The sequence below is a fragment of the Sorangium sp. So ce448 genome (assembly GCF_051520915.1).
In the GTDB taxonomy this organism is placed as follows: Bacteria; Myxococcota_A; Polyangia; order Polyangiales; family Polyangiaceae; genus Sorangium; species Sorangium cellulosum_B.
Window position 1 is genome coordinate 11,713,398 of sequence record NZ_CP150343.1, and the last position, 57,671, is coordinate 11,771,068.

Sequence of the window (57,671 nt, forward strand, 5' to 3'; positions counted from 1 at the left end):
CGTGCCGGCGCCCGGCGTCGTGGGCATGCTCGTGAACGGCCGCGGGGTGAAGCATGGCAGCAGCCGCGTCTACGTGCCGTCCGGCCAGCACGAGGTGACGGCCGTCGGCGAGGATGGTCAGGTCGCGCGCACGAGCGTGAAGGTGGAGGCGGGCGAGTCGAAGCCGGTGCCGCTCACGCTCGACAAGCCGGCGCCGGCCCCGGAGGATCGCGCGCAGGCGCAGGCGCCGCAGCGGGCGCCTGCGCCTAAGGCTCCTGGGCCTACGGCGACGAAGGAGCCGCCGCAGGGGGCAGCCCGGCCCGGGCCGGATCTCCGAGTGGTCGTCACAGGCACGATGGCCTCCGTCGGGTTGCTGGTCACGGGCGCCGTGTGCCTGCAGAGCGCGCAGGGGTATGAGCAGGAAGCGACGGCTGCCTTGGGTGGGACTTACAGGGGGCCAGCGGATGGCACGGCATCTCAGCCCGACTACAAGGAGTTCGTTGATGCTGCCGCCAGCGGGAAGCTGATGCGCGTCCTCGGGACCAGCGCGCTGGTCGTGGGGGCGACGGCCGGCGTGGGCACCCTCGTGTACGTGTGGCTGCCGAACGACACGCAGATCCGGGTGGCAACCCATGGCGCAGAGGTACGGTTTCGATGGTGAGCGCCAGCGACGCCCCTGCGGGCCATCCTCGGTGCATCTCGTGAAGCTCGCAGTGAGAATCGACCGATGCGACGGCTGATGTGCCTGGCTCTCTCCGCGACGCCGCTGCTCGCGTGTGAGGACGAATGGCTTGTGCCGCTGATGACCCCGCCGCCCGACTCATACCCCGTGCTGTGGATGTGGGTGGGGCCGAAGGACGAGGCACCGCCCTGCGCCGACGGCCAGCCGCCCCGGTGGGAGGGCTGGATGCCCGAAGAGCCAGTGGATGCCTGCGACGGGTGCACGTGCGGGCCGGCCGCGTGCGTGCTGCCCTCCAGGCTGACCACGGACGCGCTGAGCTGCCCCGGCGGTGGAAGCTCGGTGAGCGTGGATGCCGGCAACCGCTGGGATGGGACGTGCGCCGCGCTCCCATCGCCCGTCGCGCCCGAGGAGCTCGCGTCGGTCGTCTACGACCCGCCGGCGCTCTCGCCGTGCGCGCCCTCGGAGACGCCCGAGCCGCCGCCGGTTGCTGCGAGGTTCGTGCGGGTGTGTGCCGGCGACACCTCCCAGGAGCCGCCGGGGTTCATCGCCTGCATGCAGGCCGGCAGGGAGGGCACCTGCTGGGATGGCTACACCCGACACGAGTTCTTCGAGGAGCTCGTCGACCACCGCGCCTGCGCTCCGTGTGAATGTGGTCCGCCGGCGGGAGGCACGTGCGTCGCCGAGCTCCTCTTGTATGGGGACAGCGCGTGCAATGACCGCGTGGATGCGACGCTCTCCGCCGGCCTCGGGGAGACGCCCTGCGCGGACATCCGCTCGTCCCTCCCGCTCAGCGCCGTGCGCGCCTCGCTCGTGGAGGCGGCGCCGGGCGCCTGCTCCCCCAGCGTTCCGGCGGTCACCGGCACCCTGGAGCGACGCGAGCCTCACGTCGTGTGCTCCTTTCCCGAGACCTAGGGCAGCCATGCGGACTATGAGGACATGCATGTCGAGCATGCGGAGCACGCTCCTGATCATGTTGTCGCTGCCCGCGATGGCATGCGCAAACCATCCGGACATCGCAGGGAAAGCGTCCGTCCTCCTCGACGACGAAACCCTGGTCCTGGACACCGGTGATGATGGGCAGCGGTTCGTGAAAACGGGAGAGCGGTGGTCAACGGCGTGTAATACCAAAGATGGCGGCTTGTCGATGATTCTGGACCGCGCCCGCGACGGAGATCCGCCTCTCAAGACGATCGCGTTGCTCGTCAGCAAGGTGAGGGACAATGGGGAGCCCTCTCCGAACGTCATCGCAGAGCTGAAATATCAGCGCTATGCCGGGTTTTGCGATGTCGTGGCGACGGTCGGCGGCGATCCGCACGAAGTGGAGTTCTCTGCGGCCGACTGCGAGCTCCAGCGGGTCCTCGACGGTCATCCGGCGTTGCTCGTCTCCGCGTCGTTTCATGTCAAGGAGTGCGAGAACGAGTAGGGCACGGCGGGCGCGGCCGGGTTCGGCGCGCCCGCGGCGGCGCACGCGCGCCCTCCTGAGCCGGAGGCAGGGGCGCCGCGACGCGCCCGGCGGGTGAGCCTCCCCGCGACGGAGGCCCCCCGGCGCCTCGCTCCCTCAGCCTTCCTCGGCCACCGCCGCCTGGCCCGGCGCGGCGCCCTTCGCGGGCCGGCCGGCGCCGCGCTGTCTGCTCCGGTACCATGGCCGGATCCGACGTTACTTCGCTGTTTTGTCCGGTCGCTCCTCGATCAAAATTCGAGGGAACCAGTGTCCTGTCGCGCCTTCCTGCGTATAAAAATCCCCTTCGTCAGCGACACTGTCCAGAAGGATCGGAACGAGATACAGCAGATGCGTCAGCGCCTGAATCGAGTCCTCTCCCGATCCGAAGCGACGCTGCACCGTGCCCTTCGGTCCGACAATCTCGCAGGGAGCACGCCAATGGCCTCTAGATTGGTATGGATGTCCGAGGCGCACGATGACCTTTTCCTCGCAACCATCCTTCCTCTTCAGCATCAGCTCTCGCTCACCGAGCACGTCCACTTTCGCGAGCATCAGCTCGTTGCTGAACTTGGAGCCAACCTCTGATGCGATTCTCGACACCAAGCGCCAAGCTTCCGTTTTCTCAGTAGACTCTCGCTCCGCGGGGCCGCTTCCGTTGGACAGCTCAACGGATCCATGGACCGTCATGGCCTCGAGCTGAGCATCGAGGATCAGGAACGCGTGGAATAGAGCCTGAGCCTGGTCCAGGCCGCGCGCTCGGTCTACTGTACCGGCTTTCCCCGCTTGCTCCACCTGGACGTCTACACCCCATGTGCCATCGCTTTCTGGTTCTGGATGGCCAAATCGAGCGACTACCGTCTGAGCCGGTGAGCCGTCAGAAGGCGTAAAAACCAGCTTCCGCTCTCCGAGGATCTTGTCCATGCATCGTCCGATATACGCTTCGGACGCCTAGTCAAGTGGGTCAAGTGGGAGAAGCGCCCGTCCAAGCTCAGGCGGAATTCTCTAACGCTTCGGAGCGTGACACATCCCACACACCGTACTCAGCCGCATTCGCGATTGAACACCACGCGCCCCAGCCTGTTGCGCAGGTTACATTCGCCCTTGTAGTACCACGGGCAGCGCTCGTTACAGTACAGCCCCCATCTATCGAACATAGCTGAACCGGCGGCTTCGCACCCGTTGCGACAATTTTTTTGACAGAGACCGTATCCTTCCATCGATTCAGAGTGACACTGCCGCGCACCATTTCCTGAAAGACGGGCGCAGAGCTGGCTCCAATGCCGATGACACAGCTCGCACGCATCTTCACAGGCACCTCGCGACAATGGCTCATCGGGTGTATCATCAGCTAGATCCGGCGGCGCAGACGGATCGGAAAGCTAATCAATGTCGCTCGTCTCCTCGACGTACCATTCTGACGGTTCATGGGCGGTTTGTTCGTCGGACTTACCACGCAACCAGCGCACTGCATGACAAACCCAGCTGCGATGAATTTAACCGCATTCATGTGCCCTCCCGCGAGGATCAGCCGTTCCTCAGCGACGTCTATAGGGCAGTATCGAGACGCCGTAAGCAGCTTCGTGTTACGCTCAGAATTGCTCCACGATTCGTCGATGGGGGACACATGAGATCTCAGCGTTCAGGCATCGGCGACACGTCCGTCTGCAGCGGAACGATCCTCGGTGGAGGTGTTCGTCAACCGATCGGTCGGCGAGCGCCCAAGGGCCAGGCGCGCCGCGTTCGTCGAGGCGGCCCGCCCTCGATGAGCCGCAGGATTGCGATGCCGAGCCCCGCGTCATCGTATAGGAAAGGGAGCCCATGGCGACGTGTCCCCACCTCCGCCACCTCCGCCACCTCCGACGCGCGCGCACGTTCGCGCTGCCGGCGCTCCTTGGCCTCAGCCTGCTCCCCGCGGCCGCAGCGGCGCAGCCGGCGGCGTCCGAGGAGACGCCCGCCGCCGACCCGCTGTTCGCGCCCCGACCGGCCGTGCGCCGCGGCGGGCTCGCCGCGGGCATCGCCGGAGGCCTGGCGCTCGGGAGCGCCGCCGGCTTCCCGAACGACGTCCAGAAGATCGGGTTCGAGCGCCATTACACCGAGACCGGCGTGGGGATCGGCGGCGGAGGCTATGTCTGGATCGGCGGCGCGCTCGCGGACTGGCTCACGTTCGGCGCGGCCTTCGGCGGAAACGGCCTGAGCGCCGCGGACCACACCTCCCTCACAGGCGGGTTCATGCTCCACACCGAGGTCTTCCCGCTCTTCTCGCTCGCGGATCGGTGGAGGGACGTCGGCGTCGCCTTCGACGCCGGCACGGGCGTCGCGTACACGACCGCCGACGCCGACGGCGCCGAGGTCATCGACGGCGCCCTGCCGGCCCGCATCGGAGGCGGCGTGTTCTACGAGGGGATCCGGCTCTGGAAGGTGGCGATGGGCCCGTGGCTCTACGCCGACTACACGTGGAGCACGTCCGTCCGCCAGCCAGGGTTCTACCTCGGGTGGCGCACCGCCCTCTACACCGGGCCCTGACCGGACGGCGGCCTGGTCCTCGACGTCGCGGCGCTGAGCTCGAGCGGGCTCCGCCGCGCCTGCGCGTCCCCCTCCGGGAGCGCCAGCGTGAGCCGGACGCCGCGCCGGATGAGCTGCATCGCCACGTACGACGCCATGCCCACCAGGATCCTCCGGCCGATCTCGCGGGACACGCTCGGCTTGCCGCGCGGCGCCACCCGCTCCGGGTGCCGCCAGAAGCGCACGAGCGCGCGGAGGCGCTCGCCGCTAAGCCGCTCGTTGCGCGCGCGCGCCTGCCTGATCAGCGCGATCGCCGCCGCGCCGCCCGCGATCGCGAGCAGGAGCCCGCCGGCGAGCACCTCGGGGCCGTGCCGGCGCACCCGCGACCGCACGTCGACGAGCGCGTGGCGCCGCCGATCGAGCGCCTCGATCGTGTGCATCAGCCGGTCGCGCAGCTCGTCCGCCCTGCGCTCGAAGTCCGCGCGTTGACCGTTCAGCCCCTTCATACGAGCTCCCGGACCAGCCGGACGTCCGCCCCGAGGCGGCCGCGGGTCCTCTCGAGCGGCCTCCTCGGCGCGCGCTGGTAGCCGACCACGCCCACCACGATCGCCAGCGCGATGAACGCGAGCCCGATCAGCAGCGCCGGCAGCGGCTCCGGCGCGATCGCCAGCGCGATCGCGACGAGCACCAGCGCGACCCCGAGGAGCGCCGCGGCCGCCGCGGCGCCGAGAGCGACGCACGACGCCTTCGCCCGCGAGATCTCCTCGTTCATCTCGTCGCGCGCCAGCGCGACCTCGACCTGCATCAGCTCCCTGGCCTCGGCGATCGCCTCCTTCACGAGATCTGCCGTCGAGCTCTCCGGCCTGGGATCCACCTGCCTCATGGGACACCTCTTCGCCTCGCGGCGTGAACGCGCTCGGGGGCGGCGCAGGCAGCCGGCGGCGCGCGGGCCACCGCCGAGCCCCCCGCCACCGACTGCGCCACGCCACCCTCGCCGTGCGTCGCTGTGCATACGGCGCGCCAGCCCCATCCTCGCCGAGGCGTGCGCGCTGCGCGGCCCTCGCGGAGGCGCGCTATGCGGCCGCCGCGCCCGCTCTCGCCCTCTGTCCACTCTCCGCGCGGCGGGCGCTCAGGGCAGGACGCCGGAGACGACGCGCTCGTGCCCGCCGTAGTCGAGGTGCCTCGAGACGCCGCCGAACCCCGCCGCGGCGAAGAGCTCTGCCACCGCGCCCGCCTTGCCGGCCTCGACCTCCATGGCCAGCACCCCGCCGGCGGCGAGCAAGGCCGGCGCGCCCTCGACGATCCGGCGCGTGAAGACGAGGCCGTCCGGGCCCCCCGCGAGCGCGAGGTGCGGCTCGTAGCCGCGGATGTCGATCTGCAGCGCGGCGACGTCCTCGTCCGGAATGTACGGTGGGTTCGCGGTGATCAGATCGAAGCGAAGGCCGGACGGCACGCCGGCGAAGAGATCCGAGCGCAGGAACCCCGCGTTGACCGCGCCGAGGCGGAGCGCGTTCTCGCGGGCGACGGCGAGCGCGCCGTCCGAGATGTCGACGCCGAGGACGCGGCTGGTCGGCCGCTCGCACGCGAGGCTGATGGCGACGCAGCCGGACCCGGTGCACAGGTCGAGCACGCGCGCGGAGAGGGCGAGGTCCCTCGTCCGGGCGAGGCCGACCTCGACGAGGATCTCGGTGTCGGGGCGGGGGATGAGCACGCGCGGATCGACGCGGAACGGGCGGCCGTAGAACTCCCGCACACCGAGGAGGTAGGCGACCGGCTCGCCGGCGCGGCGGCGCTGGTGCAGCTCGCGGTAGGCGGCGAGCTCGGCCCGGTCGAGCGGCCGCTCGGCGTCGATGAGCAGCCCGACGCGATCGATGCCCAGCACCTTGCCGAGCAGGAGCTCGGCGTCGAGGCGCGCCGAGGACGCGCCGCGCTTCTTCAGGTCGCCCGTGGCCCAGGTGATCACGCGCCGGATCGTCCAGGCCTCGCTCTGCTGCTCGCCTTCGGACATGGTCACGGGAGCGGGGCGGCGGCGACGGCGTCGCGGACGGCGGCGGTGACGACGGCCTCGACCTCGGCGCGGGCCGCGTCGCGGTCCGCGGCGGACCGCCCCTCGAACCGCAGCACCAGGATCGGGCCGGTGTTGGAGGCGCGGCAGAGGCCCCAGGCCCCGCCGCCGAAGTCGATGCGCGCGCCGTCGATGTCCACGACCGGACGGGCGCGGCGGAAGTGCTCCGTCACGCGGCGGACGACCTCGAACTTCACGGCGTCGGGGCAGTCGACGCGGATCTCGGGGGTGGCGAAGGTCTCCGGCACGTCGGCGAGCAGCTCGCCGAGGGGCCGCCGCGCCCGGGCGACGATCTCGAGCAGGCGGACCGTCGCGTAGATCGCGTCGTCGAACCCGAACCACCGATCGGCGAAGAACATGTGCCCGCTCATCTCGCCGGCGAGCAGGGCCCCCTCCTCTTTCATCTTGGTCTTGATGAGCGAGTGGCCCGTCTTCCAGAGGATGGGGCGCCCGCCGCGCGCGGCGATGTCGGCGTACAGCGTCGCGGAGCACTTCACCTCCCCGAGCACGGCCGAGCCGGGGCGCTCCGCGAGGAGCGAGCGCGCGAACAGGAGCAGCAGCTTGTCCCCCCAGAGCACCTCGCCGCGCTCGTCGATCACGCCGATCCGATCGCCGTCGCCGTCCCACGCGACGCCGAGCGCGGCGCCGGTCGCGAGCACGCGGGCGCGGAGCGCCTCGAGGTTCTCGGGCACGGTCGGGTCCGGGTGGTGGTTCGGGAAGAGGCCGTCGATGTCGCAGAAGAGCGGGTCCGGCGCGAAGCCGAGCGCCTCGAGCGTCCGGACGCCGAGCGGGCCTGCCGCGCCGTTGCCTGCGTCGATCACGAAGCGGACGTCGGTGCCGGACAGGCGGGCCGCGGCGCGCACCGCCGCGATGTAGTCCTCCGCGAGATCGACCTCGGTGAGCGCGCCCCGCGCCGCCGCGGCGCTCGATCCATCGGCGCCGCCCTGCTCGATGAGGTCGGCGAGCGCCTGGATGTCCGCGCCGAAGAACGAGGCCTTGCCGCGCATGAGCTTGAACCCGTTGTCCGGCGCCGGGTTGTGGCTCGCCGTGATCATGATCGCGCCGTCGGCGTGGAGGTGGTGCGCCGCGAAGTAGAGCAGCGGCGTCGGCCCGACCCCCGCCGAGATCACGTCGGCGCCGCTCGCGAGCAGGCCGTCCGTGAGGGCGGAGAACAGCCGGTCGCTCGAGAGGCGGCCGTCCCGGCAGACCGCCACCTTCGGCCGAGCCCGACCAGGAGGCGCCCCCGCGGCGAGCTCGCGGCCGAGGAGCAGGGCGAACGCGGCGCCGAGCTCGCGCGCGAGCTCGCTCGTGAGGTCGCGCTCGGCGACGCCGCGGATGTCGTACTCGCGGAAGATGTGTCGAGGGACCTTCATGGACAGGCAGAATAGCGCGGCGCCCGCGCTGCAGGGCGGGCCGACGCCTGGGACGCTCGGGACGCTCTGACACGACGCAATCGTGGGCGAAACGAAAAAAGCCGCCCGCGCAGCGTGGGCTCGCCGGCTCCTCGTCGTGGTCGCCGCCGGCTCGCCGCGTCGGCATCGCGATTGCGCCGCCTCGCCTCACCGCGCCGACATCGCGATCGCGCCGCCGCGCCGCCTCGCCGGCTCACGGATTGCCTTCCTGGCCGCCGGGCGGGTAACTTGGGCGCGTGGAGCCCAGGACCACATTGATGACGCGCGCACAGAGGACCGGTCTCGCTGCCGTGGTGGCCCTCCTCGCCTGCAGCAACGCCGCCCGTGCGGCGGAGCCGTCGCCCACCGCCCTGCCGATCACCGTCGTCGTCCTCCGGACAGACGACGCCTACGACCAGGCCGGCGCGCTGACCCAGGCGCTCCGCTCCGCGATCAAGGACGCCCCGGGGTGGTCGGTCCGCGAGGAGGATTTCTCGCTCGAGGTCCTGACGCTCTCCCTCCAGTGCGACGATCGGCCCGACGCGGGCTGCCAGGCCCGCATCGCCGACCAGATCAAGAGCGACCGCTACATCTGGGGCATGCTCCGCAAGAGCGACACCGAGGTCGAGGGCGAGCTGCACCTCTGGACCCGCGGCAAGCCGGAATCGAGCGTGCCGGTGAAGTACAGCGCCAACCTCACCGAGGCCAACGACGAGCCGCTCCGCAAGATCGCCGCGGAGGCGATCGCGAAGCTGACCGGTGGGCCGCCGAGCGGCGCTCTTCGCGTGAGGACGGGCGCCGCGCAGGCGAGCGTCTTCATCGACGGAAAGCCCGCCGGCAACGTGCACAACGGCGAGGCGACCTTCACGGTCACGGCCGGGCCGCACGACGTGCGCGTGAAGTCGGCCGGCTTCCTCGACTCCCAGGCGTCGGTCGTGGTCCTGCCCGTCGCCACGACGGACGTCGCGCTCAGCCAGATGCCAGCCGAATCGACGCAGACCAACTGGAAGCGCATGGGCGGGTTCATCGGCCTCGGCGCGGGGGCGGTGTTCGGCTCCGTCGCCGTCATCAGCTCCGTCCAGGTCGCGAGCATCCAGAACGACGCGCGGTACGTGGCCTATCGAGGGCTGTTCATGGAGAACGTCGAGGACGTCTGCGCGCTCGAGAACCGCAGGGCCATCCAGGACGACTTCACCGCCGACGCGAAGACCGCCCGCAGGGGCATCGATCTCTGCGAGAGGGCCGACACGTTCATGGCGCTCCAGTACGTCTTCTACCCGCTGGCGGTGGCGTCCGCGGGTGTCGGCGCGTACCTGCTCGTGACGAGCGACGGCCAGCGCGCGGAGCGCGCCGGCTGGAGCGTGCAGCCCAGCGTCGGCCTCGGCGGCGGCGGCGTCGACGTGACGTACCGCTGGTGAGCTCTGCCTCGCTGCCCGCGATGACGGGGGGACGACCGTGCGGGTGATCGCCGGCCGGCTCGGCGGGCGGAGGCTCGCCGCGCCGCGCGGCGAGGGCACGCGGCCGACGGCGGACCGCGTGCGCGAGGCGCTCTTCTCCTCGCTCGGCGACGTCACCGGCGCGCTCGTCTGCGACCTGTACGCCGGCACCGGCGCGCTCGGCATCGAGGCGCTCTCGCGCGGCGCGCGGCGCGCGGTCTTCGTCGAGAGCGGCCGCCCCGCGCTCGCCGTGCTCCGCGAGAACCTCGCCGCGCTCGGCCTCGACGAGGCGGCGCGGGTCGTCCCGCTCCCCGTCGAGCGCGCGCTCGATCTGCTCCGCGACGAGGGCCCCTTCGACCTCGCCCTGCTCGATCCGCCCTACGCCGTCCTGGCCAAGGCCGCCGCCGCGGCCGCGCGCCTCGCCGGCCCGCTCGGCTTGCTCGCCCCGGAAGGGCGCCTCGTCCTCGAGCACGCGCGCCGCGATCCCTCCCCGGAGATCGCCGGGCTCACCTGCACCGCGAGCCGCGCCTACGGTGACACCGCGGTGTCGTTCTACACGCGCTGAGCCACCTGCGCGCGGCGCTGTCGCGTTCATCCGGGGCGCATCCAGTTTCCTGGCGCGCTTCCCTGCCCGCCCTTGTAGACTCGCCCCCGCCGGACGCGCCCGCGTCTCGGCTCCGGCGCACGACGGTCCCGCCGAAGCGGCCGGACCTCGCGCGTCTCTCCGGGAGGACTTCTCAACGTGTCCGCATCGATGCCTCCGTCGTCCCAGCAGATCCCGGGAAAATCCGGCGGCCCTGGGCCTTACATCGCAGGAATGGTCGTCCTTGCTGCGCTCATGGCGGGCCTGCTCTACTGGAAGCTTCGCCCGGAGCCGGCCGCGCCGCCGGCCGCGCCGACCGCCGCTGTCCCCGCCGAGACGAAGCCCGCGGAGCCTCCGCCGCTGTTCGCGCCCCCGCCGCCGCCGCCCGTCGAGGAGGTCGAGGACGCCGGCGTGGACGCCGGCAAGGTCGCGTCGGGGCAGGCCCCGGCCGCCACCGGCAAGTCGCCTTGCTCCGGCAAGTGCGGCGACGGCGCGACCTCGCCCGCGCTCGACTCGGCCGTCCTGGGGCTCGCCCGCTCGGCGCAGGGTTGTTATAACCGCGCGCTGCGCACCTCGGAGGTCTCCGGCAAGCTGACGGTGAGCGTGCAGGTCGCCTCCAACGGCGCGGTGTGCAGCGCCTCGATCCTCAACGACACGGTGGGCTCGGGCGAGATTGCGTCTTGCGTCCTGGGACGTTTCCGCGGCAAATCACTGCCTCCGCCGCAGAGCGGATGCGTCGTGGTGAACGTTCCGATCAACTTCACCATCAAGCAATAGGAAGCAGCCGATGCGAACGCTCCCCACCCGGATGGCCAGCTTGCTCCTCCTCGCGCTCGCGCTCGCGCCGCTCGTCCTGCAGAGCGCCGCGTGCCACGTCGATGAAGGAACCACGGCGCTCTGCGACAACAACGTCAACGCCGACCAGGGAATCGAGAACGATCGGGCCGGCTGCTATCAGCTCCCGGCCTGCGTGGTGAATGGCCAGCTGTCGGCCCCTGAGGAGTGCTGCAAGAACGCGGAGGGCCTCGTCAACCTGGAGTGCGTCAAGGGGTATGCGTCGCGGACCTCCTCGGCCAGCACGGGCGGCGACGGCGGCTCGGACGGCGACGGGGGAAGCGGCGGCTCGGGTGGTGCCGGCGGCTCGGGTGGTGCCGGCGGCTCGGGCGGTGCCGGCGGCTCGGGCGGCGCGGGCGGCGCCGGGGGGAGCGGCGGCTAGGCCGCGCGCGTCGATCGCGCCGTGGCGAGGAGCGCCGCTTCGAGCCGGGGGATCCTGCTCTCGGTCGCCTACGATGGGCGCCCGTTCGCGGGCTTCGCCCGCCAGCGCGACCAGCGCACGGTCTCGGGAGAGCTGCTCGGGGCGCTGCGCGTCATCGACCCCGGCATCCGCGAGATCCGCGGCGCGAGCCGCACCGACGCGGGCGTCCACGCGCGCGACCAGCGGGTCGCCTTCGACACGACAGCGCCGCTGCCGCCGCGCGGCTGGGTGCTCGCGACGGCGCGCCACCTCCCGGAAGAGATCGTGATCCGGCGCGCGGCCGTGGTGCGCCTCGGGTTCTCGCCGCGCTTCGAGAGCCTCCGCAAGCGCTACCGCTACCTGGTCCTCCGGGACCTGGTCCGCGACCCGTTCCTCAGCCGTCGCGCCTGGCGGGTCGAGGGCATCACGGACGAGGCGATCGAGCGGGCGCGCGCCGAGGCGCTCGCCGCGAAGGGCACCCACGACTTCGCCGCGTTCCGGACGAGCGCGGACGAGCGGACGACCACGGTGCGGACGCTGTACGGCGTCGAGCTGTCGCTCGATCCCGCGGACCCGCGCGTCGTGCGGATCGACGTCGAGGGGAACGCGTTCCTGCACAACATGGTGCGCATCCTGGTCGGCACCTTGATGGACGTGGCGCGCGGCCACCTCGCGCCCGGCGCGATCGCGCGCGCGCTCTCGTCGCTGGACCGGCGCGACGCAGGGATCACGGCGCCGCCGGACGGGCTCTACCTCGAGCGCATCCACCTGCGCGACGACGGGCAGGAGGCCTGGCCGGCGGGGCCCTCCGACGGAGGCTCGGCGGACGACGGCGCGCCGATGGACCTCGGCGCGCCGGCGGACAGCACCCCCGAGGAGTGACGCCGCCCGTCGCCGCGCGCGCGTCACACAGAATCCAACGCGGACGCATGGACGGCCCGCGCTGGCCTTGGTAGCACAGCGACGTGCACGTCGGACTGGACCGCCTCCCGGATCTTCCGCAGCTCCAGCGCCTCCGTTCGACTCGCCTGGGGGTGCTTGCGCACCCGGCGAGCGTCGATCGCGAGCTGACCCACATCGCCTTCGTCCTCGAGCGCCTCCGCCTGCGCCCGCGCCTCTTCTTCGGCCCGGAGCACGGCTATGGCGGCGAGGCGCAGGACATGGCGACGGTGATGAGCAGCGTCGACGCGCGCTCCGGCGCGGGCATCGTCAGCCTGTACGGCGAGAGCTTCGAGGATCTCTCGCCTTCCGCGGCGGATCTCGCGCAGATCGACGTGCTCCTCATCGATCTCGCCGACGTCGGCGCGCGGTACTACACGTTCGTCTGGACGGCGCTCCTCGCGCTGCGGGCGGCCCACGCGGCGGGCGTGCACGTCGTGCTGCTCGACCGGCCGAACCCCCTCGGGGGCGCGGCGGAGAGCGTCGAGGGCGCGACGCAGGCGCCGGGGTTCCTGTCGTTCGTGGGCCTGGAGCCGGTGCCCATCCGCCACTCGCTCACGGTGGGCGAGCTGGTCGCGCTCTTCGCGCGGCGCGAGGGCATCCCGCTCGGCGACGTCGCCTGCGGGCTGCAGGTCGTGGCGGTCGAGGGTCACCGCCGCGAGGCGCTCGCGTCCGGGTGGGATCGCCCGTTCGTCTTGCCGTCGCCCAACATGCCGACGGCGGACACCGCGCTCGTCTACCCGGGCGGCTGCCTGCTGGAGGGGACGAACCTGTCGGAGGGCCGCGGCACGACGCGCCCGTTCGAGATCGTGGGCGCCCCCTGGCTCGACGGCCGCGATCTCGCCGCGCGCCTCGCGTCCACGGCGCTGCCGGGCTTCGTCGCGCGGCCGCTCACCTTCCGGCCCACCTTCCAGAAGCACGCGGGCAAGATCTGCGGCGGCGTCCAGATCCACGTCACCGATCCGCGCGCCTTCCTCCCGGTCGCGACGTACGTCGCGCTCATCGCGTTCGCCTGCAGGCAGCAGCCCGAGCAGTTCCGCTTCCGCACCGAGCGGTACGAGTACGTCGACACGATCCCGGCCTTCGATCTGCTCACCGGCTCCGCCGCCGCGCGCCTCGCCATCGCGGCCGGCGAGGATCCGCTGGCGATCGCCATGGAGGTGTCGCGCGCGGATCCGGCCTGGCCCGAGGTGATGCGGGAGGCGCAGGCGGCCGTCTCCGCCTGCTGAGCGCCGCCCGCGCGGCTCAGCGATCGTAGCGGTCGTACCGCTCCTGCCGGGAGGCGGCGCCTGTCGAGTACCTCGTGGTGAGGGCGACGAGCACGAGCGCGAGCCCGGCGACCACGAAGAAGGTCCGCGCCGGGAGCTCGGCGGAGAACCCGAACAGCCAGGGGGACGCGAGGAGCGCGGCGGCGAGGGAGGTCTCCAGCGCGCCGTGCACCGAAAACGGGATCATCCTGGCCGCGCCGAGCGGCTGATCGGACAGCAGCGTCACGACGAGGTGCGCCACGGCGGCGACGTAGCAGACCGCCGTGGGCACCGGATCGAGGCGGAGCGCGAGCGGCGCGAGCGCGAGCAGGACGACGACCGCGTAATCGACGTATCCATGGTGGCGGGGAGATAGAAGCTTCATCGGTGCCTCCTTGGAGGAGCTCCCCTCGGCCGGTGCATCGCATGTGCCGGTGAGCGGCCGTGGACGCGCGCGCCCCGGCCGCTCCGGAACGCAGCGCCGGCCGGGATCAGGGTGGTTGTCGCTCGCCCGGGACGGGTAGGAGGGGTGCTCGTCGTGCTCACATCGAGGGAGCGGAGGGCGCGAGTGACCCCGATCGGGTACGGAGCGGGGCGGGGCGGCTCACGGGAGCTCTGGGCCCTTCGCGCTTGCTCTCGCCGAGCGCGCAGCCCCGAGAGGGCCTCTCCGGAGTCCGGCGCGCGTCGCCGTCACCTCGTGCACGTTCGCGACACACCGTGTCTCCGAGGCCTCGATCTCCAGGATCTCCTGGCCGCGGGCGGAGCTCCGCTCGCCGCCGAGCCCGAGGCTCCGGAGCGCGTCGTCGAGCCCCCCGCGGATCCGGCGCTCAGCCGCTCAGCCGATCGACAGGAGCTCGTCGAGCACGGCCCCGTACTCGTCGAGCAGCGGGTGCGGCGGCAGGCCGCGGCACATCGCGCGCAGCTGTTCGAACCTCGCGATCTGCATGTCCCTGCCGCGCTTGAACATCGACCACGGATCGCCGTGCTCGCGCGCGCAGACGATGATCGACTGGAAGTTGTCTATCTTGTCAGCCAGCGTGATCGCCTGCGCTTCCCAGGGCTTCTTCGGGAACGCCTCGAGATAGAGCCGCTTGCGGTCTTCCCAGGGCAGCGCCCTGTCCTGCTCGGTCACGTGGCGGACGAGCGTGGCGACGCGATCGCCGAAGCGCTGGCTCAGCTCGTCGAACGTGACGCCCTGGTCCTCCATCGCGTCGTGCAGCGCGCCGGCCGCGACGACCTCGTCGTCGAAGCCGTGGCGCGCGAGCAGGACCGCCACGCCGGCGAGGTGGCTGATGTAGGGGACGTCGGCGTTCGGATACTTGCGCTTCTGGGCTCGATGCCAGACCGCCGCCTGGTCGAGCGCGCGCTTGAGGAGGGTGCCCATCGCGATGTCCCGCCAACCATAGCCGCTCGGCGTCCAGAGCGCAGGCGCCCGAGCGCCCCCTGTCCCGTCCGGCAGGTCCTCCGTCCGGATCGGACCCCGCGCCGTTCGAGGCGCGCCCTCGAAGGCCGCGCCGGTTCGAGCGCCCGGCGCGCCGCGAGCTCGGTGAGCGGCGTGCGCCGAGCGCGCTCGCCGCGCGGCGGACAGGCGCCACGAGGGGCGCGCCGGGCGAGGCGTGCGGCGCGCCGGCGCGGCGACAGGGGCTCTCCCGGCCCTCTCTGCGGCTCGACGGTCCCTCTCTTTGCAGTCGTCCGGCGGGCAGCGTGGGATATCCGATCTTTGGACGAGGCCCGCTTCGCCCGCGCGGCACGGCCCGCTCGCGGCGGCGTCGCTGCGATGAAGCGCGCGCCGCCTGCGCGCGATCGCCTCTCGTTCGTTCAGCGGATCGGGGAATGGCGCCGGGGGTGGCGCGGAATGGTCGGGGAATGGTCCGGGGAGGTGCGCGCAAGTCCTACGAACATGCGGACGACGTCGCTCGTTGCTCAAGACTCCGCACTTGCCGACCTGTATACTCGTCCGCGACAGCGTCTTATATCGTCATGCGAAACCCGCCGATGCAGGGTGCCACCTCATGAGACTTTGGCCTCTCCGTTCGCTTGCCGCCGCGCTGGCCGCTCTCGTCGTTGCCCCTCTCCTTCCCGCGCCCGCGTACGGGCAGGACGCGCCGGTCAACCCCGGGGGCATGGCCCTGAGCCGCTTCGTGCCGGCGCCGGCCGGGGATCGCATGTTCAGCGTGCCGTCGCCGTTCGTGGCAGGGCACCTCACACCGCATGTGATGCTGCTCGCCGATTACGCGAGCAACCCGCTGGTCCTGCGGCGCGAGCGCGACGGCGCGGAGATCGGCGCGGTCGTCAGCGATCAGCTCACGTTCCACCTGGGCGCGTCGCTCCCGCTCTGGAACAAGCTGAGCGTCGACCTCGATGCGCCGCTCACCGCGCTGCAGTCCGGGGAGAGCCCGAGCGGCGGCGGCCAGCAGTTCCCGTCGCCGAGCGGCGCGGCGCTCGGCGACGTGCGGCTCGGCGCGCGCTTTCAGATCCATGGCGCGTACCACGACCCGTTCCAGCTCGCCGTCGGCGCCTACCTCTGGTTGCCGACCGGCGCGGACGACTCGTTCGTGAGCGACGGGAGCGTCCGGGCGATGCCGTATGTAGCGGCCGGCGGCCGCATGGATCGGCTCGTCTGGTCGACCGCGCTGGGCACCGAGGTCCGGCGCTCCCAGTCGTTCGGCGGCGTGGCGCAGGGGACGATGCTCACGCTGGGCGGCGGCGTCGGGTTCCTCGCGCTGGACGGCCGGCTCCAGGTGGGGCCGGAGCTCAGCGCCGCGATGGTGCTCGAGGACATCAGCAGTCGCTCGACCAACGCGGAGCTCCTCCTCGACGCGAGGTATCGATTCCTGCCCTTCATGGAGGCGGGCATCGGCGTCGGGCCGGGGATCACCTCGGGGATCGGGACGCCGGACGTGCGCGCCGTCGCGATGGCCGCCTTCACGCCGGAGCAACCGACCGACCGGGACAGGGACGGCATCGGCGACCCCGAGGACGCGTGCCCGAGCGTGCCGGGCGTGCGCAGCGGCGACCCGAAGAAGAACGGCTGCCCGCCGCCGCCGGACCGCGATGCCGACGGCATCGTCGACGCCGAGGACGCCTGCCCCGCCGTCGCCGGCGTGCGCAGCGACGACCCGAAGAAGAACGGCTGCCCGCCGCCGCCGGACCGCGACGCCGACGGCATCGTCGACGCCGAGGACGCCTGCCCCGCCGTCGCCGGCGTGCGCAGCGACGACCCGAAGAAGAACGGCTGCCCGCAGGACCGGGACGACGACGGCGTGGCCGACGCCGAGGACGCCTGCCCTGACGTCAAGGGGCTCCGCTCGAAGGACCCGGCGAAGAACGGCTGCCCGCGCGACACCGACGGCGACACGTTCCGCGACGACACGGACGCCTGCCCGCGGGAGAAGGGCTTCGCGGATCCGGACCCGGAGAAGCACGGCTGCCCGAAGGCGGTGCGCGTGACCGAGAAGCACGTCGTGATCCTCCAGCAGGTGCAGTTCGACACGGACAAGGCCACCATCAAGCCGGTGAGCGATCCGCTGCTCGACGAGGTCGCCGAGGTGCTGAAGGAGCACCCGGAGATCGTGCTCATCGAGATCCAGGGTCACACCGACAACCGGGGCACGGTGGAGCACAACAGGATCCTGTCGCAGAACCGCGCCAACTCCGTCATGGCGGCGCTGGTCCGCCGCGGCATCGATTCGACGCGGCTGACGGCCCAGGGTTACGGCCGGGAGCAGCCCATCGACGACAACGCGACGGAGGCCGGGAGGCAGCGGAACCGACGAGTCCAGTTCAACATCATCAAGAAGGCCGCGTACAAGCCGCAGGCTGATGAGACCGGAGAGGATCGATGAGAAAGCAGTTGAGCATCACGGGGCTCGCGTCCCTCACGCTGATCGGGCTCACGACCGCCAGCGCGACGGCCGAGCCCAAGCTGCGTGTACAGGTCGATCAGCAGGGCGACTTCGCCCTCATCGGGAGCTCGATCGGGCAGGAGTGCCGCTCCGCGACGCCGAGGCCCACGGAGGGCACGATGGGCGCATGCGGCCAGTCGACCGTCGAGTCGGGGCCCGATCTCTTCTGGCGGTCCGACTCGCCTGCTGACGGCCAGGCGGAGGCGAGCCTCGATATCACCCCGGAGATGGCGCGCACGACCGCGGTGCTGACGCTGCCCGAGGGGGCGACGGTGACGCACGCGTTCCTGTACTGGGCCGCGCGCAACACCGCCGGCGCCGATCCGGAGGTGGAGCTCCACCACGCGGGCGGCTACGACGGCACGGTGACCGCCATCGACTCGGTCGAGACGGTGATCAACCAGGGGAAACCCAACGAGTCGCACAACTACCAGTCCGTCGCCGACATCACCTCGATCGTGAAGGAGAGCGGCGCCGGGGCCTACCGGGTCGGCGGCGTGGACGTCGTCGACGTGAGGGACAGCGACGACGACGTTGTCTTCGTGGCGTGGTGGATGGTCGTGTTCTACGAGGCGCCGAGATCGCCGATGCGCAACCTCGCGCTGTTCGACGGGCTCGACCGGGTCTCCAACGTGGGATGGCAGCAGGTCGAGCTCTCGGGCTTCAAGGTGCCCGACGCCGGCTTCGTGGCGAAGCTGGGCATCGTCGCGTTCGAGGGTGACAACTCGAACACCGGTGACAGCGTGTTCTTCAACCCCAAGAACCCGGGGAAGCCCGATCTGGCCGAGGCGCTGAGCGACGAGCTGAACCCCGCGGACAACTTCTTCAACAGCACCCGTTCTGCGCTCGGGAAGCCGGTGTCGGTGGAGGGTGATCTCCCGAGGATCCCGGGCACGCCTCAGAGCATGTCGGGGGTCGACATCGACATCGTGGATGTCAGCGCGAAGCTCAAGCCGGGGGACGATCGGGCCACGCTCGTCGCCACGAGCAGGGACGAGCTCTATTTCCTCGCGGGGTGGGTGACGTCGATCTCCAACTATGGCCCTGATTTCAGCAAATCGAGCAAGGTGGCCACGGATCTCGGCGGGCTGCCGACCTACCGCGGGGACGCCGTCGAATACCGCATCACGGCGACGAACACGGGCAATGACGAGGCCGTGGGCGCGGTGCTGACGGACGCGCTGCCTGCCGGGGTGACGTTCGTCCCTGGCTCGCTGTCGATCGTCGATGGGCCGAACGCCGGTCCCCAGACGGACGCGCCTGGCGACGACCTCGGGCAGTACGATCCCGCGACGCGGACTGTCACGTTCTGGCTCGGGGATGGGGCGGACGGCGCGAAGGGCGGGAGCATCCCTGTCGACGGCAGCGTCACGGTGCGCTTCGAGGTGACGGTCGACGCGGACGCGCCGGACCTCATCAAGAACCAGGCGAAGATCGCCGCGGCGGGCGCGTTCGGCGCGCCGGTCAGCGCCGATCCGACGGACGGCAACGGCGACGCCCCGGGCGCGCCGCCGACCGAGGTCGCCGTTGTGCCGGAGTCTTTCTACGCGGCCGGCAGCGGCATGCTCGGCCCCTGCGCGGCCAGCCCGCGAGGCCGGGATGGGAGCGCCGGCTGGCTCGCGGGGCTCGCGCTGGCAGGTCTGCTCTACCGGCGGCGCAGGGGGTAGACGATCACCGCCGCGTCAGCGCTCGGCCAAGGCGTCGTCGAGCGTGGGCGCGGTGAGCACACGCTCGGTCCAGCCTTCGATCTGCGCGGCGTCGGCGGCGCGGATGCGCGCCTCGATCGGCTGCGGCAGCTCGCCGAAGCGCAGCCGGAGCAGCTTCAGCAACGTGCTCCGCTGCCCCTCGAGCCGGCCCTCTCGCTCACCTGCCAGCCGGCCCTCTCGCTCGCCTGCCAGCCGGCCCTCTCGCTCGCCTGCCAGCCGGCCCTCCTCGCGAAGGTAATCTGCGATGGTCACGATCTCCTCCTCGGCATCCGGTCCCGCCGCCACGAGCAGCCTCGGCAGCAGCTTGTCGGGCTGCCGCGGGTCGGCGATGCTCAAGATATACCGCCACACGCGCACGAGCGCAGCCCCTCCGTGAGGCGCCCGACGCACCTCCTGGACCACGTCGCGCCACGCCGAAAGGCGCTCCACCAGATCCTCGGGATCGCGCGCATGCCGGAAGCACCACAGCACCAGCCGCCCCAGCGCCGTCATCGCCCGCGCGCGTAGCGCCGCGTCCGTCTCCTGGCTGATGTCGTCCAGCACGAAGCGGAACTGCGGCACATACTCGGCCATCAGTGACAGAGTCCCCGGCGGTACGTTCAGCAGATCCTGGAACGAAACCGCCGCGCTCCAGCCACCCTCGCTGTGATGCAGCACCACCGGCAGGATCGCCGGGAGGAGCGTCGCCCTCGGGTGGCGCTCCAGATAACCTTGCCAGATCCGCACCATGTACGTGAGCAGCCGAAACGCCATCAGCGGGTGCGTCGTGCTCTGGTGCTCGAAGAGCACATAGACGAACAGCGACGCTCGCTCCAGCCTGGCGGTGAAGAGCAGATCGCTGTGGCTCGCGGCGAGCGCCTCGTCGATGAAGCTGCCAGGTTGCAACGCCAGCGACGCAAAGTCGATGTGGGTCGCCAGGGTGGCAGGCAACGCCTGGCGCAGCGCCGCAGCCGCGTGCTCTGGCTGGCTGAACGTGGACTTGAACAGAGCGTCATGAGGGGTGGGCGTCATCGTTCACCACCGCCCCCGGCGCGCACCTTGGCGGCGAGAATCACGTGCACGCCCATGGGTCGATCCTCCTGGCCGGCGTGTGCAACCGGCCGTCGTGATGGGGCAAGCGCCTCCGCGGCGCGGAAAACAAGCGTCTGTCTTGCACCGCCCACTATGGAGTCGGCGGCGCGCCGTCTCTGAGGCCGATTCGCTAGCAAGTCGCAGACGGGTTGACCATGAAAAAGAAATCTATTTTCGGACACGATTCATGAGATGACATCGAGCGGTGCCGCGCAATTACGACAAGGCAAGCCATCTCATCTCTCAATCGTCCCTCACACGCGCACGTGCTGCTGGCCCAACCTGGCTCGGTTGCCTCAAGTCAGCGTTGCCGTCCCGCAGGCCAACAGAAGGAATGGGTGTCATCGCGTGCCCACGAAGGCGCCGCGCACCGGCGACGTGGCTCCACCCCTGAATTACGGGGATATCTACCGAGTGATTTGGGATTGCGCTGAACAGGCGCTTTGCTCGCCATGCCGGGGAACCGTCCCCCTGGACCGCACCGTGGCTACCGCCCGAGCGGCTCTGCCCTGATCACGAGCACCGCCCATGTCGTCTCCTCCTCCCCGGTGAGACGGAAGCTCCGGGCGCGCATCGGAGGCCTTTCCGCGCCGCTGGCAGAGACCTTGGTGCGCGCGTCAGAAGCCTCCCGGCGCGCATCGGAGGCCTTTCCGCGCCGCTGGCAGAGACCTTGGTGCGCGCGTCAGAAGCCTCCCGGCGCGCAACGCAGGCCCTGCGCGCGACAGGAGCCCTCGGCCCCGCTGCCGCGGCGGGACCCCGCGCCTGAAGGAAGCCCTCCAGCACGCCGCGAGGGCCTCTCGCGGGCGCGTCCGCGCCCGTGCCGCGATCCGTTGATCAGTTGATGGTGAAGGACTTGCTGACGGAGACCGAGCCCCCGCCGAAGGCAGGCACCCGCGCGCTGCGGAACAGCCTGGCGACGCAGCCGCCGACGCTGGTCCCGGCGAAGGGCGCCCCCTGGACTTCGGCCGACGTGACGCTGCCGCTCGGCGCGAAGGTGACCTTGACCCTGCCGGTCCCGGTCGGTCCGCCGGCCTTCTTGCAGCTCTTGGCGGAGCCAGCGGCCGCGCCGAGCGCCGAGCTCGCGGCGCCACGGTTGAACTCGGCGCCACCGGACGCCGCCGGCTCCGGCTTCGATGCCGCCGGCTTCTCCGCCGCGGCAGCGGGCGCGGACGCCGGCTTCTCCGCCGCGGCGGGCGTCGCGGCGGCGGGCGTCGCCGCAGCAGGCGTCGCCGCGGCAGGCGTCGCGGCGCTCGGGGCCTCGGCGCTGGCGGTGGGCTCCGCGGACGGCGCCGCCGTCTCCGCCGTGGACGGCGTTGCCGCCGCAGCGGTCTCGGCAGGCGTCGGCGCCGGCGCCTCCGTCTGCGCAGGGCTCGGCACCTCGGCGGGGGCGGTGTTCGCCTGCTCCGGCGTGGCCGTCGACGCCTCCGGCGTCGGCGACTGCATGAAGAAGAAGGCGACGCCGCCAATCAGCACGACCGCGGCGATCGCGGCCGCGATCAGACCCGTGCGGCCCTTCTTGGTCGAGGCCTCCGGCGCCGTGAGCGGAGAGAGCGACGACAGCGACGCGGGCGGCACCGACGCCTTGGACGGAAGCGACATCGAGGGAGGCGGCCGCGAGTCCGTGACCGGCGCCAGCAACGGCGGCGGCGCGAGCATCGGCGCGGAGGCGATGGGGCCGCCGCCGAGGTTCAGCAGGTCGTCATAGCCGGCTCGACCGTTGTTCTTCGAGGGGCGGTTCGAGGGACGCCGGCCCGACGGGAGCTCGTCTTCTTCCTTCTGCTTGGCCGCCGCCGCGTTCTCGGTCGCGGTGAGCGCCGAGAGCGAGAAGAGGACCGAGTTCTCGTTGCGCTCGCCCACCTGGCGATCGAAGCCCGGCGGCGGGGCGGACGGGGCCGACGCGGCGGGTTCCTCGGCGCGCTCCGCGGCGCTGAAGACGTCGACCGCGGCCCCCCGGGCCGCGCGACGCGCAGCCGCTGGCGCCGGTGCGCCGCCTGGGGCCGGCGCCGCAGCCGCTGGGCTCGCCGGCGCCGCGGTCGCTGGGCTCGCCGGCGCCGCAGCTTCCGGGGCCTTCGCCGATGCGACGGCCGCAGGCGCCGGGGTCGCGGCCCCCGCCTGGTTCAGGGCGCGCCGCGAGTCCTTCATGACCACGGTCCCCTCGGGCCCGAACCTGAGCCCAGCAGGCGCCGGAGCCGTGGGGACCGGCGCAGCTGCAGCCGCGGGCGCCGGAGCGGCGGCCGGCGCAGAGACCCCTGCGGGCGGAGACGCCGCTGCGGCCGCCGGCGCAGCTGCAGCAGGGACGGCCGCGGCAGCGCGCGCAGCGGCAGCGGGCATGGGCGTCGCGATCGCGGGCGCCGCGGCAGCAGGCGCCGCCGCGGCGACGGCTGCTGCGGGCGCGGGCGCCGCGTCTTCCTGCGAGGAGAATCGCTCCTTGAGCTCCGGGACGCTGGCGATCGGCAGCCAGTCGCCCATCCCGTCCTTCCACACGTACGTGTCGTTGCTCAGGCCTCCGCGCGCGTACTCGGCCACGAGCTCGGCGGTCGTCATGGTCCGCTCGTCGCCCTCGGCGACGTTGACGGTCCACGTGTCGGGCGCCGCCGCGGGCGCGCCGCCCACGTCGGCCACGAGCTTCGCCTCGGCGTCATCCGACAGGTCGCCCTGCTGCTCCGCGGTCGCGTCCTGCGGTGCGGCCGGGGCAGCCTCATTCGCGCCGTGGACCACCATCGAGTGGTTGCACTTCTTGCATTTGATCTTGACCGTCTTGCCGGCGACTTTCTCGTCGGCAATCGTGTACTTGGCCTGGCACGACTCACACGTAATCTTCATGCGACTGTCGCCCTTCCCGTTCCGGCATGCGGGCATGGGTTCAACGACCACACACGCGCACGATCACGCGGCCCGGTCGGTCGACGCAGAATAGCGGGACGGCGCGAGGCCGATCAAGGCGGCGACTTCTTTTATGATCGGCGCCGGCGCAGCGCCGCGCGATGACGCAGCGCGCGTCCACGTCCGCGCGCGGCGCGCGCAGTGTGGCGCGATCAATTGAGCAGCAGCAGCTGGGTGCCGTCTTTCCCGCAGAACATCGCCTCGCTCGGATAGCGGTCGCCGCAGGTTGGGCAGATCTTTCCACGAGCCCGCAGCGTCGGCCGGACCGGCGCCGCGGCCGGCCCTGCGGCGCCCGCGAGCGAGGCCCCCGAGGGCCCCGGCGCGCCCTCGGCGCCTGCGCCGTCTGGCTCGCCGGCGGCGCCGGCCGTGGAGGCCGGGCCTTCCACTTCGCCTCCTGTCCGCCGGCGGCCTCGGCGGAGCAGGATCAACCCGGCAAATCCGAGGCAGGCCGCGACCCCGCCCACGATGGCCACGAACAGGTTCTTGCGCTGGCGTCCCAGGTCCTCGCCCGAGCTCGTGCGCCCGCCGATGGTGCCGGCCGCGATCACAACGACGGCGGCCTGCTCGCTCTCGCCGTCCTCGTTGAGCCCGCTCGCCGTGAGGAGCGCGTCGTAACGATCGGGGCTCGTCACCTCGATCGCGACGGTCACCCCCTTGCCGGCGACGGACGCGACGAGGCCGAGCGCCCCCTCGCCCGCGCCGGCGCCGAGCGAGAGGGCGCCTGTCGCGTCGACCGTCGCGGCGGACGCGAGCGGCCCCGGCGCGATCGACCACGTGGGCCTCGTCGGGAGCGCGCACCCCTCCGCATCCATGACCAGCGCGCGGAACTGGAAGCGTTCGCCCGGCCGCATGAGCTTGCGCGACGGCGTGACCTCGAGGCGCGCCGGCTCGCCGGGGGCGTCGCAGGAGCGCGAGGCCGCGGGCTTCTTCTCGGCTGCGGCGGGCGCCGCGGACGGAGCGCTCACGGCCGGCGGCGGAGCGCTCGCCACCGGCGGCGGGGCGCTCGCCGCGGGGGGCGCTTCGCCCTCGCGCCGGACGAGCGTGTAGGTCCGCGTCCTCGTGACGGAGGCGCTGCAGGTCGTGTCCTGGATGATGAACTGGTACTGCCCCGTCTCCACCATGTTGATGCTGGCGTCGGTCGCCTGGGTCGTGGTGGTGACCACGGCGCGGCGGGGATCGCTGGCCGGCGTCGTGCAGCGGGTCTGCCAGGAGCGCGCGTTGCCGGACGCCGAGTGCTTGCTCCGCGCGAGCCCGGGCATCTGCTCCCAGCACTCGGCGGTGCTCCACGACCGTCCGGCGCCCGAGATCGAGAGCTCCGAGCCGTGCTGCTGGATCTGCACGGCGCCGCCCGGGGCGCCTTGCGGGCGAGGCCTGGGCCCGCATGCCTGCCCCCAGGCGGAGACCGACCACTGTTCCGTGAGGGCGCTCGCGGTCCAGGACCCGCTCAGCGTCGGCAGGTCCTGCGCGGCGCCCGCGCGGGGGATGGCGACGGCGATGGCGATGGTCGCGAGCGACGCGAGCGACGCAAGGCGAAGCGCGTGGAGCGGGGCCGACGAGGCGAGCAGCGGGCGTCGCACAGGCGAACCGTAGCAGCGCCCGCGCGCGGGCGGCAGCCGGCAGGCTCGGAGCGCCGCCCGCGCAGCGCCGTGCGGCGCGAGGTGCGCGAGGCGCGAGGCGCGAGGCGCGAGGCGCGAGGCGCGAGGCGCGAGGCGCGAGGCGCGAGGCCAGATGACCGCAGCGAGCGGCGGCGCGGTCCGCTCGTTCCGCCACCGCGTCCAGGGCGGCGGGGCCCCGCAGGCCCGAGGCGCAGGTCACGGGCGCGCCTGTGTGTGACGAGCAACGCGTTACACGCAACCGCCCGGGGCCATCCTCACCAGGGCCCGAGAGCCACGAGAGCCACGAGAGCCACGAGAGCAAGAGCCGTACAAAATGCTCACGCCGCGAAAAAGGATCTGGACAGGCAAAGTAAAAGTTCGTTACATTGAAAGATGGTCCCGTGCGCATTCTGCATCAAATCTCGTCAGGCACTCCCGCGTACCTGATCCGATCCTGCTTGTCCCTCGACCCCTGCGAAGGGTCGGAGAGGGCTGCTGAGCGTCGCCGCACGCGCCGCGCGCCCCCTGCGAACCGCGAGCTGCGCACGCGCACCGGCCGTCGAGCTGGCGAGCGATCTGGCCCTCGAACTCGATGCGCCAGACTGCGCTCGTCTCCGCGAACCGTAACGAATCGTAACCAGACGCAAGCAGACGCAAGCAGACGCAAGCAGACGCAAGCAAACGCGACCAGACGCGAGCAAACCGCAAACAGCCAAAAAGCGTCACCGCACGACCCAAAATTGTCACTGCGCAACTCGATACTTTTCTCGCGCCTGCCGCCAAAAAGATCTGGACATCTCCACCTCTGAGTTGCTAACTTACACACTGTTACCTTGCGCATCCGCTCTCCGATCGAAGCAGAGGCACCCGCGTACTTGATTCGATCCTGATCAGCCCGCGGGGGCTCATTCCGACCGGAGCCCGCGAAACCGACCTCGCCTGACCCGTGTGTCATGGCGCCTGCTGTCCGGATGACGCTCCAGCAATGGTTCACCCGTGAGGACCTCGAGGAGCTACCAATGAAGCAGTTCGCAATCGCATCTTCTGTCGCGCTCGCCACGCTGTTCATCACCGCCACCGGCCTCGCCAACACGACCGCTCCGTCTCCCACCTGCACCGTGATCAAGCGGGGTGTCCTGGGCGACGTCTACAACGCCGAGATCTGGAGCCTCGCCCCGAGCTACCACGTCCCGACCCCGTTCGAGGTCAACACCGGGTACTCCAGCTCGGTCGGAGAGAAGCGCGCACTATTCCGCTTCGATCTCAGCCCCATCCCCGCCGGCTCTCTCGTCACGTCGGCCACGTTCTACGCCCAGACGTACACGAGCACCGCGCAGACCGTGTACGTCCACCAGGTGCTCGCCCCCTGGAGCGAGTCGCTCGTCACGTGGAACAACTTCGGCGGCATGGACCCCGCCGCGTTCACCTCGTTCGTGCCCAACGTCACCGGGTGGAGCTCGGTCGATCTCACCGGGATCGTGCAGGACTGGGTGGACGGGACGGCGCCGAGCCACGGGATCCTCCTCGAGGAGGGCGCCAGCGGGAAGACGTCGTACAAGGGCAGCGCCCACACCGATGTGTCTTACCGGCCTCTCCTCGAGGTCTGTTACACGGCGCCGAAGGGCTCGATCGGCGACAAGGTGTGGTTCGACGCCAACGCGGACGGCATCGAGGACGCCTCCGAGCTCGGCATCTCCGGCGTCGTCGTCGACCTCTTCGGCGACGCGAACTGCGACGGCGTCGCCGACGGCGCCCTGCTCCAGACGGCGGTGACCGGCGCGAACGGCGTCTACCGCTTCACCGAGCTCGAGGCGGGCTGTTACGTCGTCGACGTCGACGACGCGACGCTCCCGCTCGGCCATCTCCTGACCAGCGACGACGAGCCGCTCGGCGTGTCCCTCGACGCGGGTGAGAACGTGGCCAACGCCGACTTCGGTTACGTGACGTACTCGTCGATCGGTGACACGGTGTGGCTCGACAGCGACGCCGACGGGCTCTACGAGCCGGAGACCGGCGAGCTCGGCGTCAACGGCGTCCGTGTCGAGCTGTTCCAGGGGGCCCAGCTGGTCGACTTCACGATCACCGGCACGAGCCCCTACACCGGCCAGCCCGGCTTCTACCTCTTCGACACGCTCCCGGCGGGCACCTACTCCGTGGTCGTCACGCCCGACAACTTCATGGCGAGCGGTCCGCTCGCCGGACAGGAGCCGACGGCCGACCCCGACGGCGGGCTCGACAACGTGGGCGTTGTCTCGCTCGGCTGGGCACAGGACCTGCTCGACGCGGACTTCGGTTACCAGCTCTCCTGCGGCAACGGCGTCTGCGGCGGCGACGAGAGCTGTTCCAGCTGCGCCCTCGACTGCGGCACCTGCCCGCCGGTCTGCGGCAACGGCACCTGCGAGATCGGCGAGGACTGCGGGAGCTGCAGCGCCGACTGCGACGTCTGCCCGCCCGTCTGCGGCGACGGCACCTGCGACGCCAGCGAGAGCTGCAGCACCTGCGCGGCCGACTGCGGCACCTGCCCGCCGGTCTGCGGCAACGGCACCTGCGAGGCCGGCGAGGACTGCGGCACCTGCTCGGACGATTGCGGCGCCTGCCCCGCGGTCTGCGGCAACAACGTCTGCGAGAACGGCGAGGACTGCTCGAACTGCACAGGCGACTGCGGCGCTTGCCCCGCGGTCTGCGGCAACGGCGTCATCGAGGCCGGCGAGAACTGCCTCGAGTGCCCGAGCGACGTCGGCGTCTGCCCGCCGGTCTGCGGCAGCGGCGTCTGCGAGGCCGGTGAGACCTGCTCGAGCTGCGCGGCCGACTGCGGCGCCTGCCCGCCGGTCTGCGGCGACGGGGTCTGCAAGGCGGGCGTCGAGAACTGCTCGAGCTGCGCGGCCGACTGCGGCGTCTGCAAGTGCTCCTCCCCCGGCACCGGCTCCCCCGGCTACTGGAAGAACCACGCGAGCGCCTGGAAGATCACGAAGCTGACCATCGGCGGCAAGACCTATACGAAGGCTCAGCTCCTCGACATCATCAGCCGTCCGACCAAGGGTGACGTCACCTACATCATCGCGAAGCACCTCATCGTCGCCAAGCTCAACGTCGGTATCGGCAACCGGTCGAGCTGCATCGAGGACACCATCGCCAAGGCCGACGCATGGCTCAAGAAGTACCCGCTCGGCAGCAACGTGAAGGACAACTGCGGCAGGAACGCGCCGTGGGTGACCGGCAAGCCGCTGTCCGAGATGCTCGACAAGTACAACAACGGCTATCTCTGCGCCCCCCACCGCGACGACCTTGACTGCGAGGACAACCGCAACGATCGCGACCATCACCGCGGCTGCGGCCGCTGAGACGTAGACGCGAGCGCCCCCGGGCCAGCGCCCGCTCCAAGCGACCAGCCTGGAGAGCCGCCGTAGCTGGCCCAGCCCCTCCCCGCCTCCCCCTCCCCTCCGCCGTCGCTCTCCTCACCCCTGGCAGGGGGGCCGCCTCGTACGCGGGACGGAACGTCCCTCGACGCCCGCGGACACCCCCACACCCCCGCATGGGCGTGATCTGCCCCTCGCGCGGCAAAATGCCCCTGCCGCCCCGAGCAAAATGCCCCTGCCGCCCCGAAGGGAGCCCCTGCCGGCGCCGCCTATGCCTCGAACAGCGCCCCGCCAACGAGCGGGGTCGAGCCCGTCGAGACCGCTCCACCGCAAGACAGGACAGCATGGCACGGGCGCTGCAAATCCTGCGGGGCTGAGCTCCGAGGACCGCTGTAGACGGTCCAATGACACAGCGTTGGCGGGCCAGAAGAAGGAGAAGTTGCCATGAACCTGACGGAAAGCTGGATTGGCGATAAGCCCTTGGTCCCGCCTTGCGGCTTGTTCGGCAAAGGTCAGCATATCGTCCTGGCTGAAGACGACGAGGATTTCCGGTCCACGATCGCCATGGCGCTCCGCAGCGACGGGTTCGAGGTGTCCGAGGCGCGAAACGGCCTCGAGCTGCTCGACAAGGTGGCGCCCTGCCTCGGTGGGAACGAGCCCCCGAAGCCGATCGACGCGATCGTCAGCGATATCCAGATGCCCTGCTTCTCAGGGATGGAGATCCTGGAGGGCCTCGCCGAGGTGAGGCGGCGGCCGCCGGTCATCCTGATCACGGCGTTCGGCCACCCGCATCTCCACGCGACCGCGCGCAGCCTGGGCGCCTCGGCCGTGTTCGAGAAGCCGTTCGATCTGGACGATCTCCGCAGCGTGCTGTTCAACCTGAAGGACGCGCCCGGCTTCGACGGCGGTTACTGACGAGGACTGACAAGGACTGACAAGGACCAACGAGGGAGCGCTCCTCCGCGCGCCTCGGCCGCCGCTCAGCCGTCCGGCCGCGGGAGGGGGGTCGCCGCCGCCCAGCGCGCGACACAGCCCCGCTCCTCCTCGGTCATCTCCAGCATGTCCGCCACCATCCCGTCCAGGTGGCGCCGGGCGTCGGCCGGCAGGCCCGCGTTCGCCGGGCCGAGCTCCCGTCCGAGCGCGTCGAGCGCCGCGATCAGGGCGGCTCCCGCCGGCGGGGGCGCAGGGATCGCACGCAGGTGCGCGATCTTCACCTGCGGCATGCCCTCGCGCGCGTCCCGGTGACGCGTGTAATGCCACCAGCGGACGGGAGAGGAGTTGAGGTAACAGAGCAGCGCGAACTCGCTCCAGGTGGCGTCGGAGAAGCCGGCCAGGATCGAGTTGCGGAACGGGAGGCCGTCGCTCAGCGCGGCGATCGGATAGCGGGCGGTCTGGCGGATGAGGAGCCGCACCGCCTTCCAGTCCTCGTCCTTCCGGAAGCGGCCCTTCACGCCGGCGCGATCGACGTGGTGGCGCGGCGCGCGCGCGATCAGCTCGCCCACGTCGGTGCCCTCCCGGATGGGGCAGGTGTACGGCGGCTCCGGGGCGTCCGCGCGCCGGATGCGCTCGGCGTCCTCGGCCGTCGTCTGAAACCCGCGCTCGCCGAACAGGGCCGCCGGCAGCCGGGGCAGCGCGCCGAGCCGCTCGAGGAGCCGGCGGGACACGACGTCGAGATCCGAGCGCGCGAGCGGCCACGAGGCGGCCTCCGCCGCCCGCGGGGCGGCGAGGGCGAGGCGGGTCGAGAGGAGGCCCATGCACGGCTGGAACACGCCGTCGAAGGCGTCGCTGCCGAAGCTCGGAAGATCGGCGTCCACGGCGCAGAGCGCGTCGTGCGCGCGCCGCGTCGGGCCGTATCCATCGAGATCCGACACCGACGTCGGGATGACGAGGCCGAGCCGCCCGCCCGGCCGCAGCAGCGACGCGGCCCGGTGCACGAACAGGCCGTGCAGCGAGCGGTAGCCGTGGAACGCCGGGTTCCTCCGGAGGTGGAGGTGGAAGACCTCGGGCGTGATCGGCTGCGCCGCGCGGCCGACGTACGCGACCCAGGGCGGATTGCCGATCACGGCGTCGAAGCCCGGCTCGGGGCGATCGAAGACGGCGGGGAACGCGAGCTCCCAGTGCAGGAACCGGCGCTCCTCGGCGATACGCCGCGACAGCGCCGCCCGCGGATCGGCCGGCTCGCGCGCGGCGGCCATGTAGCCCGCGAACGTGGCTCTCGCCGGCGCCAGGGCCGCGAGCTCGCCCGCCGGCGGCCAGAACCACAGGGCCATCCAGGCGTCGAGCGCCGCCTGATCCGCTCCCTCGGCGCCCCCGGACCCGTCGCTGGGCGCTCCTTCGGTGGCCTCCGGCGGCGTGGGCTCCGGCGGCGTGGGCTCCGGCGGCGCGCCCTCCGGCGGCGCGCCCTCCGGCGGCGCGCCCTCGGGCCGCGGGTGCGCAGGAGCCTGCCGCAGCAGGGCCCGCCGCCTTTGCCGCTCCCCGGGGCCGCCGGGCAGCCTCGCGGCGGACGGGAAGCCGCCGACCTCCGCGCGCTCGGCGCCGATGAGGCTATCGCCGCAGCGGAGCTTGCCGTCGAGGAAGCTCAGCGGGAGCCGCGCGTCCTGCACGACGAGCCAGAGCGATAGCCTGGCGAGGTCGACCGCGAGCGGGTCGAGGTCGACGCCGTGCAGGCAGCGCTCCGCCACGAGCGCCATGGCGCGAGGGAGCGGCGGCTCGCCGGGGGCGAGGGGCGGCGCCGTGCAGGCGCTCTGCCATGCGTCGACGAGGCGCGCGGCGAGCTGGCGGCATGCCTCCACCAGGAACGCGCCGGACCCCATCGCGGGATCACACACGGCGAGCGCGAGGACATCCGCGGGCACCGCCGGCCGGCCGTCCCTGCCGAGCAGCGGCGACAGCGTGCGCTCGACGACATGCGACGTGATCTCCCGCGGCGTGTAGTACGAGCCCGCGCGCCGCCGGAGCTGCCCCGGCTGGAGGTAGAGCGCGCCCCGCGCGATCCGGTCCGGCTGCCGCGGCGACGCGCGGCGCGCGAGCGCCTGCGACAGCTCGGCCACGCTGCCGGCCGCGGCGACGCGCGCGGCCGGCCGCGCGCCGAGCTTCAGGTCCGCCACCTCCTCGAGCCGCGCGGGCCGGTCATGGCCGGGGAGGGCGAGGAGCGCCTCCAGATCCACGACGACGTGCGACGGCAAGAGCGCCATCGACTCGCCCTCGGCGATCTCGAGGTCAAAGGCGAGGAGGCCCTCGTAAAGCGTGCCGAGGTGCTCGACCTCGAGCTCGCCGTAGCGCAACGGCACGCCGTCGTGCACGAGGAGCGCCGAGAGCACCCGGTGGAGCGCGCCGTCGCTGAGCCACGGTCTCCCCTCCAGGAAGGGATGGGCGTCCGGATCGCAGAGGCCGCCGCGCGCGCCCCCGGGGCGGCGATCCCGGAGCGCGCAGAAGAGCGCCGCGATCCTCGCCCACGCGCCGTGGCGGCGCTCGAGGTCGCCCCCCTGCCGTCGCCGTTCTTCCTCGAGATCCTCGAAGAGCCGGGCGAGCGGCGCGCCGCCGCCTTCCACGCCGGCGAGCAGGCCGCGCGCCTCGGCGTAGAGGAGGAAGATGAGCCGCATCAACGCGGACACGAGGCCGGCGCGGAGGCGCCGCCGCCCTTCGGCGGAGCCGGCGCACGCGGCGTCGCCGCCCTGCGGATCCGCCGCCGCCTGAAAGCCGCGGAGGACCTCGCCGAGCGCGCCCTGCGCCTGATCGCGGAGCTGCCGCGCCACGCCGTCGGCGGACGGCGCGGATCCATCGAGGGACGCGCCCGTTCGCTTCGCGGCGCCGCGCGGGGCGAAGGCGCCGCCCCGTTCACGGTCGCGGCCCAGGGAGGCGCTGAGCTGAGGGCATTCCGAGGACACGCAGGTTCCGCAACAGCATTGCGGATGGGACGGGGTGCAGGCAAGCGCCCCGGCGCGGCGTCGCGCCGGCCCGCGCCAGCCCGCGGCCGGGCGCCCCGCCGCGCGAACGCCGCGGCGGGAGGAACGCCGAGAGAAGACCTCCATGTCCTGCCCCCTTGCGGCGATCTCGGCGCTTGCCGGTGTCGCTCCTCGCGCCGCGGGGCGCCCTGGAGAGGAGTCCTTCCTCGCCTGGAGGTCCTCACCCAGCACGGTTTACCGAGATCCTCGTGAAAGCATCTCTCACATGCAACCACATCGAGGTACGGTTCGTGCCGCATGCTCAAGAATGAATCCTGAGCTGTTCGAACGATACGCACTCGCTCATTCACGCAATTCACGCTCTGGCTCGGTGGCGCGGCGCGGCGCCCTGCTCGCCGCGCTCCTGCTCGGGATCTCGGCGTGCCACGACGCCGGCGAGACGCCGGTGCAGGAGCCCACCGGCGCGGTCACCGGCGGGATTGACCTGTATTCCGGCATTCCCCAGGACGGCATCGTCCTCGGGGATCCGAGCGCGCCGATCACGCTTGTCGAGTTCTCCGATCTGCGTTGCTCGCATTGCCGGGATTACGGGCTCGACATCTTGCCGGTGGTCCTCGAACGCCATGTGAGGACGAAGCAGGTGAAGCTCGTATTCCGGAATCTCGCGTTCCTCGGTCCGAGTTCCGTGCAGGCCGCGCGCATGGCTGCCGCGGTCGGGATGCAGGATCGGCTCTTTGATTTCGTCGACCGCTTCTTCCGGCTGCAGGCGCGCGAGCGCCCGGTGATCACGGACGAGCTCCTGCTGCGCGTCGCCGCCGAGGTGCCGGGCGTGGACGCAGAGCAGGCGATGGCGCAGCGCGACAGCGCGGAGGTCCTGCAGCAGCTCGAGGCCGCGCGGACCGAGGCGGCGGCTCTCCAGGTCCGGGGCGTGCCGGCGCTGTTCCTGATCCGGGAGGGGCAGGCGCCTTTCCGGCTCCGCCTTACCTCGATGTCGCCGGAGCCGATCTCCCGCGCGATAGAGCAGATCATGCTCGAGCCGCAGCCGCCCGGGTGAACCGCCGCGACCGCCGCAGCCGCCCGGGTGAACCGCCGCGACCGCTGCGTCGAGGGCCGGCGCCTCGCGCGCTTTTTGGTACGCTCGCGCGGGGATGACCGCATCGCCGCTCGTGTTCCCTCCCCGCCCCCCCTCGCTGCGCGGCCGTCGCCGCGAGCTCGCGACGCTCCTGGCGACGGTCCGCGCGTCGCGCCCGACCCGCGTCGCGCTCGTCGGCACCGGCGGCAGCGGCAAGTCGACGCTCGCGTGCGCGCTCGGGCACAAGCTCGCGCGCGAGCTCCCCGGCGGGATCCACTGGTTCCGGGTCGGCGCATGGGACGCGCGCACGCTGCGCGGCATGCTGTCGCTCCGCTTCGGGGCAGGGCCGTCGCCGTCGCTGCCTGCGCTGCGGAGCCGCCTGCGGGCGCTCGGGGAGATGCTCATCGTGCTCGACAACCACGAGCACGACCGCGCCGTCGCCGAGCTGCTCGACGACCTCCGCGACGAGGCGGTGACCTGGGTCATCACGGCGCGGCGCTGCCTCGTCGCCGGCGTCTCCATCTTTCCGGTCATCGCGCCGCTCGTGACCTCGGGGCGGAGCCCCTTCCCCGCGGTCGCCTCGCTGACCCGCCTGCTCCGCTGGAACCCGGTCTCCCTGGAGCTCGCCGACGCGATCGTCGGCAGCGGCGCGGCCGACGTCGCCGAGCTCCACCGGTGGCTCGTGGCGGGCGGCGTCGACCGCGTGCGGGCCATCGATCACGAGGACGACCTCCCCGAGGTCGGCCTGCTCGTCGCGTGGGCTTTCCGCGGGCTCTCGCCGCCGGCGCGGCGGATGCTCGCGGTGCTGGCGCACTCGAACGGCGACCACATCGACGAGGGCTCCCTCGCCGAGCTCGCGCGGGCCGGGCGGCGCGCCGGCGACGCGCTGGCCTCGCTGCGCCGCTTCCGGCTGGTGCAGGAGCCCTTCGCGGGCCGCTTCGCGCTGCACGCGACGGTGCGCCACGCCGTGCTGAAGCGCACGCAGATGGATCAGCGCCGCTTCTTCGAGCACTACATGGCGCTCCTCGAGCGCTCTCCGGAGCGGCTCGACCTCGAGCAGACCCACCTGTTCGCGGCCATGGACTTCGCGCACGACGCCGGGAGCGTCGCGGCCGCGCTCCGCGTGAACGACCTGCTGTCACGGCTCTCGCTCTGACACCCGCGCCGGCTCCGGGAGTCCGGTGCGAGCGCGAGCGTGATGGGTGATGGGCGCGCGCTCGCCGCTCCTCCCTGCTCGACCCCGCTCGACGTCAGGTCACCGCGGCGCGTCCGGGCCCCCCACCTTCCGGGCCCCCCACGTGCTGGCGGCAGAGATCGACGAGGCGCTTCAGCACCCACTGCCCCGCGGGCCCCTGCACGAGGCCCGGCCTGTGGACCACGGCGAGCGGCAGGACGTGCTCGTCGTCCCCCCACGCCGCCGGCCAGATCCGGACCAGGCGCCCGGCGTTGAGGTCGTCGCGGATCATGTGCTCTGGCAGGTTCCCCCAGCCGAGCCCCGCGCACAGGAGCTCTCGCTTGGTCTGGAGATCCACGACGCGCCAGGTCCGGGGGGACAGGACGGCCTGCTCCGGCGAGCGCCCTCCGCCGCGCTCGCTCAGCACGATCTGCACGTGCTCGCGCAGCTGCTCGGTCGCGACGCGCGCGCCGCGCGGATCTGCGGCGGCGAGCGGGTGTGTCTTGCCGACGACAGGCACCATGCGCACCGAGGTGAGGTGCTGGCGCTCGAGCCCCTGGGCCGTCGCCGCCGGCCCCACGACCCCGAGCTGGCATGTCCCGTCGAGGACGCGATCGGCGACGGCGCCCATGGTCTCGGTGTGGACGACGAGCTCCACGGTGGGGTAGACGCGCGCGAACTCGACGCAGAGATCGACGAGCGCGGACAGCGGAAAAATGGCGTCGACGCACAGCGAGACGAGCGGGTCGAGGCCGCCGGCGAGCCGCTGCGCCGCGCTGCTGAGCGCGTCCGCGTCGGCGCACACCCGCCGCGCGGCGCCGAGCAGGACGCGGCCGTGCTCCGTGAGCGCCGGGATCCTCGTCGACCGGTCCCAGAGGGCGATCCCGAGCTGGCTCTCCAGGTTGGCCATCGCGTGGCTCACGGCCGACTGGACGCGCCGGAGCTTCCTGGCCGCGGCCGAGAAGCTGCCCTCGTCGGCGACCGCGATGAACGTGCGCAGCTGTTCGAGCGTGATGGAGTCGTGCACCGCGCATCACCATGCCACGGTGCGGCGCGGCGCGGTTCGGTCGCAGGGTGCGTGCGTGCGTGCGTGTGCACCAGCGTCGCGGGCCCTCTGCGCTGCTGATGTCCCTGAAAACGGCGCGGCGGCCAGGACAGGCGAGGAGCGTCTTTCCAAGGGGTCTACCCTCCAGCGGGCCCGCGTCGTCCGCGGGAAGGTAGACCCCTTTTTCTCACGCTCCTCGCCTGCCCCGGCCGCCGGCCGCGCGCTCAGCCGAGCGCGCTCGTCACAGCTTGAAGCAGGCCGACCCGCCCGTCAAAGCGCCGGCTTCGCGTTCTTCACGCACTCGACGAAATACTCGTGGAACCACTGCCCCGCCTGCGGCGCGCGCGTGTCCGCGTTCTCCTTCCCGCAGAACAGGTCGTAGCGCGGCTGGCCCTCCTTGCCCACGCCGTCGGAGTCACCCGGCGGCTTGACCCACACGAAGGCGTCGAGGTTCGTCGCGCCGCCCGGGTTGGCCTTCGGCCGCTCGCCCATGCCGGCGCCCTTGTTGTTGCACCAGTAGCCCCAGTCCTTCCGGATGTTGCCGACGCCGTTGCGGCTCGTGTCGATGATGAAGTGCTTGTCGGCGAGGCCCTCGGCCGCGAGCGCCGAGGCCATGGCATTGACGTAGTCGAACTCGCCGAAGCAGGGATTGCTCTGCTGTTCGTAGCTCTCCGAAGTGTAGCTGAGCTGCGTGTAGTTCGCGACGTTGGTCGCGAAGCCGCGGACGCTGGCCGGGTTGCCGGCGGCCTTGATGACCTCGGCGAAGATCTTGGCGCCGTCCTTCTGGTTGTCAGGCCAGCCGAGCCAGCCCGAGTGCGCCGCATCGATGTACTGGTACACGTGCGGCATGTTGAGCTCCTTGAGCGCGTGCGCGACGTTGTCACGGTAGGACTGCGCCGTCGTCTCGTCGCATCGCTTCCCGCCCAGGTTCGTCGCGATGTTGGGGAGCGAGTCGGGCTCGATGACCGCGGCGATGCGCTGACCCGAGTGAGCAGCGAGGATCTGCTTGATCGGGGCGATGTACTCTTCTTTGTACCGCTGGGTGCCGTTCTGAGCGAGCTGGAGCTCGCCGTTCGACGCCTCGGCGAAGCAATCGCGGTTCGGAAGGTCGTAGATGACGATGAGCGCCGTGACCGGCTCGCAGGTCTCGTTCTGGCGCTTGAGCGCCGCGTCGAGGTAGGCCGGGAGCTCCTTGATCGCCTCGATCCGGTCGAGCCAGAACGCGGTCTGGATCTGCTTGACCTTCTCCATCTTCGCCTTCAGGGCCGTATCCGTGACCATCGCGATCGACGAGTCGACCTTCTTGACGTAACCGGGGTCCACGAACAGCTCCGCGCCCGCGAAGGGGTTGCCGTTCGGAGCCGCGATGTCGACCGGGGTGGTGCAGTTGCCGCCGCCCGAAGCCGCGCTGGTCGTCGGATCGACGGTGCCGGTGCTCGTCGTCGTCGGGTCGACGTTGCCGGTGCTCGTCGTCGTCGGGTCGACGTTGCCGGTGCTCGTCGTCGTCGGGTCGACGTTGCCGGTGCTCGTCGGGGTGCCCGCGCCCACGCCGCTGCCCGTCGGGGTGCCCGCGCCCACGCCGCTGCTGCCCCCGCCCGTCCCGCTGTTGTCACCGCCCCCGCCGTCCCCGCACGCCGTGAGCGCGAGGATGACCGCAACCGACGTTGCCAACCCCAGCTGATGCGTCTTCCTTCTCAGCATATTAAGCCTCTCATCACTTCAATGAAGAAACCAGGCCAATTCAACGCGTCAAATAGCGGGCCGAATTTAGACCAATGGCCTCTCTCGGGCAAGGACAAACGACGGCTATCCCACGCCAACGCGGCTGCGTCGTAGTACGCTATGTAGGTATTTTTCCACGAACGCTGGAACGATCGACACCTCTCGACGCGCGTCACGCGTGCGTGCGTCTTGCCCGACCCGCGCGCGGCCGCGATGAAGCTGCAGCGGTTCTGCAAGGGGAGAACGCACCGGCGGGGGGCGAGCGCGATCCGCTCAACGCAACGCGCAATCACCACGACTCCGCATCTGCGAGCGCGGCTGGGTCCGGATGTGACACGGCAGACGGATAGAAGGGTTTCAGTTCTATTTCCAAGGTTGTCAGCGGCGACAGACTCCGCTCCTCCGCGCGATGACACACACCAGGGCTGCTCGGAGCGCTGCGCCTGGCGTCATGCGAGGAGGCGACGCAGGGCGCCATGGAGCGTCCGATGTCGAGGGGCGAAGTGCGCCGGTCGCCGCGCGTGCGTGTGAGCCTTCTTCCCAGCCTTCTCAGCCGGACGCTCATGACGGGACAGCGCGGGAGATCGCGCTCGACGTCCGCGTGTCGCGGCGTCCGTCGCAGCGCGTCGCCGTCATCGGGCCGTCACGGGGCGCTCTCTGGCCGACCGCCGCCGATCGGTTAGGCTTCCGTCCCCCCTTTCGAGCAGAGCTTCCATGCGTTTCGCCGTCTTCTGGCTGGTCATCGTCCTCGTCCTCAGCGTCCAGGGCCTGTACGTGCATCGGCGCGCCTCCAGCCTGCTCGGCCTGGGTGTGCGCGCTCGCCGCGCGCTCGCGTACCTGCTGGCCGCCGGGATCGTCGGCATGACGGCCGCGCGGCTCGGCCGCGGCGCGTTGCCCGACGGGGTGCTCCGCGGGATGGGGATCGCCGGCAGCACGCTCTCGCTCGGCGTCCTGATCTCCGCGGTCCTGCTCGCCGTCGTGGACCTCGGTCGGTTGATCGCGCGGCTCGGGCGCGCCTTGCTCGGGCGCGCGACGGCGGCCGCGCTCGCGGACGGCGGGACGGCCCGCGCCGCCGGCTCCGCGCCCGGCCCCGCGGCGCGAGAGGCGCAGGAGGACGGCGGCCCCGCGGCCCTGCCGCTCCCGCCGCCGGTCGAGCGGCCGACGCTCGCCCGCCGCGACTTCCTCGCGACCGGGGCCGCTGGCTCCGCCTTCCTCATCGGCGGCGGCAGCGCTGTGTATGGCGCGCTGCTCGGGCGACACGACTACACAATCGAAGAGGTCGCCATCCCGATACCGGGCCTGCCGCGGAGCCTGGACGGGTTCGCCATCGTGCAGCTGTCCGACATCCACCTCGGGCTGTTCGTCGGCGAGCCGGAGATGCGCGCCGCCGAGGATCTCGTGCGCAAGGCCCGCGGCGATCTCGTCGTGATGACGGGTGATCTCGTCGATTTCGATCCGAGGTACGCCGAGCACCTCGGGCGCCTTACGCGGAGGCTCGGCCCGCTCGCCCGGCATGGCGTCGCGGCGATCCCGGGCAACCACGACCACTTCGCCGGCATCGACGCGGCGCTGGGCGCGCTCGAGCGCGGCGGCGCCCGGGTGCTGAGCAACCGCGGGTGCGTCGTGGGTGGGCCCGGCGGCGCCTTCGCGCTGCTCGGCGTCGACGATGTGTGGGCGCGAGGGCGGGTCCCCGGCGGCGGCCCGGACCTCGGCCGGGCGATCGCGGACGTGCCCCGCGATCTGCCGCGCGTGCTGCTCTGCCACAACCCCGTGTTCTTCCCGGACGCGGCCGGAGAGGTGGCCCTGCAGCTCAGCGGCCACACCCACGGAGGCCAGATCAACCTCCTCGTGCGGCCCGCCGATCTGGTGCTCCCCCACGGCTACGTCGCCGGGCTCTACCAGCGCGGCGGTTCGCATCTCTACATCAACCGCGGCTTCGGCACCGCCGGGCCGCCCGCCCGCGTCGGAGCGCCGCCCGAGGTGAGCCGCATCGTCCTCGTCGCAGCCTGACGTCACGCCCGACGCCCTCCCCGTCGAGCTCGCATGGCGCTGGTGAGCAGGCGGTCGAGCCCGGCGTCGATCTGCGGAGAGCCGCCGCGATCTCCCGGGCGCTCGAGGGTCTCCGCGAGTGGCATGTTCTCCGGTTCTTGATTCCCGTGCTGAGGGTGTTCACCCTCCGATGTGCGATGAGCGCAACACGTGCGGCCCGTACGACACGCGCGAACCGTGAGGCACGCGCGCCACGCGCGATGCGCGCGGCACATCGACACGCGCTGACCGCCCCGGGCCCCCGGCGGGCGCTCCTCCTCGGGATCGCGCTCGCGATCGGCGCCGGGGGGTGCGCGCGAGCGCCGCTCGCCGCGCCTCTCGGCCGTGTCGGCCGCAGCGATGCGCCCGCCGCTCCGCAGGAGCGCGCGCGCGGGTTGGAGAGCGCGCCTCAGCCTGCGCCGGAGCCTCCGCCGCCCGCGGACGAGCCCGAGCTCATCGCGCTGGAGGTCCCGGACTTCGGCCCCGCGGTGGTCGTGACGCCGCGAGGCAAGGGGCCGCGGCCCCTGCTCGTTGTCGCGCACGGCGCGGGCGATCGGCCCGAATGGCACTGCGACATCTGGCGCGGGATCGTGAGGGGGGCCGGCTTCGTGCTCTGCCCGCGCGGCAAGCCGATCGACGTCCGGGCGCCGGACGCCGGGCGGATCTTCTACTACCCGGACCATCACGCGCTGAGCCGCGAGGTCGCCGCGGCGGTCTCGGCGCTGTCGGCGCGCTTCGGGGATCGGGTGGACCTCCGCGACCCGATCTATGCGGGGTACTCGCAGGGGGCGATCATGGGCGCGCTGCTCCTTCCAGGGCATCCCGCCCGCTTCGCGCGGGCGGCGCTGATCGAGGGTGGATACGGCAGCTTCGACGAGTGGACGCCCGGCGCCGCCCGGCGCTTTCGCGGCGGCGGCGGGGCGCGGGTGCTGCTCGCGTGCGGGCGGGCCGACTGCGCGGCGCAGGCGCGCAAGACGCGGGAGGTGCTCGAGCGCGGCGGCGTCACGGCGCGCGTCGTCCACGCCGTGGGCGCCGGCCACAGCTACGGCGGCCTGATGGAACGCGCGCTCCACGAGGCGTACCCGTGGGTCGTCGAGGGCGATCCCCGCTGGCTCGACGGCGAGGCCGCGCCGTCCGCGGACGCTGCCGCGCCCCCCCGCGGACGCTGCCGCGCCGACCGGCGGGGCCGGCGCCCGCTCCTCAGGACGCGGCGGCGATGCTGCGCGCGCGCTCGGCCAGCCCCTGGACGACGGAGTGGAAGCTCCGCAGCTGCCTCACCTTGCCCTCGCCGAAGCGCCGCTCGATGCCGCGCCGGAGCGCCGGCACCCTCGCGGTCCCGCCCGTGCAGCACACGACGTCGATGCCCTCGAACGACAGGCCCGCGTCCGCCACCGTCCGGTCGAGCGCGCCGAGGACGGCGTCGATCGGCCGCTCGCTCCCGGCCTCGAACTCCTCCCGGGCGATGCGCTCGCGGATGTGCATCGACGGGTAATCGAAGCGGAACTCCGTGGCCGCCTCGCCGGACAGCGCGCACTTGCTGCGCTCGATCTCCTCGAAGAGCCGGAAGGCCAGCGAGTCCTCCACGAGGCAGAGCAGGTTGTCCATGCGCTGCCGATCCTCGGGCCCGAGGGACCACGCCTTCACGTCGCGGAGGAAGGTGAGGACATCGCGGTGCTGGAGCACCGTCATGTCGGCCGGTGAGCAGAGCTTCTCGGCGATGGATCGCGGCATGGTCAGCTGGTTCGAGCCGAGCGGGACGCGGTAGGTGACCTCCGCGCCGAAGTGGCGGGCGATCTTGTGGCGCATGAGGCTGCCGTCGAGCGCGTCCCCCGCGACCGAGACGCCGCCGAGCGACAGCACGTCGGACGGCGAGAACCCCTCCGGCCGCATCCGGACGATCGTATAATCGGACGTCCCGCCGCCGAAATCCGCGACGAGGACGACGGCCCCGCGATCGAGCTCCAGGTGGAAGTCGTGCGCGGCGGCGACCGGCTCGGGGCAGAACGAGACCTCGCGGAAGCCGGCGATGCGCGCCGCCCGCTCGAGGCGCTCCTCGGCGAGCCGATCGTCGGCCGGCTCGGCCGAGAACTTCGCCGGCCTGCCCAGCACGACGCGCGCGACGTCGGCGTCGAAGTGGCGGTTCGCCTGCTCGCGCATCTCCCGGAGGAAGCGGCCGATCAGGTCCTCGATGGTCACGACCCGGTGCCCGATCTGCGTGCCGGAGAAGCTGCGATCGGGGAGGTATTTCTTGATCGAGCGGATGAAGCGGCCCTGCATCCCGTTCGCGACGAAGTCGCTGATCGCCGCCGCGCCGCAGGAGAACCGCTCCTGCCCGAAGAACAGGAGGCTCCGGAGGACGGTCGGATCGGCCGCCGCGGCGTCGAGCGGGATGGGCGGGCAGGTCGCCTCCGCGCTGGCCGCCGAGAGCAGCGAGTTGGAGGTACCGAAATCGACGGCATACACCTCGGGCCTGAATCGTGCGGACATGATCTCGCCTCCTCGTTGGGTGCTTCGCGGGCACGCGGATCTGGCCGAGAGAGCCACCTATTTACAAGCTATCGAATGCATGAGAGAATGGTGACGGGCTCGCGGGATGAGCAAAATTTGCGAACCCCGCCCCCGCCGCTATGACACGCGGGTCACGCGCCGGAGCGCCACCGTGAGCGTGATGAGCGCGATCAGGGTCGGCACGGCGATCACGCCGACGTCCACCCAGCCGAGCCACTCGGCCGGGTCGAGGCCCAGGGCGGGGATCGGCAGCGCGAACGCGTTGTAGGCGGCGGCGCCGAGCGCGAGGACGCCGCACGAGATGAACAGCCACACGAGCGCGCCCCGGAGGCCGTTGCCGAGGCGCTCCATGGCCGGCGCGCTCCGCCAGCGGCCGACGAGCACCCTTAGGATGGCGACGAAGGCGATGAAGGCCAGCGCTCCCGCGGCGCCGGCGGCGAGGAGGACCTCGCTCTGGCTGAGCGCCCGCCGCTCGGTGATGCCGTAGACCCTGCGGAGGACCATCGCGACGCTTGTGAAGACGGCCGCGCCCGCGGCGAGGCTCACGGCGATCGACAGCAGCGACGCGACGGGGCGAGCGCGCCGCGCCTTGCGCGTCACGTCGTCCGCGCTCTGGCCCTGGGCGTTCGGGATGACGACCGTGGCCCGCTCGTCGTTCGGGGCGCCTTCGGTCACGGCGACGCCCACGCCGAGCGCGCGGGAAGGCGCGAGCGGATCCTGCAGATCGAAGTCCGCGAGCAGGCGATCGAGCTCCTGGGCGGACGGCGGCCGGTCCTCGCGCGCCCGGGCCATGGCGCGCTGGATCAGCGCCTCGAGCCCCTCGGGGATGGTCTTGTCGATGTCGCGCGGGCGCCGGGGGTCCTCGGTGAGCAGGCGGAGCATGGTCCGCGTCGGCTCCTCCTCGGGGAAGGGCCGCTCGCCGGTCAGCATGCGGTACAGCACGGCGCCGACCGCGTAGATGTCCGCGCGCGAGTCGACGTCGGCCGAGCCGCGCGCCTGCTCCGGCGCCATGTACTGGGGCGTGCCGACCACCGAGCCGGTGCGCGTGAGGTCGGCGCCGTCGAGCACCTTGGCGACCCCGAAATCGAGGATCTTCACGTGGACGCTGCCCCCTTCGCGCCGGACGAGGAACAGGTTCGACGGCTTGAGGTCGCGGTGGACGACGCCGGTCGCGTGGGCCGCGGCCAGGCCGCGGCAGACCTGGCGCGAGATCGTGATGGCGGTGGGGAGCGGCAGCTTGCCGACCTGGTCGAGGAAGGCGCCGAGGTCCTCGCCCTTGAGCAGCTCGGTCACCATGCACGGGCGCCCGTCCTTGAGGCGGACGATGTCGACGACGTCGATCACGTGCTCGTTGCCGACGCGCGCGATCGTCTGCGCCTCGCGCTCGAAGCGCGCCATCGCCTCCCTGTGGCTGGCGAAGTGCTCGTGCGGCACCTTGACGGCGAAGCGCTTCGGCAGGCGGATGTGCTCGGCGACGTAGACGCGGCCCATGCCGCCCGCGCCGATCACGCCGGTGATGCAGAAGCTCCCCGCGAGCAGCTCGCCGACCATCGGGTCGGTCGCGGTCACGCCCTGGAGCTCCAGGGCCGTCGCGTCGATGGGGCAGACGAGGAAGTCGAGCGGGTACCGGACGCCGCACACGGGACAGCGTCGGGTGGGCCTCTCCGGGGGCACCTGCTGCCGTGCCTGCTCCGGGGCGGCTTGCCTGGCTAGGTCGGCCATCGGCGGCGAGTCTAATCGAGAAGCGGGTTCCGGGCGCGACGGATCGGCCCCGCCGGAGCTGACGCAGCCCGCGAGGCCCCCGGCTGCCGCGCGGCGGCTCGGCGGCGTCCGCGGCGCGTTCCGGTGTCACGCGGGCATCGGCTGGAGGCCCACCTGGCCGGGCCTCGTGGCGTCGATGCCCACCCGTGGGGCGCTGTCGCCTTCGCTGGCTGCGCCGATGGGCGGGTGGTCCCGGACCAGCGAGCGACAGCGGAGCTCCGTGCCCACACGACACGCGCCGTGATCTGCGCGTGATCCGAGCGGGCCTGTTCGCCGTGAAGGTGGAAGTCCTCAATTCGGCATTCTTGGAGAAATATTGAACAGGGAGGCGGGGAGACGGGGAGATTGATGGGATGATGGGATTTTATTCCCCTTCTCCCCGCCTCCCCGTGAATTCTCTCGGACTATTCGAGGGGATGCGGCCACCTCGGAGCTCAGGCAGGGCCCGAGCCCTCTGCGGGCACGGCTTCACGGCTCATGATGCGACGAAGGAAGCTTGAGGCGCGAGCGTTGTGCTGATGGGCCCGCTGGGTTATAGCGAGCTTCGATGGCATCTTATCACGGCGCCCCGACCGACGTCGCCTCGGTCCTTCGCCAGGTTCGCAGGCCCAGGCGGGCCGTCGTCACCGCAGGCATGCCCTACGCCAACGGGATGTTGCACCTTGGGCACCTCGCGGGGGCGCACGTCCCTGCGGACATCCACGCGCGGTGGCTCGGCCTGGTGATCGGCCGCGAGAACGTCCTCTTCGTCTGCGGCACCGATGATCACGGCTCCGCCAGCCAGATCGCGGCGCGGCAGGCCGGGGTTCCGGTACGCGAGTTCATCGACGGCATCCACGAGAAGCAGCACGCGAGCCTCCGGCGGTATGACATCGATCTCGACGTCTACTCGGGGACCTCGCGGCCGGAGTGCTTCCCGATTCAGCAGGAGCTCGCGCACCGCTTCCTCCGGCGCCTGCACGACAACGGCCTGCTGGAGAAGCGCACGAGCAGCCAGTGGTTCGATCCGGAGCTCCAGTGCTTCCTCCCCGACCGCTTCGTGCGCGGGCGCTGCCCCAACCCGAAGTGCGACAACGGAGATGCGTACAGCGACGAGTGCGATCGCTGCGGTCACCAGCACTCGCCCTCGGAGCTCGGCAGTCCGCGCAGCGCGCTCAGCAACGCCACGCCGGTGATGCGCGACACCGCGCACTGGTGGCTCGACATGTGGGCCGTGTCCGAGACGCTCCGGGGCTGGATCCAGGGCAAGCAGGGGGCGTGGCGCCCGGCGGTGCTCGCGGACGTGCTGAACACCGTGATGCCTTCGCTCCGCTTCGAGGCCGAGCTCGCCCCGGCGTACAAGGAGATCAAGGCGTCGCTGCCGAAGCACAAGGCGAAGTTCACGCAGGATCGCAAGGTCCTGCTGCAGCTCGGCAGCAAGCCGGAGATGGAGGAGGCGCGCGCCGCCCTGGCGCTCCATGGCGTCCCCAGCGAGCCCGTCGAGGACTGGGCTCACCGCGCGATCACCCGCGACGTCGCCTGGGGGCTCTCCTTGCCGGTGGATCTCGATCCGGAGCTCTGCGGCAAGACGCTCTATGTCTGGCCCGACTCGCTGATAGCGCCCATCGCCTTCTCGCAGGTCGCGCTCGCCCGGAGGGGCGTCGATCCGGCGCGGTACGTGGACTTCTGGTGCGATCCGGAGGCCAGGATCTACCAGTTCCTCGGCCAGGACAACGTCTTCTTCTACGTGCTCATGCAGGGCGCGATGTGGCTCGGTACGCAGCCCGATCCGCGCCGGCTGCCGGCGCCCGGCGAGCTGCAGCTCACCGACGTCCTCGGGTGCTTCCACCTGCTCGTCGGGGGCGACAAGATGAGCAAGTCGCGCGGAAACTTCTTCACCGCCGATCAGCTCCTCGACGAGAAGGGGTATTCAGCGGACCAGATCCGTTATTACCTGGCGCTGCTCGGCCTCGCGGAGAAGCCGTCGAACTTCGATTTCGCCAAGCTCGACGAGCGCAACCGGTTCCTCGCCGGGCCGCTCAACGCGGCGTTCGAGCGGCCCATCTCGGCGGCGCACTCGAAGTTCGACGGGCGCGTGCCCCACGGCGCGCTGCTCGACAAGGTCGCCTCGGACACCCTGCGCATCGTCCAGCGGTATGTGCGCGCGATGGATCGCGCCGACTACCCGACGCTGCTCTTCGAGATCGAGAACTACGCGCGCGTCATCAACAGCCTCTTCGCGCAGTTCAAGCCCCACGACGATCGGCACCCGGAGGAGGGCCGCCGCGACGCCCTCTTCTCCTCGTTCTACGTGCTCAAGAACCTGATGATCATGCTCTACCCGTTCGTCCCGACCACGATGGATCGGCTGCGGGAGTCGCTCCGGCTCCCGCCGGAGGTCTTCCGCCTCGAGGAGCTCGGCACCCCCATCCCCGCCGGGCACGCCATCGGCCCCAAGCAGGTCTACTTCCCGCCGGTGCCGGGGGAATAGCTCCGCGTGTCAGAAATCCCGCCAGAAAAAACGGCCGATAATGTCCACAAGGGCAGTGCCGTCAGCGAAGGCGCGCTTGAGCGAGAGCCGCACACCATGCCGTCCTGCTGCGGCTCGACGCGCTCCTTTGCGATCGGGGGTCGCAGCACATAACGCAGCAGCGCCTCCCTCGCCGCGGCATGGTGCGCACCGGCGCGCGTCTCGGCCGGCGCCGGGAACGACGCGCTGGTGGGCGACGGTGGGGACGACTTGCTCAACGGCGACGCGGGCAGCGACACCTTCTTGAGAGCGGGGTGGACGATGCCTACGACTCCGGGAGCATCCCGACTCACCAACGGCGCCGACGGCGACGTGTGCCTCGTAGAGGCCGCCGGCTCCGCCGCCAACTGCGAGCTTTGACGGCGTCGCCCGGCGACCGCCTCCCCATCGTCGTTGCGCCCGACGCAGTCCTCGACTCGAAATCAGAATTGCGTGATGAATTTCCACGCCTCGGGGGCGTTCCAGCTCGTCGATTGCCCGGGGTCCTTCGGCTCCCAGCCGTGCGGGCCGTCGAACACGCAGTACTTGGTGGGGTGACCTGCGGAGCAGCCCTTGTACTCGGTACACGTGTGGGGCTGGCCAGCTGCCGGGAAGGTGGTCGCCGACGGCTCCTCCATGCAGCCGTTGACCTTCGCGAATTCGGCTTGTTTGACGCGACCGCTGGTCGGCTGGGGGGGGCCGCTGCTGTCACCGCTGGCTTGCGACGCGTAGTAGGCGATCGGCTTGGTCAACGTCGCCGTGCAAGAGCCCGTGAGATCTGCCCCCGAAAAGAAGGCGACGCCTCGGAACACGTCCGCGCGGGTGCAGGCGAGAGCCAACGACATCGCTCCCCCGAAGCTGAAGCCGGTGGCGAAGATCCGAGTTTTGTCGATGCAGAGATCTCCCTCGAGCTCCTCCAGGATCGCGTCCGTCAGCTCCACGTCCGACTTGCTCCAGGAGCCGGCGCCGTTCGCGGCGTCCGGCGCGACGAAGATGGTGGTAGCGCCAGCGTCGAGCGTCGCCATCGTGAAGTAGTTCCGGTTCGCCACCGACATGGCGGAGGAGCCGGACTCCGCGAAGGCGAACACGAGCCGATATGGCTTGTCCTTGTCGTAATCGCTCGGCACGCGAAGGATGTACTTGCGAGAGGCGCCGCCGAACGAGATGTCGATCGTGCCGTTTTGCAGAGTCTTCGCTTTGCCGCAGCCGGCGCTCTTGACCGCGTCCGTCCCGGTCGCGCCGCCTGCGCTGCCGCCGCTGCCGCCCGCGCCGCCCGCGCCGCCGCTGGCACCGCCGGAATCGGAGCCACCCGACGCGTCGCCGGCGCCGCCTGCGGCCGCTCCGCCCGCGCCCGCGGAGCCGGGCTGGCCACCGCCCGGGGTGCTGCCCGTGCTCGCGGCGTTACCACCGGCGCCCGCCTGCGCTTGGCCGCCCGCGCCTGCGACCCCCGATTCTTCCGACGGAGGGGTGCTGTCCGACGAACAAGCGACACCCGAGAGTGAGAACAGGGCGAGGACGAGGGAGGAGCAACGGGCGCTTGTCATCGGTAACTCCGCGCGCGCGAAGGGCGCGACTGGGACTGGACCCTAGCTGATGGCCTCCCGACCAGCCATGGATTGAGGCGTGCCGGTTCAGTTGTGAAGCAACAGCTCAAAAATTGGCGCGTCACCATACCGGCCGCGACCGTATCGTTCCGCGCGTAGGTAAAAGAAGCCGGAGCGCGTAGGTAAAAGAAGCCGGAACCCTCGACGCGCCCGGTCCCCGCCCAATCATCGAAGCCGAGGAACTTGATGTGGGAATTCTCGATCTCATCCGCGGTCGCGGTTCTGGGGTACCCGGCCATGTTCGATCGCCCGAGTGAGGAAGACGTGAAACACGGGCTCGGCCGGGCCTCCGCCGCTGCTCCTGCCTCAGCATGACGACCTGGTCCTGGACAGCGCCGAAGCAGCGCCTCGGAGACAAATGTGAACGTTCACAAATCGATTGTCAATTCGAAACGACCGCCGGCGACCGCCCTCGCGCTCCGAGGGCAGACAGGTCTCTTCCCGGAGCGCCGCGTCGAGAAGGACGGGCATCGGGCCGCGGTCACGCAGGCGCTGTAGCGCCGCCACACCGGCGCGCGGCGGCGCGACCTCGAGCTGGCGATGCGGTCGCCACGCGCCGCGCCGCGCGCCAGCCGCCGATGCGCCGCTCGGCTTCGAGCTCGTCGATGGGGCCGGCGATGATTGCGGTAAGGCGCCCGCCCCTCTAGCCGCAATGCCAGTCAGTCAAGGCGGCCTCTGGTGGCCAGCGCCCGCGCAAGTACGCGAAATTACTGGGCGCCACCGGTCCGGGTTGCTCGGTGCCAGCCCGTGACGATCACGGTCGACGGTCAGGCATGCGACGCGACGGAGGCGAACGGCTACCTCACGGTAGGTCGCACCTGGAAGCCCGGAGACAAGGTGGAGCTCACGCTGCCAATGGAGGTGAAGGTGTCGAGGCTCCCCGACAACCCCAACGCGGTGGCGTTCGTCTACGGACCGGTCGTCTTGAGCGCCGGCCTCGGGGCGGAGAGGATGCTGTCGGAGCCCCAGTGGGCATCCGAGAAGGCTACCATTCCCGCTGGTGTCGTCATCAAAGACACCATCGGCATCAACAACGGCATCACGATCAACGAGTGGATCGCCGACATCGAGAACAACTTGGTTCAAACCCCGGGCAAGGCGGAATTCACGCTGCGGAACACAGATTCCAATAGCACGTTGACGTTCACTCCGCACTATCAGCGGTACGCAGACAGGTACGGCATCTACTTCCGTCTCACGGGGACGGCGGGCGAAAACATCCCGGACGCCGGCGAATGCTCGCCCCCTCCTGGAGCTGGCACGCTGTGCGATAGCGTCTCGTCTTCGGATAGCGTCGGATCGGCTGGCAGCGGTTCGACGGCCAGCAGCTCGACCGGCAGCGGCTCGACCGGCAGCGGCTCGACCGGCAGCGGCTCGACCGGCAGCGGCTCGGCCGGCAGCGGTGCGACTGGCGGCGCGTCCGAGGGCAGCTCCGGTGGATCGGGGGGCGCGGATGGGGGCACCACGGACCAGGCCAGTTCGGGTTGTTCCTGCAGTGTCGGTCGTGGTTCGTCGGAACGCTGGCACTTCGCCGCGCTGCTCGGCCTTGGCCTAGTCGCGTGGCGCCGGGGGAGACGTCGTGAGGCGCCGCAGGGGTCGCGGAGCTTTGGTGCGCGATAAGCCTCCACATCTCTGGCTTCAGCTGAAGGCCACCAGCCGACTCTCTTCGCAGCGCTCGCACCGGAGCCGCGCGAACCCGCGGCAGAGCAGCCCGCAGTCGAGGTAGGCTTCGAGCCCCTTCTTCGCGTGGTTGGGTATCCGGACGGCGATGGCGCCGTCGTCGCTCGCCAGGCGCCGTTCCCGCGGGGCTTGGCACGGGCGAGAGCTCTATCGTTGCCTATCCGCTTAGATGGCTGTTCCGCAGGAGTAGCCGCTCCGCGGAGCGGCGACACGGCGACCCACAGCCAAGCGCATGTCAACCATCGCATGCAGCGTGGCTGTACGATTGGACGGCCGCTACGAGAGGAGCTTGACTTTCGGATCGAGTTTGGATTTCTTGGCCTATCGAGAAGATTGGAGGATGGCATGCAGCACGCAGGGGGCGCGGCCCCGGACATGGGCCCCGCGGCCCCGGACATGGGCGTCGCGACCCCGGACATCGGCGCCGCGACCCTGAAGCGGATCACCCGTGGCCTGATGCCGCTCTTCTGCCTGATGTACCTGATCGCGTACATCGACCGGCAGAACGTCTCCTATGCCAAGCTGGAGATGGTGGGCGCCCTGGGCCTCACCGAAGCCGCATACGGCCTCGGCGCCTCGCTGTTCTTCCTCGGCTACTTCCTGTTCGAGGCGCCGGCCAACCTGATCCTCGTCCGCGTCGGCGCCGGGGTCTGGTTCAGCCGGATCATGGGCACCTGGGGCCTCGTCACCATCGCGCTGGGGTTCACCCAGAGCCCGGCCATGTTCTTCGTCCTGCGCTTCCTGCTGGGCGTGACGGAGGCCGGCTTCTTCCCGGGCGTGCTCTACGTCCTGACCCTCTGGTACCCGCATGCGCACCGCGCCCGCATGATCGGCGCCTTCATGATGGCCAGCGCCGTGGCCAACGCGGTGGGCTCGGTCATCGGCGGCGCGCTGCTCGATCTCAACGGCCTCCTGGGACTGGCTGGCTGGCAGTGGGTGTTCGTGGCCACCGGCGCTCCCGCCGTCCTGCTCGCGCCCTACGTCCTCTGGCGCCTGCCGAGCCACCCCGAGCAGGCCCGCTTCCTCACCCCCGACCAGAAGGCCTGGCTCGCCAGGACCCTCGCCGCGGAGCCCCGCCAACAGGCGGAAGGCTCCCCCTGGCGGGCCTTGCTGGACATACGAGTGATGGCGCTCGCCGGCCTGTATGTCGGCTTGCCGCTCGGCGCTTACGGCCTCAGCTACTGGCTGCCCACCCTCGTGAAGGGCTTCGGCGCCTCGAACATCCAGAACGGCTTCATCAACGTCATCCCCTGGGTCTTCGTCGCCTTGGCGCTCTGGTGGGTGCCGCGCCATGCCGCCCGCAACGGCGTCAGCGCCTGGCACATCTCCGGCCCCATGCTGCTGGGCGCCGTCACCCTGGTGCTGAGCGTGGTCGTGCCGGGCGCAGCGCCCAAGTTCGCCCTGCTGTGCGTCGCCGCCGCCGCCATCTTCGCCGGCCAGCCGGTGTTCTGGAGCGTGCCCCAGAAGCTCCTCGCGGGCCCGCACGCCGCCGCTGGCATCGCCGCCATCAACTCGGTGGGCAACCTCGGCGGCTTCGTGGCCCAGAACGTGGTGCCGCGCATCTACGACGCGACCGGCAGCCAGCTCGCCCCCATGCTGTTTCTGGCCGGCTGCCTGCTCATCGCCGGCGTCAGCATCCGGCTGCTCGTCCCCCGGCTGGCAGGCTGGTAGGGCGCCGGCGGATCAGGCCTGGCGGCCGCAGGCCGCCGCCAGCATCCGCAACTTCTACCCAGCGTCCGCAAGGCCAGCGAGCGAATGTCGCGTGGCAGTGCAGTGGGCTCCGTCCGCGTGGCGGAGACGGCCCCGTGCTCGTGCCGTCGGAGCTCGCTGGATCGAAGTCCGGGTTCTCGGGGCTGCACGCGACAGGCAGACACAGCGTGTCTCATCAGGAAAAGCTCTTCATGATGAGCATTGTACACCGAGGCACTGCGCCCCTGCAGAGGGAAGTCCTCGCGCCGCAGCGGAGGCGACGGGAACGTACCGCCGCGTCAACTGAAAGTTCACCGTCCGCGACGCCGAGCGAATCTTCGGGTCCGGCATCGCGGCCAAGTAGGTCGCCCTCATCGCCCAGGGTCAATCCACGTAAACGCCGTCGCATAGCGCACATCGACGGCCGAGAGCGTCGCCCGCGCGGTCTCGTTCAGCGCGCCGTCTGGCTGCCTCCGGGTCGCGAGGAGCTGGCAGAGGCTAGCTGTGCTAGCCTGACGGCGATGGCCGACGTGAAGGATAAGTTGCTCGCCGTAGCGTACCGGGTACTCGAGAGCGAAGGCCCAGCAGCGCTCACGACGCGGCGGGTGTGCGAGGAGGCCGGCGTGACCATGCCGACCCTCTACCACCACTTCGGCAGCCGGGACGGGCTCGTGGCTGCGGTCCACGCCGTCGCGCTCGAGAAGTTCATGGCGAAGAAACGGGCGCTCACGCCGACAGACGACCCCGTCGCGGATCTCCGCACGGGCTGCGAGCACGTGCTCGAATTCGTGCAGGCCCACCCCTCCGTCACGGCCGCGTTGATGGCGCGCGGCATCGAGCAGCCGTCGATATTCGAGCCGAGCTACGCCCTGATGCGGCACCGCCTGGAGCGTTGCGCCAGGGCGGGCGCCCTGCGCGTGCCGGTCGAGCGCGCTGCCGAGCACGTCTGGGCCGTCGTCCAGGGCCTCGCGCTGAGCATCGTCGCCAGCCCTTCCGGCGCACCGCCGAGCCGCGCCGCCTCGGCGGGGGCGCTCGACGCGGTGTTCCAAGCGATCGCCGACCAATTGTAGCGACGCTATAGACAATCTGTGTAGCGATGCTATAGATGATCCTGGAGGGCGCGCCGGAGCGGGCCCGAACAGGAGAGATCCGTCATGGCAGAGACCGTGTTCGTCACCGGAGGCAGCGGCTTCGTGGGCCGCGCCATCGTCCGTGCGCTCATCGCGCGCGAGTACCGCGTCCGTGCCCTCGCGCGGAGCGCCGCCAGCGCTGCCAAGCTCGCCGCTCTCGGCGCCGAGCCCGTCCGCGGCGACCTCCACGACGCCGCCGCGCTCACCGAGGGCTGCACGGGCGCCGCGGTCGTGGTGCACGCGGCCGCGTCCCTCACCTCGGCCCTGCGCTGGGGCGAGCACGCCCGCACCAACGTCGAGGGCACCGGCGGCTTGCTCGCAGCGGCGCGCGCGGCCGGCGTCCGCCGCTTCATCTACCTCGGGGCTGCGTCGGTTGTCATCGAGGGCTCTCGGCCGAGCGAAGGGGACGAGGACGCTCTCCCGCCCAGGGTCGACCGCTCCTTGCCGTACAGCGCGACGAAAGCGCTCGCCGAGGCGATGGTGCTCGAGGCAGACAGCCCCGCGATGCGCACCGTGAGCCTCCGCCCACCGATGATCTGGGGCCCGGACGCGCCGACCCTCGACATCATCGCGGAGGCCTTCCGCGCCGGGCGCTTCGCCTACGTCGGCGGGGGCAAACACCTCTACAGCGTCGCCCACGTCGACAATGTCGCCGAAGCGGTGAGCTGCGCAGTGCGCAGTGACGTCGGCGGGCGCGCGTATTTCGTGACCGACGACGAGGTCACGCCAATGCGCACCTTCTTGACGGAGCTCATGGCGACGCGCGGCGTGGACGCGAAGGCCTGGCCCGTACCCCTCCCCCTGGCGGTGCTGTTCGGGTGGCTCCTTACCAACCTCTTCGGGTGGTTCGCGCCGCGACGGCGCCCACCGCTCACCCTCGAGGACGTGCGGCTCCTCGGGCAAACGCTTCACCTCTCGTCTGCTCGGGCGAAGAAGGAGATTGGCTACCGCGCCGTGCGGAGCCGCGCGGAAGGCCTCGCCGCGCTCCGGGCCCATGGCAGCGCCGTTCGGCGGAGCGGCGAGAGCGCCGCGCTCGCGCATTGAGGCCGCGATGCTCGGCAAGCGCCTGCGCGCGGCTGCGGGCGGCTGCGGGCGCTCGGTTGCCCTGCATTGCGCGCTGCGGCCCCGCGACAGCGCTCCGGCGCTCGCTCGCCGGCGCCGCGCTGGCAGGCGCGCTCGCCTGGGGCTCCCCCGCCCGCGCCGCGGAGACGCAGAGCCTCGCCGAGGCGGGGATACGCCCCGACCTCGTCTGGGCCGCGTCGCAGCTCATTCCGAGCCCCACCTGGCACCTCTACGCCGACGACACGCGCTTCGGCCTGCGCTGGCAGCTCACCCCCCTGCTCTACTCCTTCGGCAGAAATCGGAGGCTGTCCCCCTGGCGCAGCCTCCTCGCCGAGCCGCTCGCGCGGCATGCCGGAGCGCTCGAGATCCATGTCACGCCCGAATACCTCTTCTCCGGCGCCGGCATCGAAGATCACGTGCAGCTGACGGGCGGTGTGCGCGCCTACTTCCCCCTGCTCCACCGCGGAGAGTACCTCTCCTGCTCGCTCGGCGGCTCCGCCTTCACGCTCGGCGGCGAGGTCGCGGCGGCGTACGAGGCCGGCCTCTACACGCTCTTCGGTGTCATCGGCGTGCAGGTCGCCTACTCTCCGACGCGCGCGCTGCGCGGGACCACGTTGACGCTCAACCTCAGGTACTTCTGACCCCATGCTCCGCGCGGCAAGCTCCACCGCTCTCATGGCGCTCCTCGCCGCCTCGGCGCTGTCCTGCAACAGCATGCCGGGGCGCGTCCTGTCAGGCAACACGGGCGCGCTGTTCGGCGGCCCGGCGCCCGTCGCCAACAAGGTGCGAGAGCCCTACCGCAAAGACGCGCGCCTGGCCGTCCTCTGGGTCGGCCACGCGACGGCGCTCGTCCAGATCGACGACAAGCAGATCCTCACGGATCCGGTCTTCACCTCGACCGTGGGCCTCCTCTCCGCGCGGCTCGTCGAGCCGGGCCTGGACCCGGAGCACGTGCCGCCCCTCTCGGCGGTGCTGGTCTCGCACACGCACTTCGATCACCTGTCGCTCGGCTCGCTCGAGATGATCGAGGAGAAGACACCGGTGCTCTTTGTCCCCCGCGGCGCGCTCCCCTACGTGCCCGATTTCGCGTTCGACACGATCGAGCTCTCCACGTGGCAGCGCTGGGAGCACGACGGGCTGCGGATCACCGCCGTCCCGGTGAAGCACGGGGGAGGCCGCTACGGAGTCGACATCGCCCTCGGCTGGGGTGGATTCACGGGGTACGTCGTGGAATATCATGGGGTCACCGTCTACTTCGGCGGGGACACCGCTTACGATCGCAAGGTGTTCACGGAGACGCGGGCGCGGTTCCCCGCGATCGATCTCGCGCTGATGCCGATCGCGCCGATCGGGCCGCGCGATTTCATGCACTCGCGCCACGTGGACCCGGCAGAGGCGCTAGAGGCCTGCGAAGAGTTGGGCGCGAAATGGATGGTGCCGATCCACTTCGACACGTTCATCAACTCCTCGGACGAGCCCGGCCAGGCGGTCTCCGAGCTCAAGCGCGTGATGGCGGCCCGGCGGATCGCGCCTGGGAAGGTCCACATCCTCGCGCCGGGAGAGCAACGGATCTTGCTCGGCCGCTAGGATCGAGGTCGCTCCTACGCGCTCGCGAACGGCAACACGACGCTGAACGTCGTCGCTGCGCCACATTGTCCGGCACGCCCGGGGCGAGCGGGCCCATCCCCTTGCTCTTGAACTGGTTGTGCCAGAGGCTCTTGCCGGTGATCTTGCCGTTCCCGCCCTCGCCAAATAGAATCGGGCAGGGCTGAAATCTGACGGCGTCGCCAGCGTGATGTAGACAAATTTACATGTCCGAGTGGACTCGTTGGATCTGTTGGTATTTATACGCGGATCAGTGGATCGTATTTCTTGTACGTTATGCCAACCGCCGATCGTTGGCGGAAAATTCTTGACAGGCCGGAATGGCTTCGCGCGGGCTATCCCCGGTGGCATGCCAGCGCGAACGCTTGGACGGCCTCGAGCTCGTCAAGGCGAGCCCGCGGCGCCGCGAACGTCGCGACGAGCACCGGCGGTCCCTCGGGCCGCCCCTCTTCGCCGTCGTCCCGTCAGCTGGAGACAGTCAGTCTTTCGATCCATTCCAGTACTTATTACACGGAGTTGAGATTGCCATGCTCAGCAATAAAGTCGTTTTGATCACCGGGGCCACATCGGGAATCGGGGCCGCGACAGCGATCGCGGCGGCGCGGGCCGGCGCCAGGGTGGTGCTGGCGGCGCGACGCCAGGAGATGGGCGACGCGCTCGTGGCCCGCATCAAGGTGGAGGGTGGAAACGCGCTGTTCGTCCGCACCGACGTCACCGTCGAGGCGGACATCCAGGCTCTGATCGAGCGCACCGTGGAGGCCCATGGGCGGCTGGACAGCGTCTTCAACAACGCCGGTATCGCCACCGCGCTCGGGCCGCTCGCGGACGTGCCGGTCGCCGATTACCTCGCTCTCATGCAGGTCAACCTGCACAGCATCTATCTGTGCATGAGGTATCAAGTGCCCGTCATGAAGAAGGGCGGCGGCGGCTCGATCGTCAACTGCGGCTCGATCGCCTCCACGGTCTCTGCGCCCGGGTTCGGCGTCTATGCCGCGACCAAGCACGCGATCCTCGGCCTCACCAAGTCTGCGGCCATCGACTACGCGGCGGACAAGATTCGCGTCAACGCCATCCTGCCCGGCCCGGTGGAGACCGAGATCTGGGATCATATGCAAAGCGGCGAGCAGGTGCTCGACGCCTTCGGCGCGGCCACGCTGATGAAGCGGTACGCGCACGCGGACGAGATCGCTCGACCGGCGGTCTTCCTGCTGTCCGACTGGTCGTCGTACATGACCGGCACGCAGCTGACCGTGGACGGCGGCTACACCGCAGTGTGACCCGGGGCAGCGCGCCTCGGAAGATCCAGGCGCGCTGCCGGCACCTCGCCGCGACGTCGTTCCCGAGGAGCGCATGCTCGCGCAGATCGTGAGCTGGCCGCCTGAGACGGTTCGTACGATGCTGCCGAACATCAGCCGGTAGAAGGGCTCGTTGGCGGGGCGCCCTCCGCCGCTGCGTCGCCCGCGGTGAAGGGCTCGCGGCATCACCGGTCCCACCGTACGGCCACGCTGCGCGCGCTGGGAAGAAAGACGCAAGGGGCTCGAGCGAGAGAGCGCACGCGCGTCTACTGGAGCCTGTGGAGCAACTCCGTGTCCTGGTCGCCCAGCAGGTAGGTGGCGATGAAGGTCGCGGGGGCCGAGCTGGAAGCGTTGTCGAAGCGCTCGATGGGCGCGCTCGCGGGCTCGAAGATCGTTTGCCCTGCCGTGTAGTACCTGGCCGGTTGGCCTTTTACCTGGAACAGAATACGCCCTTCGGTCACATAGCAGACGACCGGACCGGGGTGCGTGTGCGGCCCTGCCTTGAACCCAGGGGGCAACGTCAGCCGCTGCACCTCGACGCGAGTCACGGCCTTCCCGCCCGCGACCGCGTGAGTTCCAAGCGAGGCTCGCTCCAGGACCGAGTCCCGCGTGCATCCCGCGCCGGCACAGAGCAAGGCTGTCGCCATCGCGAGCGCAGCCCGGGAGAGGCGGCGCCCGCTCCCGGGGAGCGCGCTCCCCGGACGCCGCGTGCGACGAGGGCTGTCGGCGAGATCGCGAGGGAGGTCCCCTTCGCGCAGCGGCGGCTCGCCGTTCCGCCGTGAGACGTGAGCGAAACGCATGGAGTGTGGGTCCTTGTGCTCTGTCAGGCGGCTCCGGCTCGCCTTGACGCCACCAGCATGACGGAGCACCATCATGCTGAAAATCAGGAAGTTTTGTACGGATAGTTCAGAAAAACGGGACGGTTGGCATGCAACGCGTCACCTTCGATCTCGACGTGCTGCGCAGCTTCGTCACGGGGATGGAGCTGGGCAGCTTCGCCAGGGCGGCGAACCGGGTGGGCCGGTCGACCTCGGCGGTGAGCGCTCAGCTCAAGAAGCTGGAGGAGCAGGCGGGCACGCCGCTCTTTCGCAAGGCGGGGCGCGGTCTCGCGCTGACGGAGGCGGGCGAGACGATGCTGGCGTACGCCCGCCGCCTGCTCGAGCTGAACGACGAGGCGGCGGCCGCGGTCCGCGGCGTCGATCTCGAGGGCTGGGTCCGGCTCGGCCTGCAACAGGACTTCGGTGACGTGCTGCTCTCCGAGGTGCTCGGGCGGTTTTCGCGCGCCCACCCGAGGGTGCGGATCGAGGTGCGGGTCGCGCGCAATGCGGAGCTGCTCGAGCGGGTCACGTCGGGCCAGCTCGATCTCGCGCTCGCGTGGGGCGACGGGTTGGGCGCGCCGCACGGCGAGCGTCTGGCAGAGCTGCCGATGCGCTGGATCGGGTCGGCCGCGGGGTGCTCTGCGTGGACCGGGGCGGAGGGCGAGCCGCTGCCGCTCCTGGCCATCGAGGCGCCGTGCCGGTTCCGGGATGCCGCCGCGGCGGCGCTCGATCGCGCTGGCATCCCGTGGCGGCTCGCGTTCACCAGCCCGGACCTGGGCGGGCTCTGGGCCGCGGCGGCGGCAGGGCTCGGGTTCACCGTGCGCACGTCGATCGGCCTGCCCGCCGGCGTGCGGGCGCTCGGCTCCGGGGAGGCCGGGCTGCCGGCGCTGCCCGCGCTCCCCCTGGCCCTGCACAAGGCAGAGGCGGAACCGGGGCCCCCGACCGCCCGCCTCGCGGCCCTCGTGGTGCAGGCGCTGCAACGTCCCGTCGAAATCGCTCGTGGAGTCCAGCGCGAGCCCTCGTGGAGGGAGACGACCGCCCCCGGATGCTAGCCTCACGCCATGCCGACG

At 71.3% G+C, this 57,671-nt stretch carries 44 protein-coding genes and 1 pseudogene (2 of these 45 cut by a window edge); 28 read left to right on the plus strand and 17 right to left on the minus strand.

Features of this window, described 5'->3' with window-relative positions; all coding sequences use genetic code 11:
* From WMF45_RS44330 to WMF45_RS44340, 3 genes are all read left to right on the plus strand, one after another.
* Nucleotides 1–640, plus strand: the 3' portion of a protein-coding gene (locus tag WMF45_RS44330) for a hypothetical protein (RefSeq protein ID WP_437712729.1). It extends 362 nt beyond the left edge of the window; the window shows 640 of its 1,002 coding nt (coding positions 363–1,002); its start codon lies beyond the left edge, outside the window; the stop codon is at nt 638–640.
* Between the two features lie 66 nt (nt 641–706).
* Nucleotides 707–1,573, plus strand: coding sequence for a hypothetical protein (locus WMF45_RS44335; RefSeq protein WP_437712731.1), 867 nt, complete (start codon nt 707–709; stop codon nt 1,571–1,573).
* A 28-nt stretch (nt 1,574–1,601) separates the two neighbouring features.
* Nucleotides 1,602–2,084: a hypothetical protein gene (locus WMF45_RS44340; RefSeq protein WP_437712733.1), complete on the plus strand. Its 483-nt coding sequence runs from the start codon at nt 1,602–1,604 to the stop codon at nt 2,082–2,084.
* Between the two features lie 234 nt (nt 2,085–2,318).
* Here WMF45_RS44340 and WMF45_RS44345 read toward each other — a convergent pair whose 3' ends face one another.
* On the minus strand, nt 2,319–3,023 hold the full coding sequence (locus WMF45_RS44345; RefSeq protein ID WP_437712735.1) for a DUF6968 family protein: 705 nt from the start codon (nt 3,021–3,023) through the stop codon (nt 2,319–2,321).
* Nucleotides 3,024–3,920: 897 nt separating this feature from the next.
* On the opposite strand from WMF45_RS44345, the gene WMF45_RS44350 reads away from it, so the two are divergent.
* Nucleotides 3,921–4,625, plus strand: coding sequence for a hypothetical protein (locus WMF45_RS44350; RefSeq protein ID WP_437712737.1), 705 nt, complete (start codon nt 3,921–3,923; stop codon nt 4,623–4,625).
* Here WMF45_RS44350 and WMF45_RS44355 read toward each other — a convergent pair.
* From WMF45_RS44355 to WMF45_RS44370, 4 genes are all read right to left on the minus strand, one after another.
* Complete coding sequence (locus WMF45_RS44355; RefSeq protein ID WP_437712739.1) at nt 4,610–5,110, minus strand: hypothetical protein; 501 nt, start codon at nt 5,108–5,110, stop codon at nt 4,610–4,612. The two genes, WMF45_RS44350 and WMF45_RS44355, sit on opposite strands and share 16 nt — an antisense overlap.
* Nucleotides 5,107–5,487: a phage holin family protein gene (locus WMF45_RS44360; protein WP_437712740.1), complete on the minus strand. Its 381-nt coding sequence runs from the start codon at nt 5,485–5,487 to the stop codon at nt 5,107–5,109. Before WMF45_RS44360 ends, WMF45_RS44355 begins: the two co-directional genes overlap by 4 nt.
* 246 nt (nt 5,488–5,733) lie before the next feature.
* The gene (gene prmC, locus WMF45_RS44365) at nt 5,734–6,612 is read right to left on the minus strand and encodes a peptide chain release factor N(5)-glutamine methyltransferase (protein WP_437712742.1); all 879 of its coding nucleotides are present in this window, start codon (nt 6,610–6,612) and stop codon (nt 5,734–5,736) included.
* A gap of 2 nt (nt 6,613–6,614) precedes the next feature.
* The gene (locus WMF45_RS44370; RefSeq protein ID WP_437712744.1) at nt 6,615–8,042 is read right to left on the minus strand and encodes a phosphomannomutase/phosphoglucomutase; all 1,428 of its coding nucleotides are present in this window, start codon (nt 8,040–8,042) and stop codon (nt 6,615–6,617) included.
* Between the two features lie 329 nt (nt 8,043–8,371).
* Between WMF45_RS44370 and WMF45_RS44375 the strand changes: the two genes are divergently transcribed.
* The 6 genes from WMF45_RS44375 (at nt 8,372) to WMF45_RS44400 (ending at nt 13,481) form a co-directional block, all read left to right on the plus strand.
* Nucleotides 8,372–9,478 (plus strand): hypothetical protein, encoded by a 1,107-nt coding sequence (locus WMF45_RS44375; protein WP_437712746.1) that lies wholly within the window; start codon nt 8,372–8,374, stop codon nt 9,476–9,478.
* Between the two features lie 37 nt (nt 9,479–9,515).
* Nucleotides 9,516–10,061, plus strand: a complete 546-nt coding sequence (gene rsmD / locus WMF45_RS44380; protein ID WP_437712748.1) for a 16S rRNA (guanine(966)-N(2))-methyltransferase RsmD — start codon at nt 9,516–9,518, stop codon at nt 10,059–10,061.
* 252 nt (nt 10,062–10,313) lie between these two features.
* The gene (locus tag WMF45_RS44385; protein WP_437712750.1) at nt 10,314–10,856 is read left to right on the plus strand and encodes an AgmX/PglI C-terminal domain-containing protein; all 543 of its coding nucleotides are present in this window, start codon (nt 10,314–10,316) and stop codon (nt 10,854–10,856) included.
* A gap of 10 nt (nt 10,857–10,866) precedes the next feature.
* Entirely contained in the window at nt 10,867–11,295 is a 429-nt protein-coding gene (locus tag WMF45_RS44390; RefSeq protein WP_437712752.1) for a hypothetical protein, read from the plus strand.
* Between the two features lie 21 nt (nt 11,296–11,316).
* Nucleotides 11,317–12,195 carry a tRNA pseudouridine(38-40) synthase TruA gene (truA, locus tag WMF45_RS44395; protein WP_437712754.1) on the plus strand — a complete coding sequence of 293 codons (879 nt, stop codon included), beginning with the start codon at nt 11,317–11,319 and terminating at the stop codon, nt 12,193–12,195.
* Between the two features lie 83 nt (nt 12,196–12,278).
* Nucleotides 12,279–13,481 carry an exo-beta-N-acetylmuramidase NamZ family protein gene (locus WMF45_RS44400; protein ID WP_437712756.1) on the plus strand — a complete coding sequence of 401 codons (1,203 nt, stop codon included), beginning with the start codon at nt 12,279–12,281 and terminating at the stop codon, nt 13,479–13,481.
* 16 nt (nt 13,482–13,497) lie between these two features.
* On the opposite strand, the gene WMF45_RS44405 is transcribed toward WMF45_RS44400, so the two are convergent.
* Nucleotides 13,498–13,884, minus strand: a complete 387-nt coding sequence (locus tag WMF45_RS44405; protein WP_437712758.1) for an SPW repeat domain-containing protein — start codon at nt 13,882–13,884, stop codon at nt 13,498–13,500.
* A 450-nt stretch (nt 13,885–14,334) separates the two neighbouring features.
* Nucleotides 14,335–14,883, minus strand: a complete 549-nt coding sequence (locus WMF45_RS44410; protein ID WP_437712760.1) for an HD domain-containing protein — start codon at nt 14,881–14,883, stop codon at nt 14,335–14,337.
* Nucleotides 14,884–15,511: 628 nt separating this feature from the next.
* On the opposite strand from WMF45_RS44410, the gene WMF45_RS44415 reads away from it, so the two are divergent.
* Nucleotides 15,512–17,344, plus strand: coding sequence for an OmpA family protein (locus WMF45_RS44415; RefSeq protein WP_437712762.1), 1,833 nt, complete (start codon nt 15,512–15,514; stop codon nt 17,342–17,344).
* Nucleotides 17,341–19,071: a DUF3344 domain-containing protein gene (locus WMF45_RS44420; RefSeq protein ID WP_437712764.1), complete on the plus strand. Its 1,731-nt coding sequence runs from the start codon at nt 17,341–17,343 to the stop codon at nt 19,069–19,071. Before WMF45_RS44415 ends, WMF45_RS44420 begins: the two co-directional genes overlap by 4 nt.
* 15 nt (nt 19,072–19,086) lie before the next feature.
* Here WMF45_RS44420 and WMF45_RS44425 read toward each other — a convergent pair whose 3' ends face one another.
* The 3 genes from WMF45_RS44425 to WMF45_RS44435 form a co-directional block, all read right to left on the minus strand.
* Complete coding sequence (locus WMF45_RS44425) at nt 19,087–20,121, minus strand: Rpn family recombination-promoting nuclease/putative transposase (RefSeq protein ID WP_437712766.1); 1,035 nt, start codon at nt 20,119–20,121, stop codon at nt 19,087–19,089.
* 894 nt (nt 20,122–21,015) lie between these two features.
* Nucleotides 21,016–23,004, minus strand: a complete 1,989-nt coding sequence (locus WMF45_RS44430) for a zinc-ribbon domain-containing protein (protein ID WP_437712768.1) — start codon at nt 23,002–23,004, stop codon at nt 21,016–21,018.
* 212 nt (nt 23,005–23,216) lie between these two features.
* Nucleotides 23,217–24,641 (minus strand): hypothetical protein, encoded by a 1,425-nt coding sequence (locus WMF45_RS44435; RefSeq protein ID WP_437712770.1) that lies wholly within the window; start codon nt 24,639–24,641, stop codon nt 23,217–23,219.
* A 1,037-nt stretch (nt 24,642–25,678) separates the two neighbouring features.
* Here WMF45_RS44435 and WMF45_RS44440 point away from each other — a divergent pair.
* Together WMF45_RS44440 and WMF45_RS44445 are read left to right on the plus strand one after the other, a co-directional pair.
* The gene (locus WMF45_RS44440; RefSeq protein WP_437712772.1) at nt 25,679–28,000 is read left to right on the plus strand and encodes an SdrD B-like domain-containing protein; all 2,322 of its coding nucleotides are present in this window, start codon (nt 25,679–25,681) and stop codon (nt 27,998–28,000) included.
* 459 nt (nt 28,001–28,459) lie between these two features.
* The gene (locus tag WMF45_RS44445; RefSeq protein ID WP_437295895.1) at nt 28,460–28,930 is read left to right on the plus strand and encodes a response regulator; all 471 of its coding nucleotides are present in this window, start codon (nt 28,460–28,462) and stop codon (nt 28,928–28,930) included.
* A gap of 65 nt (nt 28,931–28,995) precedes the next feature.
* Here the strand turns inward: WMF45_RS44445 and WMF45_RS44450 are convergent, their stop codons facing one another.
* Entirely contained in the window at nt 28,996–31,902 is a 2,907-nt protein-coding gene (locus WMF45_RS44450) for an Eco57I restriction-modification methylase domain-containing protein (RefSeq protein ID WP_437712774.1), read from the minus strand.
* A 388-nt stretch (nt 31,903–32,290) separates the two neighbouring features.
* Here WMF45_RS44450 and WMF45_RS44455 point away from each other — a divergent pair, with 388 nt between their 5' ends.
* Together WMF45_RS44455 and WMF45_RS44460 are read left to right on the plus strand one after the other, a co-directional pair.
* Nucleotides 32,291–32,974, plus strand: coding sequence for a DsbA family protein (locus WMF45_RS44455; RefSeq protein WP_437712776.1), 684 nt, complete (start codon nt 32,291–32,293; stop codon nt 32,972–32,974).
* Between the two features lie 94 nt (nt 32,975–33,068).
* Complete coding sequence (locus tag WMF45_RS44460; RefSeq protein WP_437712778.1) at nt 33,069–34,148, plus strand: hypothetical protein; 1,080 nt, start codon at nt 33,069–33,071, stop codon at nt 34,146–34,148.
* A gap of 94 nt (nt 34,149–34,242) precedes the next feature.
* On the opposite strand, the gene WMF45_RS44465 is transcribed toward WMF45_RS44460, so the two are convergent.
* On the minus strand, nt 34,243–35,193 hold the full coding sequence (locus WMF45_RS44465; RefSeq protein ID WP_437712779.1) for a LysR family transcriptional regulator: 951 nt from the start codon (nt 35,191–35,193) through the stop codon (nt 34,243–34,245).
* A gap of 288 nt (nt 35,194–35,481) precedes the next feature.
* Nucleotides 35,482–36,912 (minus strand): glycoside hydrolase family 6 protein, encoded by a 1,431-nt coding sequence (locus WMF45_RS44470; protein WP_437712781.1) that lies wholly within the window; start codon nt 36,910–36,912, stop codon nt 35,482–35,484.
* Between the two features lie 735 nt (nt 36,913–37,647).
* On the opposite strand from WMF45_RS44470, the gene WMF45_RS44475 reads away from it, so the two are divergent.
* A complete protein-coding gene (locus WMF45_RS44475; protein WP_437712783.1) occupies nt 37,648–38,943 on the plus strand; it encodes a metallophosphoesterase in 1,296 nt (431 codons plus the stop codon).
* 1,218 nt (nt 38,944–40,161) lie between these two features.
* Here the strand turns inward: WMF45_RS44475 and WMF45_RS44480 are convergent.
* Together WMF45_RS44480 and WMF45_RS44485 are read right to left on the minus strand one after the other, a co-directional pair.
* Nucleotides 40,162–41,448, minus strand: a complete 1,287-nt coding sequence (locus WMF45_RS44480; protein ID WP_437712785.1) for an Hsp70 family protein — start codon at nt 41,446–41,448, stop codon at nt 40,162–40,164.
* 138 nt (nt 41,449–41,586) lie between these two features.
* Entirely contained in the window at nt 41,587–43,191 is a 1,605-nt protein-coding gene (locus WMF45_RS44485; protein WP_437712786.1) for a serine/threonine-protein kinase, read from the minus strand.
* Nucleotides 43,192–43,777: 586 nt separating this feature from the next.
* On the opposite strand from WMF45_RS44485, the gene WMF45_RS44490 reads away from it, so the two are divergent.
* Both WMF45_RS44490 and WMF45_RS44495 read left to right on the plus strand, forming a co-directional pair.
* A complete protein-coding gene (locus tag WMF45_RS44490; protein WP_437712788.1) occupies nt 43,778–45,700 on the plus strand; it encodes a methionine--tRNA ligase in 1,923 nt (640 codons plus the stop codon).
* A gap of 210 nt (nt 45,701–45,910) precedes the next feature.
* Nucleotides 45,911–46,099 (plus strand): annotated as a pseudogene (locus tag WMF45_RS44495) (hypothetical protein); the annotation flags it as partial.
* 62 nt (nt 46,100–46,161) lie between these two features.
* Here WMF45_RS44495 and WMF45_RS44500 read toward each other — a convergent pair.
* Entirely contained in the window at nt 46,162–47,262 is a 1,101-nt protein-coding gene (locus WMF45_RS44500; protein ID WP_437712790.1) for an alpha/beta hydrolase family esterase, read from the minus strand.
* A gap of 807 nt (nt 47,263–48,069) precedes the next feature.
* On the opposite strand from WMF45_RS44500, the gene WMF45_RS44505 reads away from it, so the two are divergent.
* The 7 genes from WMF45_RS44505 to WMF45_RS44535 all read left to right on the plus strand — a co-directional run bounded on the left by WMF45_RS44505 (nt 48,070) and on the right by WMF45_RS44535 (nt 55,765).
* Nucleotides 48,070–48,942: an MYXO-CTERM sorting domain-containing protein gene (locus WMF45_RS44505; protein WP_437712792.1), complete on the plus strand. Its 873-nt coding sequence runs from the start codon at nt 48,070–48,072 to the stop codon at nt 48,940–48,942.
* Nucleotides 48,943–49,398: 456 nt separating this feature from the next.
* Nucleotides 49,399–50,673, plus strand: a complete 1,275-nt coding sequence (locus tag WMF45_RS44510) for an MFS transporter (RefSeq protein WP_437719643.1) — start codon at nt 49,399–49,401, stop codon at nt 50,671–50,673.
* Between the two features lie 539 nt (nt 50,674–51,212).
* On the plus strand, nt 51,213–51,761 hold the full coding sequence (locus WMF45_RS44515; protein WP_437712794.1) for a TetR/AcrR family transcriptional regulator: 549 nt from the start codon (nt 51,213–51,215) through the stop codon (nt 51,759–51,761).
* Nucleotides 51,762–51,845: 84 nt separating this feature from the next.
* The gene (locus tag WMF45_RS44520) at nt 51,846–52,865 is read left to right on the plus strand and encodes an NAD-dependent epimerase/dehydratase family protein (protein WP_437712796.1); all 1,020 of its coding nucleotides are present in this window, start codon (nt 51,846–51,848) and stop codon (nt 52,863–52,865) included.
* Between the two features lie 56 nt (nt 52,866–52,921).
* The gene (locus WMF45_RS44525; protein WP_437712798.1) at nt 52,922–53,524 is read left to right on the plus strand and encodes a hypothetical protein; all 603 of its coding nucleotides are present in this window, start codon (nt 52,922–52,924) and stop codon (nt 53,522–53,524) included.
* 4 nt (nt 53,525–53,528) lie between these two features.
* Nucleotides 53,529–54,470, plus strand: a complete 942-nt coding sequence (locus tag WMF45_RS44530) for an MBL fold metallo-hydrolase (protein ID WP_437712800.1) — start codon at nt 53,529–53,531, stop codon at nt 54,468–54,470.
* 383 nt (nt 54,471–54,853) lie between these two features.
* A complete protein-coding gene (locus WMF45_RS44535; protein ID WP_437712802.1) occupies nt 54,854–55,765 on the plus strand; it encodes an SDR family NAD(P)-dependent oxidoreductase in 912 nt (303 codons plus the stop codon).
* Nucleotides 55,766–56,049: 284 nt separating this feature from the next.
* On the opposite strand, the gene WMF45_RS44540 is transcribed toward WMF45_RS44535, so the two are convergent.
* Complete coding sequence (locus WMF45_RS44540) at nt 56,050–56,331, minus strand: cupin domain-containing protein (RefSeq protein ID WP_272101980.1); 282 nt, start codon at nt 56,329–56,331, stop codon at nt 56,050–56,052.
* 380 nt (nt 56,332–56,711) lie between these two features.
* Between WMF45_RS44540 and WMF45_RS44545 the strand changes: the two genes are divergently transcribed.
* The gene (locus WMF45_RS44545) at nt 56,712–57,653 is read left to right on the plus strand and encodes a LysR substrate-binding domain-containing protein (RefSeq protein ID WP_437712804.1); all 942 of its coding nucleotides are present in this window, start codon (nt 56,712–56,714) and stop codon (nt 57,651–57,653) included.
* Between the two features lie 9 nt (nt 57,654–57,662).
* Nucleotides 57,663–57,671, plus strand: the 5' end (the start) of a protein-coding gene (locus tag WMF45_RS44550; RefSeq protein WP_437712806.1) for a LysR family transcriptional regulator. It continues 876 nt past the right edge of the window; only the first 9 of its 885 coding nucleotides appear in the window; it begins with the start codon at nt 57,663–57,665; the stop codon falls past the right edge of the window.

What these genes read in the sequence shown, in the direction of transcription:
- WMF45_RS44405 (WP_437712758.1), bottom strand. Translation starts at nt 13,884, where the DNA reads ATGAAGCTTCTATCTCCCCGCCACCATGGATACGTCGATTACGCGGTC.
- WMF45_RS44480 (WP_437712785.1), bottom strand. Translation starts at nt 41,448, where the DNA reads ATGTCCGCACGATTCAGGCCCGAGGTGTATGCCGTCGATTTCGGTACC.
- WMF45_RS44420 (WP_437712764.1), top strand. Translation starts at nt 17,341, where the DNA reads ATGAGAAAGCAGTTGAGCATCACGGGGCTCGCGTCCCTCACGCTGATC.
- WMF45_RS44410 (WP_437712760.1), bottom strand. Translation starts at nt 14,883, where the DNA reads ATGGGCACCCTCCTCAAGCGCGCGCTCGACCAGGCGGCGGTCTGGCAT.
- WMF45_RS44460 (WP_437712778.1), top strand. Translation starts at nt 33,069, where the DNA reads ATGACCGCATCGCCGCTCGTGTTCCCTCCCCGCCCCCCCTCGCTGCGC.
- prmC (WP_437712742.1), bottom strand. Translation starts at nt 6,612, where the DNA reads ATGTCCGAAGGCGAGCAGCAGAGCGAGGCCTGGACGATCCGGCGCGTG.
- WMF45_RS44515 (WP_437712794.1), top strand. Translation starts at nt 51,213, where the DNA reads ATGGCCGACGTGAAGGATAAGTTGCTCGCCGTAGCGTACCGGGTACTC.
- WMF45_RS44475 (WP_437712783.1), top strand. Translation starts at nt 37,648, where the DNA reads ATGCGTTTCGCCGTCTTCTGGCTGGTCATCGTCCTCGTCCTCAGCGTC.
- WMF45_RS44500 (WP_437712790.1), bottom strand. Translation starts at nt 47,262, where the DNA reads ATGACAAGCGCCCGTTGCTCCTCCCTCGTCCTCGCCCTGTTCTCACTC.
- WMF45_RS44340 (WP_437712733.1), top strand. Translation starts at nt 1,602, where the DNA reads ATGTCGAGCATGCGGAGCACGCTCCTGATCATGTTGTCGCTGCCCGCG.
- WMF45_RS44530 (WP_437712800.1), top strand. Translation starts at nt 53,529, where the DNA reads ATGCTCCGCGCGGCAAGCTCCACCGCTCTCATGGCGCTCCTCGCCGCC.
- WMF45_RS44415 (WP_437712762.1), top strand. Translation starts at nt 15,512, where the DNA reads ATGAGACTTTGGCCTCTCCGTTCGCTTGCCGCCGCGCTGGCCGCTCTC.
- WMF45_RS44520 (WP_437712796.1), top strand. Translation starts at nt 51,846, where the DNA reads ATGGCAGAGACCGTGTTCGTCACCGGAGGCAGCGGCTTCGTGGGCCGC.
- WMF45_RS44350 (WP_437712737.1), top strand. Translation starts at nt 3,921, where the DNA reads ATGGCGACGTGTCCCCACCTCCGCCACCTCCGCCACCTCCGACGCGCG.
- WMF45_RS44355 (WP_437712739.1), bottom strand. Translation starts at nt 5,110, where the DNA reads ATGAAGGGGCTGAACGGTCAACGCGCGGACTTCGAGCGCAGGGCGGAC.
- WMF45_RS44430 (WP_437712768.1), bottom strand. Translation starts at nt 23,004, where the DNA reads ATGAAGATTACGTGTGAGTCGTGCCAGGCCAAGTACACGATTGCCGAC.
- WMF45_RS44335 (WP_437712731.1), top strand. Translation starts at nt 707, where the DNA reads ATGCGACGGCTGATGTGCCTGGCTCTCTCCGCGACGCCGCTGCTCGCG.
- WMF45_RS44470 (WP_437712781.1), bottom strand. Translation starts at nt 36,912, where the DNA reads ATGCTGAGAAGGAAGACGCATCAGCTGGGGTTGGCAACGTCGGTTGCG.
- WMF45_RS44390 (WP_437712752.1), top strand. Translation starts at nt 10,867, where the DNA reads ATGCGAACGCTCCCCACCCGGATGGCCAGCTTGCTCCTCCTCGCGCTC.
- WMF45_RS44360 (WP_437712740.1), bottom strand. Translation starts at nt 5,487, where the DNA reads ATGAGGCAGGTGGATCCCAGGCCGGAGAGCTCGACGGCAGATCTCGTG.
- WMF45_RS44510 (WP_437719643.1), top strand. Translation starts at nt 49,399, where the DNA reads ATGGGCGTCGCGACCCCGGACATCGGCGCCGCGACCCTGAAGCGGATC.
- WMF45_RS44445 (WP_437295895.1), top strand. Translation starts at nt 28,460, where the DNA reads ATGAACCTGACGGAAAGCTGGATTGGCGATAAGCCCTTGGTCCCGCCT.
- WMF45_RS44485 (WP_437712786.1), bottom strand. Translation starts at nt 43,191, where the DNA reads ATGGCCGACCTAGCCAGGCAAGCCGCCCCGGAGCAGGCACGGCAGCAG.
- WMF45_RS44545 (WP_437712804.1), top strand. Translation starts at nt 56,712, where the DNA reads ATGCAACGCGTCACCTTCGATCTCGACGTGCTGCGCAGCTTCGTCACG.
- WMF45_RS44425 (WP_437712766.1), bottom strand. Translation starts at nt 20,121, where the DNA reads ATGACGCCCACCCCTCATGACGCTCTGTTCAAGTCCACGTTCAGCCAG.
- WMF45_RS44385 (WP_437712750.1), top strand. Translation starts at nt 10,314, where the DNA reads ATGGTCGTCCTTGCTGCGCTCATGGCGGGCCTGCTCTACTGGAAGCTT.
- WMF45_RS44440 (WP_437712772.1), top strand. Translation starts at nt 25,679, where the DNA reads ATGAAGCAGTTCGCAATCGCATCTTCTGTCGCGCTCGCCACGCTGTTC.
- WMF45_RS44345 (WP_437712735.1), bottom strand. Translation starts at nt 3,023, where the DNA reads ATGGACAAGATCCTCGGAGAGCGGAAGCTGGTTTTTACGCCTTCTGAC.
- WMF45_RS44490 (WP_437712788.1), top strand. Translation starts at nt 43,778, where the DNA reads ATGGCATCTTATCACGGCGCCCCGACCGACGTCGCCTCGGTCCTTCGC.
- WMF45_RS44370 (WP_437712744.1), bottom strand. Translation starts at nt 8,042, where the DNA reads ATGAAGGTCCCTCGACACATCTTCCGCGAGTACGACATCCGCGGCGTC.